The 57,671-nt window shown below is 33.3% G+C and carries 50 protein-coding genes (1 of these 50 running past the window's edge); 10 read left to right on the forward strand and 40 right to left on the reverse strand.

The window, feature by feature from the left end; all coding sequences use genetic code 11:
• From V5E38_RS16855 to V5E38_RS16890, 8 genes are all read right to left on the reverse strand, one after another.
• A protein-coding gene (locus tag V5E38_RS16855; RefSeq protein ID WP_499210845.1) for a S8/S53 family peptidase crosses the window boundary here: on the reverse strand, nt 1-2,893 show its 5' portion. It extends 656 nt beyond the left edge of the window; only the first 2,893 of its 3,549 coding nucleotides appear in the window; its start codon is at nt 2,891-2,893; its stop codon lies beyond the left edge, outside the window.
• 564 nt (nt 2,894-3,457) lie between these two features.
• A complete protein-coding gene (locus V5E38_RS16860) occupies nt 3,458-4,177 on the reverse strand; it encodes a nucleotidyltransferase domain-containing protein (RefSeq protein WP_499210846.1) in 720 nt (239 codons plus the stop codon).
• Between the two features lie 81 nt (nt 4,178-4,258).
• The gene (locus V5E38_RS16865) at nt 4,259-4,753 is read right to left on the reverse strand and encodes a quercetin 2,3-dioxygenase (RefSeq protein WP_499210847.1); all 495 of its coding nucleotides are present in this window, start codon (nt 4,751-4,753) and stop codon (nt 4,259-4,261) included.
• Nucleotides 4,754-4,892: 139 nt separating this feature from the next.
• Entirely contained in the window at nt 4,893-5,477 is a 585-nt protein-coding gene (gene clpP / locus V5E38_RS16870) for an ATP-dependent Clp endopeptidase proteolytic subunit ClpP (protein ID WP_331224211.1), read from the reverse strand.
• 30 nt (nt 5,478-5,507) lie between these two features.
• Entirely contained in the window at nt 5,508-6,227 is a 720-nt protein-coding gene (locus tag V5E38_RS16875; RefSeq protein ID WP_499210848.1) for a sigma-70 family RNA polymerase sigma factor, read from the reverse strand.
• A gap of 251 nt (nt 6,228-6,478) precedes the next feature.
• Nucleotides 6,479-7,096 (reverse strand): DUF6944 family repetitive protein, encoded by a 618-nt coding sequence (locus tag V5E38_RS16880; RefSeq protein ID WP_499210849.1) that lies wholly within the window; start codon nt 7,094-7,096, stop codon nt 6,479-6,481.
• Nucleotides 7,097-7,544: 448 nt separating this feature from the next.
• Nucleotides 7,545-11,843 carry a S8 family serine peptidase gene (locus V5E38_RS16885; RefSeq protein ID WP_499210850.1) on the reverse strand — a complete coding sequence of 1,433 codons (4,299 nt, stop codon included), beginning with the start codon at nt 11,841-11,843 and terminating at the stop codon, nt 7,545-7,547.
• Between the two features lie 320 nt (nt 11,844-12,163).
• Nucleotides 12,164-12,802: a hypothetical protein gene (locus tag V5E38_RS16890; RefSeq protein WP_499210851.1), complete on the reverse strand. Its 639-nt coding sequence runs from the start codon at nt 12,800-12,802 to the stop codon at nt 12,164-12,166.
• A 139-nt stretch (nt 12,803-12,941) separates the two neighbouring features.
• Between V5E38_RS16890 and V5E38_RS16895 the strand changes: the two genes are divergently transcribed.
• A complete protein-coding gene (locus tag V5E38_RS16895) occupies nt 12,942-13,148 on the forward strand; it encodes a hypothetical protein (protein WP_499210852.1) in 207 nt (68 codons plus the stop codon).
• A 150-nt stretch (nt 13,149-13,298) separates the two neighbouring features.
• Nucleotides 13,299-14,972, forward strand: a complete 1,674-nt coding sequence (locus V5E38_RS16900) for a ribonuclease J (protein WP_499210853.1) — start codon at nt 13,299-13,301, stop codon at nt 14,970-14,972.
• Nucleotides 14,973-15,010: 38 nt separating this feature from the next.
• On the opposite strand, the gene ligD (V5E38_RS16905) is transcribed toward V5E38_RS16900, so the two are convergent.
• The 3 genes from ligD (V5E38_RS16905) to ku are packed head-to-tail and all read right to left on the reverse strand — an operon-like array spanning nt 15,011 to nt 18,061.
• Entirely contained in the window at nt 15,011-16,255 is a 1,245-nt protein-coding gene (ligD, locus tag V5E38_RS16905; protein WP_499210854.1) for a DNA ligase D, read from the reverse strand.
• 11 nt (nt 16,256-16,266) lie between these two features.
• Nucleotides 16,267-17,211: a non-homologous end-joining DNA ligase gene (ligD, locus tag V5E38_RS16910; RefSeq protein WP_499210855.1), complete on the reverse strand. Its 945-nt coding sequence runs from the start codon at nt 17,209-17,211 to the stop codon at nt 16,267-16,269.
• A gap of 13 nt (nt 17,212-17,224) precedes the next feature.
• Nucleotides 17,225-18,061, reverse strand: coding sequence for a Ku protein (gene ku / locus V5E38_RS16915; protein WP_499210856.1), 837 nt, complete (start codon nt 18,059-18,061; stop codon nt 17,225-17,227).
• A gap of 148 nt (nt 18,062-18,209) precedes the next feature.
• Between ku and V5E38_RS16920 the strand changes: the two genes are divergently transcribed.
• Entirely contained in the window at nt 18,210-19,064 is an 855-nt protein-coding gene (locus tag V5E38_RS16920; RefSeq protein WP_499210857.1) for an MBL fold metallo-hydrolase, read from the forward strand.
• Between the two features lie 163 nt (nt 19,065-19,227).
• Here the strand turns inward: V5E38_RS16920 and V5E38_RS16925 are convergent, their stop codons facing one another.
• Complete coding sequence (locus V5E38_RS16925) at nt 19,228-20,463, reverse strand: MFS transporter (RefSeq protein WP_499210858.1); 1,236 nt, start codon at nt 20,461-20,463, stop codon at nt 19,228-19,230.
• 153 nt (nt 20,464-20,616) lie between these two features.
• Between V5E38_RS16925 and V5E38_RS16930 the strand changes: the two genes are divergently transcribed.
• The 3 genes from V5E38_RS16930 (at nt 20,617) to V5E38_RS16940 (ending at nt 22,399) form a co-directional block, all read left to right on the forward strand.
• Nucleotides 20,617-21,087 (forward strand): DUF2243 domain-containing protein, encoded by a 471-nt coding sequence (locus V5E38_RS16930; RefSeq protein ID WP_499210859.1) that lies wholly within the window; start codon nt 20,617-20,619, stop codon nt 21,085-21,087.
• Nucleotides 21,077-21,835, forward strand: a complete 759-nt coding sequence (locus V5E38_RS16935) for a cytochrome c oxidase assembly protein (RefSeq protein ID WP_499210860.1) — start codon at nt 21,077-21,079, stop codon at nt 21,833-21,835. The genes V5E38_RS16930 and V5E38_RS16935 overlap by 11 nt, the downstream gene beginning before the upstream one ends.
• 72 nt (nt 21,836-21,907) lie before the next feature.
• The gene (locus V5E38_RS16940) at nt 21,908-22,399 is read left to right on the forward strand and encodes a WGxxGxxG family protein (RefSeq protein ID WP_499210861.1); all 492 of its coding nucleotides are present in this window, start codon (nt 21,908-21,910) and stop codon (nt 22,397-22,399) included.
• 36 nt (nt 22,400-22,435) lie between these two features.
• On the opposite strand, the gene V5E38_RS16945 is transcribed toward V5E38_RS16940, so the two are convergent.
• Nucleotides 22,436-22,810, reverse strand: coding sequence for a MerR family transcriptional regulator (locus V5E38_RS16945; protein ID WP_097979193.1), 375 nt, complete (start codon nt 22,808-22,810; stop codon nt 22,436-22,438).
• A 137-nt stretch (nt 22,811-22,947) separates the two neighbouring features.
• Between V5E38_RS16945 and V5E38_RS16950 the strand changes: the two genes are divergently transcribed.
• On the forward strand, nt 22,948-23,721 hold the full coding sequence (locus V5E38_RS16950; RefSeq protein WP_335490010.1) for an SDR family NAD(P)-dependent oxidoreductase: 774 nt from the start codon (nt 22,948-22,950) through the stop codon (nt 23,719-23,721).
• 56 nt (nt 23,722-23,777) lie between these two features.
• Here the strand turns inward: V5E38_RS16950 and V5E38_RS16955 are convergent, their stop codons facing one another.
• From V5E38_RS16955 to V5E38_RS17045, 19 genes are all read right to left on the reverse strand, one after another.
• Nucleotides 23,778-24,989, reverse strand: a complete 1,212-nt coding sequence (locus tag V5E38_RS16955) for a helix-turn-helix domain-containing protein (protein WP_499210862.1) — start codon at nt 24,987-24,989, stop codon at nt 23,778-23,780.
• A 125-nt stretch (nt 24,990-25,114) separates the two neighbouring features.
• Nucleotides 25,115-26,674, reverse strand: coding sequence for an HAL/PAL/TAL family ammonia-lyase (hutH, locus tag V5E38_RS16960; RefSeq protein ID WP_499210863.1), 1,560 nt, complete (start codon nt 26,672-26,674; stop codon nt 25,115-25,117).
• A gap of 31 nt (nt 26,675-26,705) precedes the next feature.
• Nucleotides 26,706-28,073, reverse strand: a complete 1,368-nt coding sequence (locus tag V5E38_RS16965) for an MFS transporter (protein WP_499210864.1) — start codon at nt 28,071-28,073, stop codon at nt 26,706-26,708.
• Between the two features lie 509 nt (nt 28,074-28,582).
• Nucleotides 28,583-29,728, reverse strand: coding sequence for an N-methyl-L-tryptophan oxidase (gene solA / locus V5E38_RS16970; protein ID WP_499210865.1), 1,146 nt, complete (start codon nt 29,726-29,728; stop codon nt 28,583-28,585).
• A gap of 149 nt (nt 29,729-29,877) precedes the next feature.
• Nucleotides 29,878-31,170: a UDP-N-acetylmuramate--L-alanine ligase gene (murC, locus tag V5E38_RS16975; protein WP_097979199.1), complete on the reverse strand. Its 1,293-nt coding sequence runs from the start codon at nt 31,168-31,170 to the stop codon at nt 29,878-29,880.
• A 302-nt stretch (nt 31,171-31,472) separates the two neighbouring features.
• The gene (locus tag V5E38_RS16980; RefSeq protein WP_499210866.1) at nt 31,473-32,588 is read right to left on the reverse strand and encodes a nicotinate phosphoribosyltransferase; all 1,116 of its coding nucleotides are present in this window, start codon (nt 32,586-32,588) and stop codon (nt 31,473-31,475) included.
• Nucleotides 32,589-32,686: 98 nt separating this feature from the next.
• Nucleotides 32,687-35,959 carry a DNA translocase FtsK gene (locus tag V5E38_RS16985; RefSeq protein WP_499210867.1) on the reverse strand — a complete coding sequence of 1,091 codons (3,273 nt, stop codon included), beginning with the start codon at nt 35,957-35,959 and terminating at the stop codon, nt 32,687-32,689.
• Between the two features lie 220 nt (nt 35,960-36,179).
• The gene (gene ytpR, locus V5E38_RS16990; RefSeq protein WP_097979202.1) at nt 36,180-36,785 is read right to left on the reverse strand and encodes a YtpR family tRNA-binding protein; all 606 of its coding nucleotides are present in this window, start codon (nt 36,783-36,785) and stop codon (nt 36,180-36,182) included.
• A 14-nt stretch (nt 36,786-36,799) separates the two neighbouring features.
• A complete protein-coding gene (locus tag V5E38_RS16995; protein ID WP_286133692.1) occupies nt 36,800-37,597 on the reverse strand; it encodes a DUF1444 family protein in 798 nt (265 codons plus the stop codon).
• A gap of 17 nt (nt 37,598-37,614) precedes the next feature.
• Entirely contained in the window at nt 37,615-37,932 is a 318-nt protein-coding gene (locus V5E38_RS17000; RefSeq protein WP_499210868.1) for a thioredoxin family protein, read from the reverse strand.
• A gap of 70 nt (nt 37,933-38,002) precedes the next feature.
• Nucleotides 38,003-38,518 (reverse strand): inosine/xanthosine triphosphatase, encoded by a 516-nt coding sequence (locus V5E38_RS17005; RefSeq protein WP_499210869.1) that lies wholly within the window; start codon nt 38,516-38,518, stop codon nt 38,003-38,005.
• Nucleotides 38,519-39,098: 580 nt separating this feature from the next.
• Nucleotides 39,099-39,968, reverse strand: a complete 870-nt coding sequence (locus V5E38_RS17010; RefSeq protein ID WP_499210870.1) for an HAD family hydrolase — start codon at nt 39,966-39,968, stop codon at nt 39,099-39,101.
• 161 nt (nt 39,969-40,129) lie between these two features.
• Nucleotides 40,130-40,915 carry a DeoR/GlpR family DNA-binding transcription regulator gene (locus V5E38_RS17015; RefSeq protein WP_499210871.1) on the reverse strand — a complete coding sequence of 262 codons (786 nt, stop codon included), beginning with the start codon at nt 40,913-40,915 and terminating at the stop codon, nt 40,130-40,132.
• A 26-nt stretch (nt 40,916-40,941) separates the two neighbouring features.
• On the reverse strand, nt 40,942-41,955 hold the full coding sequence (locus V5E38_RS17020; protein ID WP_499210872.1) for an ABC transporter ATP-binding protein: 1,014 nt from the start codon (nt 41,953-41,955) through the stop codon (nt 40,942-40,944).
• Nucleotides 41,956-41,968: 13 nt separating this feature from the next.
• Nucleotides 41,969-42,820 carry an ABC transporter permease gene (locus V5E38_RS17025; protein ID WP_499210873.1) on the reverse strand — a complete coding sequence of 284 codons (852 nt, stop codon included), beginning with the start codon at nt 42,818-42,820 and terminating at the stop codon, nt 41,969-41,971.
• Nucleotides 42,817-43,671 carry an ABC transporter permease gene (locus tag V5E38_RS17030; RefSeq protein WP_390309614.1) on the reverse strand — a complete coding sequence of 285 codons (855 nt, stop codon included), beginning with the start codon at nt 43,669-43,671 and terminating at the stop codon, nt 42,817-42,819. The genes V5E38_RS17025 and V5E38_RS17030 overlap by 4 nt, the downstream gene beginning before the upstream one ends.
• A gap of 98 nt (nt 43,672-43,769) precedes the next feature.
• The gene (locus tag V5E38_RS17035; protein ID WP_499210874.1) at nt 43,770-44,597 is read right to left on the reverse strand and encodes an alkaline phosphatase family protein; all 828 of its coding nucleotides are present in this window, start codon (nt 44,595-44,597) and stop codon (nt 43,770-43,772) included.
• Nucleotides 44,587-45,699, reverse strand: a complete 1,113-nt coding sequence (locus V5E38_RS17040) for an ABC transporter substrate-binding protein (protein WP_499210875.1) — start codon at nt 45,697-45,699, stop codon at nt 44,587-44,589. The genes V5E38_RS17035 and V5E38_RS17040 overlap by 11 nt, the downstream gene beginning before the upstream one ends.
• Before the next feature lie 250 nt (nt 45,700-45,949).
• Entirely contained in the window at nt 45,950-47,020 is a 1,071-nt protein-coding gene (locus V5E38_RS17045; protein WP_097979211.1) for a M42 family metallopeptidase, read from the reverse strand.
• A gap of 161 nt (nt 47,021-47,181) precedes the next feature.
• Between V5E38_RS17045 and V5E38_RS17050 the strand changes: the two genes are divergently transcribed.
• Entirely contained in the window at nt 47,182-47,493 is a 312-nt protein-coding gene (locus tag V5E38_RS17050; protein ID WP_056473349.1) for a PepSY domain-containing protein, read from the forward strand.
• Between the two features lie 14 nt (nt 47,494-47,507).
• Here the strand turns inward: V5E38_RS17050 and V5E38_RS17055 are convergent, their stop codons facing one another.
• On the reverse strand, nt 47,508-48,350 hold the full coding sequence (locus tag V5E38_RS17055) for a YtnP family quorum-quenching lactonase (protein ID WP_097979212.1): 843 nt from the start codon (nt 48,348-48,350) through the stop codon (nt 47,508-47,510).
• A gap of 226 nt (nt 48,351-48,576) precedes the next feature.
• Nucleotides 48,577-49,218, reverse strand: a complete 642-nt coding sequence (gene trmB / locus V5E38_RS17060; RefSeq protein WP_098566409.1) for a tRNA (guanosine(46)-N7)-methyltransferase TrmB — start codon at nt 49,216-49,218, stop codon at nt 48,577-48,579.
• A gap of 150 nt (nt 49,219-49,368) precedes the next feature.
• On the opposite strand from trmB, the gene V5E38_RS17065 reads away from it, so the two are divergent.
• Entirely contained in the window at nt 49,369-49,647 is a 279-nt protein-coding gene (locus V5E38_RS17065) for a YtzH-like family protein (protein ID WP_056473344.1), read from the forward strand.
• A gap of 27 nt (nt 49,648-49,674) precedes the next feature.
• Here V5E38_RS17065 and V5E38_RS17070 read toward each other — a convergent pair whose 3' ends face one another.
• From V5E38_RS17070 to pepV, 5 genes are all read right to left on the reverse strand, one after another.
• Entirely contained in the window at nt 49,675-50,466 is a 792-nt protein-coding gene (locus tag V5E38_RS17070; protein WP_499210876.1) for a phosphotransferase family protein, read from the reverse strand.
• 138 nt (nt 50,467-50,604) lie between these two features.
• On the reverse strand, nt 50,605-52,770 hold the full coding sequence (gene pulA / locus V5E38_RS17075) for a type I pullulanase (RefSeq protein ID WP_499210877.1): 2,166 nt from the start codon (nt 52,768-52,770) through the stop codon (nt 50,605-50,607).
• Between the two features lie 225 nt (nt 52,771-52,995).
• Entirely contained in the window at nt 52,996-53,547 is a 552-nt protein-coding gene (gene thpR / locus V5E38_RS17080) for a 2'-5' RNA ligase family protein (RefSeq protein ID WP_499210878.1), read from the reverse strand.
• Nucleotide 53,548: 1 nt separating this feature from the next.
• Nucleotides 53,549-54,736: an MFS transporter gene (locus V5E38_RS17085; protein WP_176522690.1), complete on the reverse strand. Its 1,188-nt coding sequence runs from the start codon at nt 54,734-54,736 to the stop codon at nt 53,549-53,551.
• A 128-nt stretch (nt 54,737-54,864) separates the two neighbouring features.
• Complete coding sequence (gene pepV / locus V5E38_RS17090) at nt 54,865-56,268, reverse strand: M20 family metallopeptidase (protein ID WP_499210879.1); 1,404 nt, start codon at nt 56,266-56,268, stop codon at nt 54,865-54,867.
• A 307-nt stretch (nt 56,269-56,575) separates the two neighbouring features.
• Here pepV and V5E38_RS17095 point away from each other — a divergent pair, with 307 nt between their 5' ends.
• On the forward strand, nt 56,576-56,776 hold the full coding sequence (locus V5E38_RS17095; protein ID WP_056473526.1) for a DeoR family transcriptional regulator: 201 nt from the start codon (nt 56,576-56,578) through the stop codon (nt 56,774-56,776).
• Nucleotides 56,777-56,917: 141 nt separating this feature from the next.
• Here V5E38_RS17095 and V5E38_RS17100 read toward each other — a convergent pair whose 3' ends face one another.
• Complete coding sequence (locus V5E38_RS17100) at nt 56,918-57,640, reverse strand: pseudouridine synthase (protein WP_499210880.1); 723 nt, start codon at nt 57,638-57,640, stop codon at nt 56,918-56,920.
• Nucleotides 57,641-57,671 lie beyond the last annotated feature (31 nt).

Genomic DNA, 57,671 nt, shown 5'->3' on the forward strand with positions numbered 1-57,671 from the left:
CTTTCATATCCCATTGGTATAATTGATATCCATAATCTCCGTTAAACATGATGTTTTTTCTAAATTTCCAAGGCTCTCCAGTTCCAGTATACTCACTATAGTCACCTAGATATCTAAGTTGTTTTCCAGTAGAATCTTCAATAGAGACCTCAGCTTTTTCTAAATTACGTAAAACGGACATTCCACCAAAAATTCCCTTATCTATATTGTTTGGCGAGAAAGCAATATGGTTTAAATCAAAACCTGCTCCATTGAATCCTAATGGTGCTCCTCCCTCTGTATTATCATTCCAAAGTGCTGTATGACCTGCAAAAGAATCTTTCTCCCATGCTGGAGCATCGATATTTCGTAGCTCATCCCATTTTCCATAAAAGCCCATATAAGGAACGGTGATCGGTACAGCTTTATCTTGGTCTTTTGCTACTGGTACAAGACGAACATATCCTTCTACAAAACCATTTTTCTTTAATGAATCTGGTAATGATACATTAACAGTTAACATTTTTGATTGACCTGGTTTGATTTTCAATGTAGACCCTATTTTATCTGTTACAATATTATCATTAACAGTGATTTTTGCGCCCTTAATTTGTTCACTTGATAAAGTTAAATAGTCTTTTGAATCTAATTGCCCATCATGATCAAAGTCAAATTGCTTTGTTTCTGTCTTATCCTTTAATAAATCAACATACACATTGTATTCAATATCAGCGCTATTATTTTTACCTTTAGGTGCATCAAAAGCATCAACGTTTAGTTTAAAGCTTGTATTTTGTCCGATTTCCTTTAATGCTACTGAACCAGCTTGTTCTAAAGGAGCGTTTCGATTTGTCACAATAACTGGCGTATTAATCGCATTTTGAATTTGCATTAAACCAGACCCTTGAATACGTGGTGAGTATGGAACTTCACTATTTGTTCTAGGATCCATAATGATTTTAGATGTATTCATTAATGCAATTTTCGCTTTTAAAACTGTATCTTCTGAGTGTTTTAATCCTTTTTCATAAAGTGATTGTAAGACTAATGTTGAACCACCTGCAACATGTGGCGTCGCCATCGATGTACCACTCATCACTTGATATTGGTTACCAGGAATTGTTGAATAAATATTTCCGCCCGGAGCCGACATTTCTGGTTTAAAGTCTAAAGTAGGTGTTGTACCCATTGATGAGAAATAAGACATCGTATCTTTATCTGGATTGTCTACCCAATAATCGCCGATATTTTTCATACTTAAATATTGACCACTAGGCATAGTACTCATTTTATCTAATAATGCTTGACCGATCGATTTACTTGTTGAAGCAGTCGGTGTTGCCGATGGAGTTACTGGTAGCGTTACATAATCAGGCCATTTTGAAGGTGGGATCATAATAATAGCCTTTGCTCCCGCTGACTTTGCAGTAATTTGAATCGACGAAACTGTACTATATGAATCTAAAAGTTTAACTACCGCAATATAATTCGTTTTACCTTTTGGATAATCCGTAGCCTTTTTGCCTTCATTAACATATACCAAATCGTAGTTTGTATTCGGTAATAGATTATTAGATACATTAAAAGCTTGTCCGTATTGAGAATGATCTTTGAAAGGTACTGCTATACTTCCATCTGAAATTGCGTTCATATGAATTTTTGAATTTTCATATGAAGCAACTGATAAAGCAAATGGGCTTACACCAGGTGAACCAACCGTTCCAATATCAGGATTTTCCGCAAATGGTTTTATTGTTGCAGGAGTTAGAAAAGCTTCGGAACTGAATGCTGAATTTCCAGCAGCAACTACTACGAGGGTACCTTTTTCAGTCGCATTTCGGATTGCTTTTTGAATTGGATCATAATTTTCGTCTACATAGCCTGCATCACTACCTAAGCTCATGTTGATTACATCTGCACCCATTGTAACTGCGTGTTCGATTCCTGCGATAATATCATCTTCCATAGCCCCGCCACTACCATTATCAGAAAATACCTTTTCTGCTAATAGTTGAACGCCAGGTGCAATACCAGCTACTCCGCCAGTTGCGTCATTACCATTTGCTCCAATCGTTCCTGAAACGTGTGTACCATGTGAACTACCTTTTGGTCCAGGAATAACATTCGTATCGTTGTCTGCCCAGTCATATCCAGATGGTACTTTATCTGAATACCAAGTCTCATTTACATCTGTTGTTCTTGCAAACTGGTCAAATTTATCCTTTGTCCATTTTTCTTTCGCTTTAGCTGCATCTGATAGTGTCATATCTTTGTGAGTCCAATCAATACCAGAATCTACAACTCCTACTAATAAGCCTTCCCCTTTATAACCGTATTGCTCCCAAACCTTTTGAGCTTGTACTAATTCTTTACTTGCTGCCATCGTTTCGTGGAACGTTCTAGCAACAGAAACATGGGTAACCCCAGGGATTGACTGGATATCTTTTAAATTTTTATATTGAGTTTCAACACTAAATCCGTTAAAACCTTCAAAATAGCGATGTTTCACTTTAAAATCAACATTTGATTTTGAGTTTTTTTCTTTTGAGATTTGATCAATTACATTGTCTTGCTTTTCTTTAAACATTTCTTTTTTACCCTCAGGCGTTGCTTGTGCTTGTTCGCTATCCGTTGGCTGTGCCACCTGAACGATTAAATGAACTTCCTCATCAGGTTTAAATGTTTTCATAGATTCTTGGTTGTCTTCTTTATACATTGAGTTTTCTTGTGTTAAATTTAGATTATTCCTTGCAAATAAAGATGCTCCTTGGTCAAAAGTTACATCAGTTGATTCAGTTGAATCAGTTTGAGGTGTAACGTTATCATTGTCCGCAAAAGCTAGTGAAGTAAAAAGTAATGATACTAAAGCAGTTGTAGACATAACTTTAAACGCTTTAAATTTTCCGTTTTTCATAACAACACTCCTACAATTTTATTCTGTATTTACTTATATCCACCTGGATCGATAGAGTAATAGTTAAATATAATGAGAAACTTAAGTTTTCCTATTCATCTGATTTTCGTGGCTGTTAATTAAATACATTTAAATTGTACATCTGTCATAATTGAACGTATATTGGGGGAATCTTCTTAGTTCTTTTACAAAATTTTTCATCATATTTATACATAGAAATGCCAGAACTATACAAAAATCATGTTATTTTATGGAAAAAAAGATATTTTTATGTCGGATTTTTTATATTTTGACCAAGATAATAAAACTGATAATTGGGAAAAATAAAACAAAATAAATAATTTTTTATCAATAATTCGATAACCATGACGAAAAAACAGGATAAATGACCTACAATATTACAAGGAAAACATCGAAAAACTATGAGTTTTATTAAAAATTCTATTATTTTATTAAAAATGTTTAATAGTTTAATGTAAGTATTAGCATTTAAATTTTTCCAAAATAAAAAGAGTCATAAATATGACCCTTATTACTTAACATGCATGCGCTTGAATTACAAAACTACATTTTGCCCAAAGAAAAACCTTCAAACAGCTGTCCTCCATATGGTTGCAAAACATCATTCACTAATTTGATAATCTTATTCTTTTCACCAGTCACATAAAAAGAATCAAAAGCTTCTATAAGAGTGCTTGCAAACTCTTCGTTGTATTGTCTTAATGAACGTATGATCCACTTTGACGAACCAATCCATTTACAATTTGTTCTTAAAACGAATTCACTTACTAGTTCTGCTAGCGTATTTGTTATAAATAATTCTTCCGCTCTATTAGAGGAACCTATAAAATCATTTAGTGTATCCGTAATAAAATATCGCTTTATTTTAATTGTTTCCTCTGACCATTTTTCTGGACCTTTATCTAAAATATCATTTGCTTCTTTTTTAATATCGATAATTACTCCTTCATCCTTTAAGATGATTCCCTCAGAAACCATCCTTGGAAGCGAAGGTCTAGCCCTCTCGTAATCACTTTTAAAATATTGTTTATAAGATGATAAATTGTGAACAAAAACTTCTATATCCCAACCAAATACTTTTAATGACTCTCTATATGAAGAGCTAAGGCTTTTATCGAATATAACTATATCAAGATCAGATGTTTCTGTTGCTTCGCCGCGGACTACGCTGCCTGCTAGTAATGCTCCCTCACACTTTGGAAAGTACTTTTCAATAAAATGTTGTGCTGCTTCAATTGGGTTTAACTTATTTATATGCTTCATGATCGTATCCTCTTTTCCTAATAAAACCATTTAATTAAAGAATACAAAAGATTCCTAGGAGAACATAGTCTTCTATTCTATTTATAAACTTGGATAAGAAATTTTATATTTTTTTGACACCTCGATCAATTTCTGAAGTTTTTCAGTTGAAGGAGGACCTTCTTTAGGCTTTTTGAATCCTTTATAAAATGGTACAGATAGTTCTTTTACAAATTGGTCAAAACCTGATGGATAAGCAGTAACAATGAATTGTGTTTCCTCAGAGCGTACTTTAAATGTATGGGGAATTCCACGAGGAGCAAATACATAATCTCCAGCCTTTGCCAAGATTTTATGATCGCCAATAAAAAAATTAATTTCACCTTCTAATACATAAAAGGTTTCATCTTCTAATTCATGTACGTGAAGAGGAGGCCCACCATCTTTTTTACCGTTGCAATGCAAAACGCAAAATGCTCCGTTTGTATCTTCCCCACTTACTAGGATGGAGGTAAAATCATTTAAAAAGAAGTAAGTATTCTCTTCTGTAATTCCTCGGTGCATAAAGCCTGCTATACTCTTTTGTTTGAAAGTCATTTTTACCCTCCTCTTCCGATATTGACTTTATTTTATTAAAGCTTGAACTTAAGCGTACTAATTAATGCTATTCATAGAAAATTAGCTCAATGCACAAAAAAAGGCTAGCACCGCTAACCTTTTTCATTAGATAGTTTTTTTAATTATTAGGATACAGAATTTCATCAATTATTCCATATTCTTTCGCTTCTTCTGCACTCATAAAATAATCTCGATCTGTATCCTTTGCTACTTTCTCAACTGACTGTCCTGTTCGTTCGGAAATTATCTGATTAATATGCTCTCGTAATTTTAAGATTCGGCGAGCGGATATTTCGATTTCTGTTGCCTGGCCTCTTGCTCCTCCTAAAGGTTGATGGATCATGATTTCACTATTCGGAAGTGCAAAACGTTTCCCTTTTGTACCCGCCAGTAAAAGCATTGCACCAAAGGACGCTGCCATTCCCGTACAAATTGTTCTAACATCTGGCTTTATATATTGCATCGTATCATAAATCGCAAATCCTGCTGAAGTCGACCCACCAGGGCTATTAATATATAGTGAAATTTCTTTATCTGGTGCATCTGCAGCTAAAAATAATAATTGTGCAACTACACTATTTGCTACATGATCATTTATTTCATCACCGATAATAATAATTCGATCTTTTAACAAACGGGAATAAATATCATATGAACGTTCACCACGATTAGATTGTTCAATTACATAAGGAACTGTTGTCATTTAAAAATCCTCCTTAAAAGCGTTAATTGGCTATGCAGCCATGCAGAGAGTGCTTAAAGGAGTTTGAGTTCGGGATACTTGGAAATTACCAAATAGCATTTTAGGACTTTCAATAATACGATCAAAGGATGGGATCGCTTGAATTAAGACGGTAGGGTCTTGGACTTCTAAAGCTAAATGAAAAATTTCTTCAAGCTTCATGCGTTCTTCCTCATTCCAAAAATATTCAACAGAAAGGGATTCTTCCTCTTTGTTCGTTTTATCTATACGTTTTTTCGCTCGATGCAGGCTAGATTTTATGGCAATTTCAGTCGTTCCTAAAATGTCTGCTATTTCCCTGGATTTATATTGAAATGCTTCTTTTAGAAAAAAGATAATTGCTTGTTTTGGAGTAAAATGTTTAAGTAAGAGCTCCACGCTATTCATTTTATGATCAATCGGATGACTAGCTACATATTTAGAAAGTTCAAAATCAGGAGTGATCGTTTCTTCTTTTCTTTTTCGTAAAGTATCAATCCAATGGTTGTAAGCTATTTTATTTAATAAAGCCGAATTCATTTTTTCTTTATTATAATATTTTACTGCTTTAAAAAATGCTTCCTGTGCAATATCGTCACCATCCCATTCATTCTGGGCTAGAAACCGACAATAGCGTTGCAATTTAGGATAGTACTTCTGCCAATAAAATTCATCTGTTGCTTCATCCTGTTCTTCCTTTTCTATACTGTGAAGACTAAACTTACTAGACATTTATGTTCACTCCTTTATTAACACTCTCTAACCTATAAACGGAATAGAAGTATAAAAAGATACGGGGGTAAAAAGTTTTTTTATTTAATTTATGTAACTTAACTTAAAACTCTTCTATTATTATTATATTTTCTATTTTAATGCATTTTAACATAACTAATATGTTGTCTAACAACAAAAAAAACGAGAACATATTATCCTCGCTTCTGTCTGTATTTAAAATTTTAGGTTCAAATATTTATTCTCACCACTTAATTAGCCCCATTTACTTCTTTCACTGCTCCAATTACTGAAATAACAGAACCAATTGCTTGAATCCAACTTCCTGTTGTTACCAATGTTTCGGATTCCGATTGTGCATTATTTTCTTTTAGATAGTCCTCATAAAAGCCAAACTCTTTTTGTTTATTTTTATTTTCTATAAGATCATGTAATGCTTCTGACCACCCTATTGCTTGTAAGGTGTTTCCTATTATTTGTGTTATGCTTCCTACAATGTTTTCGGATTGACCAGGGAATGGATCAAGCTCAATCGCTTCTCCAACATTAACACCTAACCCTAAAGCTTGTAACAAATTACCTGCAACGAATAATTTATAAGCAGCTTCCTTTCGAATGTCAAAAATCAGTCCTGAAACAATCGTAATATTCCCACTTGCTGTAATTTCTTTTCCAACTGCTCTAAGTACTGTTCCCTCTGCTTCAGCATCAATACCATTTCCTGTAGCCTGCAAAACATTTCCAATTAGAGATAAATCATCACGAATACTACTTTTTATGTAGTTAGATGGTGTAGAACCAATTGCAGCTGTTATTGTTCCAATTGATACGATCACAGATCCTACTATTGCTTTAGACTCGCCTCCCATATCAACCACCAACCTGCTAAAAAGAACCTTTAACGTAGTATTATGATTGAAGGTATGATTGTGTGCCTATTTATTGGAACAGATCCATAAGAAAAAGCCCCACACCTACTAGAATCATAGTAGTTTGAGGCTAAATCTTATAATTTGGTTTATTACGGTTTTACTACAGTCATATATCGTACTTTTGCATAAATTTTGTTTCATCTTCCATTTCACATGTCACTTTGTATTTCTCTCTTTTCCATGATCAGACAGAGTGAAATCCTGGTGTTTATAGTCGACCCCGGTATCTACAACTGCACCTTATCCGTCTGAATACTTTGCAATAAAAAGTATTACAACAATCTAATAATTTCTTACTAGACTTATTTCTCTTACTAATAAACTTACAAAAAAATCGGTAACGACATATAGTCGTTACCGATTTTACTATATAACTATTATTCAATTACTCTAAGTCAAGATCAGTTAAAACACCATCTAAATCTTTACCTTTATATTTCTTAACTGGTTTACCTGCATTATCATCCCATGGATTTTGCATTAAGTAGTTGTTGATTACATACTGCATATCGTTCTCATCAACTTTACCATCATAGTTGATATCCGCATCACGTTTGTTAGTGCCCCAATAAGTTTCGATATATAGAGCATCTTTTACGTCGATTACATTATCTTTATTAACGTCACCACCAGGGATATAGCTATAATCAACTGGTTTAGATCCAGCAGTTACTTTACCGTCTTCTATTAAACCTATTGTAAAGTTCTTCTTGAATGTGAAGTGTCCTGGTACGTCAATTGATAATGTAAATGGTTTATCTGTAATTGGTAATCTAGATGTAAAACCATATGGAGCAGTAGCACTATATCCTAAAGGATCAGCCACTCCGTATTCTTTGCCATCTGAATCTTTTACACTAATTTTTGATCCAGCTTTATTATAATCAATACTAGTTTTCATTACTGGACTTCCTGTATTATCAAATCCTGATGCTAGTCCTTCAGCTTGAACCGCACCCCTCATTAGTGAATAAGTAGGAGTCACATAGAAATAAGGTTGGATACCTTGTGTTGTTAAGCTAGTATTATCCACATTTGTATAAACTGCTTTAAAGAATCTAGATGTACCAGTTGGATCTTCGAACTGCATTCCACCTTTGTAGTATTGGTCTTTTGCTTTGAAAGTTAAATCTATTAAAGAAGTATCTCCAGTAATACCTGTCGTCGCAAGGTTACCAGTCGCTGTTGCTGTGATTGTCATAACATTGTATGTTAGGTTAAAAGGTGTAGATTTATATTGAACATCAAGTTTCCCATTATATTCACCATGTGCTTTAACATTTACAACATCAAGGAACTTAGTCGGATATAAGAACGAGTATTCAGCTTTTTTCACTGGTGTTGCGATATTTTTTGTTGAGAACGTTACTGTTGTTGAATCTCCCATGTTGATTCTTTGTTTATCAGAAATTGCTGTGGTATAAGCAGTTCCTTTTTTAATAAAGTAAACGTCTTTAAAGCTTCCATAGTTTTCTACAGTTGATTTATCTCGGTCATAGAAATCATACTCTGTAATTGGTAATGTATTTGGACCAGCTGTAGCTAATGGAATTGTCGAGTTGAAATTTCCATTCTGATCTACTGGAATATTAATTTCAGCAGAATTATTTGGATTATAATAATACATTTTATTGTCGCCTTGTGAAGCAGTAATACCCGCTGCTTGCATTTCAGCTATGTTTTTATCAAATGCATTCCCTGATACTGTAACAGTTTTATCTGTTGCATTAGCAGTTTCTACGATTTGACCTGCTTCGTAGTTCATTGTAACCTTTGGCTCTTTTTCACCATAAAAAACTGGAGCGTCTTTAGTGAATGTTTCACCTTTATCATTTGTACCTACCATTCTAATTTTCCATAGTCCTGGATCAATTTCTTCGTAACCAAAGCCAATAGGGTTGTCTGGATCCCCTGTTAATGGATTATATTGACCCATGCTCAATACACCTCGGAAATAATACTCAATTCCCTCTTCTGCCCCCATTCCATCCGCTGTACCAAGATATCCAATTTCTTCGTTTGTTTTCGGATTGACAAGGAAGAAGTCAAACGTACGCATATGAGATTTAAGTTTGAAATTTACTCCAACTGACCATTTGGTTGCATTACTTCCTGCTTCATATGGAAGGGTGAAAGCTGCTGGATTTCCATTAACATAATCAATTCCTTCATTCACTGTATGAATTGCAAACGGAATTTTATATGTTTCATCAGGGTTCTTTTGATTTGTATAGACCACATATCCTTCATACGTTCCAAGTTTTGCAGTTTTTGGAACATTGATGGTCGCATCCATATTCGCACTGCTATTTCGTTCCACTTTTACAGATGAACTCACATCTAATGTTACTCCATTAGCTTCAGCATCTTGATCTGCTCTTGAGTCATTTGTAAAGCGTCCATCCAATGCTTGGAATTGAACTTTTACATCATATTTTTTATCCTCTGAACTTTTATTAATTATAGTAACAGAACGGTGATCTGCTATAGCATTACCATTAGCAGCTTGTTCACCAAAGCTTAATGCACCAGTAATGTTTTTAATTGTTTTGATTCCTTTACTTGCAAGCGTAATTGTACTCGAATTATCTGCTTTATCACTTAAAGTTTTTGTCTTGTCTTTCACTTGAATTTGAGTTTGTGCATGTACAGCTTTGTAAGGATTAACAAGGCCTGCACCTACCTCATATACACTATATTTATCATTTAATGGGTCTGCGGTATTCATAAGCGTTGCCTTAATATCTGATGGAGACATTTCTGGATGAGCTTGCTTTAATAATGCTGCAACCCCTGAAACATTCGGTGTAGCCATCGATGTACCAGATAAGCGTTCATATGCATATTTATAATCAGTTAATGGATTTCCATTATCGTCTTTATGCATAAAGGATGGGACAGTTGAGAATACAGACACTCCTGGTGCTGTTACTTCTGGTTTAATATCGTATAATACACGTGATGGACCTCTAGAGCTAAAATCTGCTAATTTATTACCTCGAGTTACAGTTTGGCTCATATTACCGAAAGTAAAGTCGATTGCCTTTCCTTTATTTGCTTCATTTAAAGGAATTTTAATTTGAATATTCGTACCTTGTGCGCTACCTATTAAAAATGTTGGAATATATCCATATACATTACCTAAATATACATCTTGTAATGCATCACCAGATGTATTCACTAATACAACAGCCATTGCTCCATGAGATTTCGCTCGTTTGACAATTTCTTCAATTCCTATGCTACCGCGTTGTGCAATGACAATTTTTCCTTTAACGTCAATTGGAATTGTATAGTTACCGTCTGAATCTCTTTTAAAATAGGACGTTTCTGTTCCGGTTCCGACATTTACCATTTGATACGTTTTTCCTTGGAAATCCACAATATTATCAGAAAGTCCTTGTGCTGCAAGTTTCAAATCAGCTTGTATAATATCACCAGTAGATGATTTTGCTGATGCCGAATAATTTGGAATAGTAGTAGAAGTATCACTCGCCCCAACTGTTATTGCCAAAGGAGCATTTCCTGGTGTACCCAATGAATACATCTTATTTCCAGAATTTCCTGCTGCGACAACTGCTGTTACCCCTGTAAGTACAGCATTGTTTACCGCAATTGCTGTAGGATATAATGGGTCGTTGTAGTTTGCTCCAAGTGACATACTAATGATATCCATTCCATCTGAAACTGCTTTGTCAATACCAGCTAAAATTGCTGAAGTTGATCCAGATCCATATGGACCCAGAACTCGATAAGCGTATATATCAGCATCTGGTGCAACGCCTGTCACAGAATAATCTGCATTATTTTTACCTTGGCCAGCAATAATTCCAGCTACATGAGTTCCATGCTCAGTATAATAGGCTTCACCATTTGATTCAGGTTTACCTGATTTCTTCCAATCCGCATATGTTGTTTCCATTGGATCATTGTCATTATCTACAAAATCGTATCCACCCTTATATGCGCCTTTTAAATCTGGATGATTATAGTCGATACCGGTATCAATAATACCAACTTTAACACCTTTACCCGTGAAGCCTTCTTCATGAAGTTTTTCAACTCCAGGGAATGTTACCATCGTATGAGTAGAAGTTTGTTGTTCAGACGATCCTAGTTCTTTAGTAGTTGGATCATCCAGCTGAACTTGTAAATCACTCCATACCGTTTGAACGGCATTAGATTTAAGTAATGCTTTTATTTTGTTAGCAGGAAGTGTCATTGCCACACCATTAAATGCTTTTTTGTAAGAGCGCTTAATGTTGTAAGGATTTTTCTTCTCTTTTAACTCTTTACTAAAAATTGTTTTTAAATCGTTTTGGAAAGTGTCATGTGAAGCATCCACTTTTTCTTGTGCATCTGCTTTAGTAAGAGTTGTTCCATCAGCTTCTGCCACCATAACCGCTGTATTTGCTGGCTTGTCCTTAAATTCAACGATAACAGAAGTTGTAGATTCACTCGTTAGATTTAAATCAGGAGAAACTTGAAGTCCTGATTTGTCACTAATTTTTAATTGTTTAATAGCCTCACGTTGTGCTGGTGTAAGTGCTGATAAAACTTGTTCTACTTTTGAAACTGGTTGAGCATGAACATTTTGTGTAATAGACATTGGCGTAATTACGCTAGTTACAAGTCCTGTTGTTAAAGCAAGAGTTGTAACATTTTTTTTCATTTTCTTTTTCATCTTCCCCCATCTTCCTCTCTCTTTTGATAGTTTTATTATATTGAGATTTGACACTATTTTATTTTTTATAAATCTCATCAAATGCAAATTTTTTTATAATTCGAACATCTTCAACAAAAAAAGATAAAAAATGCAAGTTTATCGAATGGAAAGGATTATAAAAATGGCGATTAGTAATAAATCGCAATAAAAAAAGCAAACGATTAGTATGATACTAATTCGTTTGCTTTTTCTATAACTTTAAAAGTTTAAAAGTGCCTTACATATCCCCTATAACACCATTTAGTGTCCAATCAACTTTAAGTTTCAACATAACCCTATCAATATTTTCCTGTTTTTCCTGCCTTTAATATGGCCTTTTCAACTCGTTTTCTTTTCGTCTCTTTTTCAATGTCATTCAACCTTGATGTTAGAGCATCAATAAATATATCTTTATTTTCTTCATTAATAATCGCCAACGATTTTTCCGCATACATCGGTAGCTGGTTCGTTGGACTTTTAACTAATTGTTCAATAAGAAACTTGAATGCCTCTTTTTCATATTCCTTACTCGAACATAATTTAATAAGAATATATACAACTTGATCTTTCGTAATAACAGAACCTTGGTCACCCGCTTCAATGATTTTTTCTATTTTAGAAAATATAATTGCAGGGACATCACTTGTTATACTGTTTATTGCTGTCATTGCTCCCCATTGAAGTCTATTATTTTTACTCTCTAAAAGTAAAAATAGTTCATTTGTATAATTAGTTAATAAAAAAGGCTTACGCTCACCGATTTCATATAAAACTTTAATACAATCATTTTGAATGATTTTATTTTTATTAGATAAATTTTCGATCAGCTCTTTTACAGCATTTTCATCATTATGATCCACAATTTGAATCGCTAATTCAATATTAGGCTCCTCATCTCTACGACCTAAAGAACTTGCTAATTTCTCTATTACTGTCATTCCTAATTCCACCTTTTTAGTTGACCTAACTCTTTAATCAGTATGTACATTGCAAAAAGCAAGTACACACCTTATCCTTTTCTTGACCAAATACATAATTTTAATTGAATAAACCATCCTATTGTCAGGAGGTGGTTTTATGTCTGAACCATTACAACCAGGGAATAAAAAACTTCCTGATTTTAATGAATTAAACGATCGGATTATTGCTGAACATGGTACATCAGGACCGTCTTTAGTTATTAAAACAAATTTGGATCCTAAAGATTCTACTGTGGATAATCCTTATTATCGTAACGAAACACATACACCTAAAAAACCATTTAAAAATTATTTCGAAGAATGATCCAAAAATGAGCTCGGTTAATACCGGCTCATTTTTTTATACAAAACCACGATTGAATGATTTTAATGCATACGTACATACTAAGAAATATATGGCAATTTCTTTAAGGGAAATGTTTATACTTTTCAATGTACTAGGAGGAATACGATTTTGAGTTCAACAAAAAGTATGCTATCGGTCTTTGCCTTAGGTGGTATTAATGAAATTGGAAAAAATATGTATGCTATTCAATACTTAAAAGAAATTATTCTAATAGACTGCGGTTCTAAGTTTCCTGATGAGAGTTTATTAGGTGTTGATTTAATCATTCCAGATATTACGTATCTAAAGGAAAATCAAGAAAAGATTAAAGGATTATTTGTTACGCACGGTCATGAAGATCATATTGGTGGAATCCCTTATCTTTTGAAACAATTGAATATTCCAGTCTATGCAACGAGATTAACGCTTGGATTAATTGAACTTAAATTAAAAGAGCATGGATTATTAGGGGAAACTGAACTAATTTTAATCGATACTGATTCAGTTATTAAATTTGAACATTTTTCGATTTCATTTTTCAAGACAAATCATAGTATACCTGATTGTTTAGGTATCGTATTTGAAACCCCTGAAGGCACTGTCGTACATACTGGAGATTTTAAATTTGATTTAACTCCTGTTAACAATCAATATCCAGATATTCATAAAATGGCTGAAATAGGTAGCAAAGGTGTTTTATTACTTTTATCAGAGAGCACAAACGCTGAACGGCCAGGTTCAACACCATCCGAACGGATTGTTGGAGAGCATATAGTAGATGCTTTTATGAAGGCAAAACAAAGGGTCATTATTTCAACATTTGCTTCAAATGTACATCGCGTTCAACAAATAGTTGATGCATCGATTATCACAAATCGGAAGTTAGCACTACTAGGTAGAAGCATGGTAAATGTTGTTCAAGTCGCGATGGAGCAAGGATATTTATCTATCCCTGAAGGTATGTTAATTGATAAAGATGAAATTAATAATTTCGCACCAGAAGCAATTACAATTTTATGCACAGGTAGTCAAGGTGAACCCCTTGCAGCACTTGCTCGACTAGCTAGCTCCACCTTTAGAGGAGTTGACATTTATCCTGGTGATACTGTAATTTTAGCTGCTTCACCTATTCCTGGTAATGAACGCGGCGTTTCTAAAATTATCGATAATTTTTACAATCTCGGAGCAAATGTCATTTATGGGTCAGGAAGTTCGACTGGAATGCATGTTTCTGGTCATGCTTATCAAGAGGAACTTAAACTCATGCTTACATTAATGAAGCCAAAATATTTCATTCCAATTCATGGTGAGTACAGAATGCTTCACCATCATCGCTCTCTTGCAGAATCTGTTGGTGTCAAACGAAATAATATTTTTATTATTAAAAATGGTGATGTAGTCGATATACTACAATCAGAAGCAATTCAAAGCCGAAGAATTCCAGCAGGAAATATTTATGTTGATGGAATGGGTATAGGAGATGTCGGTAACATTGTCCTTAGAGATCGAAAACAACTTGCTGAAGACGGCATGCTTGTAATCGTCATCACCATTAATAAAATGGAAAGAAAAATTATATCAGGTCCTGATACCATTTCAAGAGGATTTGTCTATGCGCGTGATTCAGAAAGCTTATTGAAAGAAGTAAATCAAATCGTCACATCATCCATAAACGAATTACTTGATGAAAACAAACTCCAATGGGGAGTTATGAAGCAAAATATTAAAAGGTCACTTGGACAATTTTTATTTACGAAAACAAAGAGAAAACCAATGATTTTACCAATAATCATTGAAATATAGAAATAAAAAACTCCCTATTCTATATGATTAGGGAGTTTTTACTTTGATTCGTTTTCTTTAATTTTAGAAATTAAATCGATCAAAGAACCGTTTTCTTGATCAAAATAGTCGTTCATTGGACAAGAACTATTTTCTAATCGCTTTAGTACAAACGGGATTGTAAAAGTTTCGATTTTTAATTCGTCATTTAACTCATCCCAAAATAAAGGCGTTGCAACAGTCGGTTTTTCTTTTCCCCTTGTTGAGTATGGGGAAATAATGGTTTTTCCTTTTGCATGCTGTACATAATCAATATAAAGACGATTTCCTCGATTTTTTTTAAATCTTTCAATCGTAAAATCATCTGGAAACTTTTCAATTAAATAATGTGCAATAAAAGATGTAAATACTCTTGTTTCATCATAGGTAAGAGAATTTTCTTTAATCGGAATATGTATTTGAATTCCTTTACTTCCTGATACCTTTGGGTAGCTTTTTATTTGAAAAGAATCAAAGATTAATTTCATTTCCAATGCGGCTTTTATTGCTAAAGGAAATGCATCTGTATTAGGTGGATCTAAATCGAATACGATTTCAAAAGGGTTATTGGCTTTATATGTTTGAAAAGGTATATGGTATTCGATTGCTAATTGATTTCCTAACCATAGCAATGTTGATACATCATTACAGATAATAAAATTATTCCCCTCATGTTCTTCGGTTTTAATAAAACCCGGAGCATAATCTGGACAGTTTTTTTGAAAAAAAGATTCACCGTCTATTCCATTCGGAAAACGAATCGATGTTAATAAACGATTTTTTAGAAATGGAAGCATAAAAGTGGATATTTGAGCTAAATACGAAACAAAGCTCTCTTTATTTATATATGGATCCTTCCATATTACTTTTTCAGGACTGGTAAGTGTTAATTCTTCCTCCAAATTAAGATTACTCAATAGTAAGCCATCCCAAGTACATTCATTCCATGCATGCTTTAATTGAAAGGATATAAAGTTTGCATTTGTTAATTGGTCGTTTTCTATACTTTGAAATTCAAGTTCAATACAGATTCCAGGCTCAACAAATTTTATATTTCCTTTTTTGCTTTTTTTATTTGTTTCGATTGCTTTAATCAAAATTCCCTTCTCTTCCTCACTAAGTCCATTTGAGAAGGACCCCATTTGCAAAATATCATTTTCTTTTTTAAGTCCTACTAAAAAGGATTCTTCTTTTATATTGAAACCTAAAATAAAGAAAATGCCTGTATAAATTTTATTCCGTTTTTGAAAAAAGTAATGATTCATCGCTACTTCCCCTAATCTGTAAGAGTACATTCTTTAGGATCTTTTTCGATAAAAGCTTGGATACTTGGTTGTCTTAATGAATGACCTTCCGTCCATTCAATGAATTGAACTTTAACAGTTAACAATGGCTGAATCCATTGAATTTCCTTTATTCTTTTTGGTTGGCTACTAAATGGATTGTTTTCTATTTTTATCGTATTAATGACTGTAGTAAGGTCTTTCCATTCTGATTTCGTTAATTTTCCTGTTCCAACATGTCCTATAAACACGAGTTGATTATTTTCGTTATAAAGTCCTACTAAAATAGAATTAACAATTCCTGAACGATACGTTACCCCACCGATTACAGCAATAACGTCCTTATAATTTTTTACTTTTTGCCACGCATTGTGCTTTCCATTGATCAAGTATTTACTATTTAAATTTTTACATACGATACCTTCTAAATTATGTTGTTTCGCAACTTCAAATAAGGCAACCCCATCAGTATTATTTGGGACTAGCTGAATTTGCTTATTAGGTTGGATTGCTTCTACTAATAAATTTTGTCTCTCTTGGAGAGATAATTGCGTAACCCATTTTCCATTGTAAAAAAGAATATCAAAAATCATATAGTAAATAGGTACAGTTTCTATAGCGGAATCAACCCGATCCATGCGTCTAATTCCATCCCTTCGCATTACCTCATGAAACGATGGATTGCCATTTTGATCGAGAGCGATGACCTCCCCGTCTAAAATGATTGATTGAGCATTCGAATAGGATTTTATATTTGTTAGCTCTGGAAAAATATTTGTACGATCATTTAATTTCCGGTTATATAATTTAACTTCTTTCCCATCAAAATAGGTTAGGATTCTAACACCGTCCCATTTTATTTGCGAAATCCATTCAGGACCATTTGGTACAATATCTGAAGAAATAGGCTCAAAAGGAAAAATTGGATCTAGCTCCATTACTACCTCCTATTTAACTCGTTGCTTTTTTAGGCGCTTTAGTTTTAGACTTTTTCGGAGGTGTTGCTTGTCCTTTTGTTCGATCGATACTCGCTTGTAGTGCAGACATTAAATCAACAACATTTTTTTGTTCTGCCGGTTTCTCCTGCCCTGTCGCGATATAATCATTTTTATTAACTTTTTCCGAAATTAATTGCTCTAAAGCTGTACGATATGTATCGGTATAGTTTTCTGGATTAAACGTTGTCGTTAATTGTTCAACTAGCATCATACCAGCCTGTAGTTCACGCTCCGCCAATCCTGCCTTTTCAGGAACACCACCTGGCAGATTTTCAATTGCTCTAATCTCATCTGGAAAATGTAATGTTTCAAGAATAATCGCATTTTTATATGGACGAATAGCAGCTAAATGCTGTTTGCTACGAATTGTAATTTTTGCAAGTCCGATTTTCTTACTTTTTTTCAATATTTCCGAAAGTAAAGCATATGCCTTTGTTCCACCAGAATCAGGACCAATATAATAAGTTCGATCAAAATACACTGGATCAATTTCTGCTAGTTTGACAAAATCAATGATTGATACAGTTTTTAATTCAAATTCTTCTTTTAATTTATTCATTTCCTCTTCTGTAATTTCCACAACTCTACCATTAGGTGTTTCAAATACTTTAATAATTTCTTCGGGAGTAACTTCATCGTCACAACTAGCCACTTTTTTATAAGAGATCGGTGTTTTACAATCCTTATGATATTGACGAAACTTTATATCCTTATCCTCAACTGCTGAAAACAACTTTACAGGGATTGTAACTAATCCCATGCTAATTGTACCTTTCCAAACTGTATGCATATATTCACTACCTTTTTTGTTTTTATGATTAGCTTTTGTTAAATGAATGGGTTTAATTCAATTTGCTTTTTATCTCCATCAGAATAAAAAACTCTTAGAAAAGAAGACTAAAAAAGTTAATCAACATAAGTCTTATATGGAGGATCGTATGAATAACTCAAATGATTTACAAAAAATGAGTAAGGAATTTCATTATATGCCTATTACATCTATATCGAGTGGTAATGGGATGGAATTAGCGAATGATTTATTTTATGAAACTAATCAAATTGTGAATTTTTGCTTATACGGTAATCCTAATTTATCAAGAGAATGGGTATTAATTGATGCCGGTATGCCAAAATCATTTGATAATATTATGGAGTTAGCTAAAAAACGATTCGGAGAAAAACACAAATTAAAAGCAATCATCCTTACTCATGGACATTTTGATCATATCGGGGCAATTTTTGACTTAATAAAAGAATTCAATCTTCCTGTTTATGCACATGAAAAAGAGTTACCATATTTAACAGGAGAAAAAAATTACCCAGAACCAGATGGAACTGTTGAAGGTGGATTAATAGCAAATTTATCGCCATTGTTCCCAAACGAAGGAATTAACTTAGGAGAATATATCCATGTTCTTCCTGCAGATGGTTCTGTACCTGAAATGCCAAATTGGCAATGGATCCACACACCGGGACATTCACCTGGACATATTTCACTTTTTAGACATGATGATCAATTATTGATTGCGGGAGACGCCTTTGTTAATGTTAAACAGGACTCTATTTATTCCGTTCTAACTCAACAAAGAGAAATAAATGGTCCACCTAGATATTTGACGACAGATTGGGAGGCAGCATTGAATTCTGTAAAAAAACTGCGGGCTTTACACCCTAAAAGAGCAATAACAGGTCACGGCTTTCCATTGCTAGAAGACGATTTAAATGAGAAATTAGACTACTTAGTTAAAAACTTCAACACAATCGCCAAACCTGATTATGGACGATATGTTTAAAAAATAGCGTTACTTAGTCAGCAAATATATAGGTAAAATTAAAACTCCCTACTTTGTAAGGAGTTTTTAAATTTAATTATTTAAATCATATAAACCTGGGCTATGTTCATTTGGCATATTAGGAAATTCTGGAACTGGAAAACATTTTGTAGTTTCGGTTGTTTTAAGCGGATTTAGCGGTTTCTGAATCTTCGTTTGGCTTAATATATTTAATTGACAATATGAGACCAAGAACTCCTAAAATTATGGAAAAATACAACATATAATTATCTGGTTTACTCATCAAATAGGCAAAAGCTGGAGGTCCCGCTGCTACCCCCACAAACCGTAAAGAACTATAAAGAGAAGTAATAGTCCCTCTTTGTTCCTTCTCAATCCCCTCTGTTATTAATGCATCTAAGCTTGGTAAAGACATTCCGATTCCAATCCCACTAATCAATAAACTCGTGATAATCATATATATATCTTCGTTGATTATCGGCAGGATAAAAGAAATACTTATTAAGATAAATCCGATGACGATGTATTTTTTCATTGCATTTTTTTGATTTCCAATTTTTTTACCTGTCTTATAAGATGTATAGGATAAAGCAGCGAGTGGGATCGCTAACACACATCCTTTCCATATGCCAATTATGTGATAGCGTTTTTCTAATATTTTTGATAAATAAAAAAGCATACCAAATAATATGAACATGATAATGGCACCTAGTATAAATATCGTATAGAGCCATTTGCCATTATTTCGAAATATTTTTCGAATTGATCTGATAAACATTTTAAACTTTTTCTTTCTTTTATCTTTTCTTTTTGACCTCATAGGTTGTTTTGGTGGTTTTACAAAAATTAATATTAAAATAATTGAAATTAAGCAAAGGAACGGTATTGATAAAAATGGTAAATACCAAACAACCGCTGCTAATACTGAACCAAGTATTGGACTTAGTACTTTACCAAAAGTATTCGATGTCTCAACTAAGCCTAATCCTTTACTCACTTCATTTTCATCCTTAAACATATCTCCCACACACGGAATAACAACAGGCATTGCCCCAGCAGAACCAATCCCCTGAATGATTCTCCCAACAATTAACCAAGCGTAAGGATTTTCTAATTTCCAACAAACAAAGCCGGCTAAGGCTCCTCCAATTCCCGCAATAATTAAACTTGGAATGATTACTTTTTTCCTTCCAAATAAATCCGACAAATAACCAGCGATAGGGATAAGAATGATTGCAAAAACTGAATAAACAGTAATAATCATCGAAACTTTAAGGCCAGATATATTTAATTGTTGTTCTAATTGTGGAAGTACGGGAATCAACATTGAATTACCTAAAGTCATTACAAGAGGTACTGTAGATAGCGCCCATAAACTCCGCGTTTGTTTTTTATCCATATAACCTCCGTGTTTTGTATAACTAAAAACAATCACAATCCTTATATTTCCCAAGTAACGTTTTTGGTTGAATTGTAATTTTTACTAATTACGATTTGACAGATAAATTTGGGGCAAAATGAAAAATATACCATTTCGAAAGGAGGAGTCTTTATGACTACTCTAGAAAATTCAGCTAATTATTCTTATTTAAATTTATGGTCTGGAATTTTATTTGGCCTTGGATTGGTGGCATTTTTTGATGAAGCAGTTTTCCATCAACTTCTCCATTGGCATCATTTTTACGATAAATCTACAACAAGTTTGGGGCTGATCTCTGATGGTCTGTTTCATGCTTTTAGTTGGTTCGCAACGATTGGCTCCTTATTTATGTTTGCGAATTTAAGGAGAAAAAAGTCACTCTTTATTAAAAGATGGATCGGCGGAGTTTTACTCGGAGCAGGTTTGTTTCAACTTTATGACGGAACAGTTCAGCATAAATGGATGAAGCTTCATCAAATTAGATATAACGTCGATATTATGCCCTATGATTTAACTTGGAATATTTCTGCTTCTATTATGACATTGATCGGTTGCATTCTAATTTTTAAAACTCGAAATAAAGGTGGTCAATTTGAAGGATAATTATTCGTTTGATCTGCTCATTATTTTATTAATTTTACTTTTTATTGTTGGATATTTGGTTGCTGCGAAAAAACATAAAAAAAAGCCATGGCCAAAATTACGCTGTATGTTATGGGTAACTGGTTTTGTTTGTATATTAGTTTCGGTTATTGGACCAATTGCAAAACTAAGCCATCACCTTTTTGTTTTCCATATGATTATGCATTTGTTACTAGGTATGCTCGCTCCATTTTTTATCGCTTTATCTAGACCGATTACATTATTATTAACAACATTAAAAACTCAACATGCAAGGCGTGTGACACGTATTTTAAGAAGTGCTCCAGTTCGACTATTAACTCATCCTATTACAACAATGCTTTTAAATATCGGAGGACTTTGGGTATTATATACCTCCACAGTGTTTAACTTAATTCATGAGAGTACCTTTTGGTTAAATTTTATACATATTCATTTGTTTTTTTCCGGATATCTTTTTACAATCTCAATTATTGCGATTGAACCGTTTTCTCATAAATTCAGTTTTTTGTTTCGCTCATTAATTATGATACTCGCATTAGCAGGTCATGATATTTTATCGAAGTTTCTTTTTTCAAATCCATTAGACCGTTTCGGTTTTAATGATGTTCAAAATGGTGCGGTCTTAATGTATTATGGAGGGGACTTTGTTGATTTGTTATTGATTACCACGCTTTGTTATTTCTGGTATCATTCAGCAAATTCGAATAAAACTAGCGCAATTATTTAATGGACTTTTTTCCCACATATATTCCTTCTAAAGATGCACAAAATATTACTGCATAAAGAAGGAGGGTTAAAGATGAATAAAATTTGTCTTACATTATGCACAGTTTCATTATCATTTATCATTTCAGCCAATGTTCATGCTGCTTCAACTGGACCTGACGCTACACAATTAGAACCAAGCTATGATCATAATGGTAAACATATCAAAAGAGATTTTAACAATAATTTTAATGATCCAAACCACGTTGTAAATGACACGAAAAATACAGTTAAAGAAGGGTATTATGATACAAAAAACACGGTTAAAGAAGGGTATTATAATACTAAAAATAATATAAAAAATACAACAAATGACATGTTAAATAACAATAACAATGGTGTAAATAATCCAGTAAATAATGATGGGAACTATTATCGACGAAATGTAAGTGTTACGCCTACACCTGTTACTAACACATTAAATACAACTGACAATAACGATAATAATCATTTCAATTATGGATGGCTTGGACTTCTTGGATTATTAGGATTTGCGGGTCTTCGAAAAAAAGAAAGAGTTGAATAAAATAATAACCTTATTGGGGCTTTCTCCAATAAGGTTTTATTTATGGACTATGTTTTTATTATGAATTACCTCTTTATAAAAATTGATTTTTTGCTCTAACATTTTATTCGTTTCTTCTAATGTTTTAAGCTGATGTTCAATGGACTGTTTATGTTCAACTAATAAATCCAACCTAGCCAAAGAAGTGTGCTCACCTTCTGTATATAAATGTGCATACTCTTTAATCTTATTAACTGGCATTTGCGTTTCTTTTAGCTTAAGGACAAATCTTAACCACTGAATGTGTGATTCAGAATACAGCCTCTCACCATTTGCATTTCGATCTGGAAGAATGATCTGTTCTTTTTCATAATAACGTAATGTATGTGTGCTTATTCCTAACATTTGAGCGACTTCACCAATTGAATACATAAGTACCGGTACCTCCAGTTTGAGTGAAAAATAAAAACAGTTTGACTTAGAGTTTACTCTAACCAGTATAATGAATCCGTAACTGATACACAATTAATTTAATTTTAGTATAAACCAAATTATTGGGAGGAATTTAGATGAAAAAATATACTGTCATTACAGGTGCTAGTTCAGGAATTGGTTATGAATCAGCTCTTGCGTTTGCCGCACGTGGAAAGAACCTAATCATCGTTGCTCGTAGAACGGAAGAACTTGAAAAATTAAAATCAGAAATCGGTAAATTGAATTCAGATCTTGATGTGATTATAAAAACAGCTGATTTATCTGTTGTTAAAAATGCTTATAATTTATATGAAGGACTTAAAGAATATGAGATTGAAACTTGGATTAATAATGCAGGTTTTGGTAATTTCGCTTCTGTTGGTGAACAAAATTTAGAAAAAATTGAAAGTATGCTTAACTTGAATATTGAAGCTTTAACGATTTTAACTTCACTATACGTACGCGATTATTCAACAGTCGAAGGTACACAAGTTATCAATGTGTCATCTGGTGGAGGGTATACAATTATTGGTAATGCCATCACATATTGTGCGACTAAATTCTATGTAAGTGCCTTTACAGAAGGGCTAGCTCATGAATTAAAAGAAAAAGGTGCAAAAATGCAAGCTAAAGTATTAGCACCTGCTGCAACTGAAACAGAATTTGCAAAAGTATCCTATGATTTAGAAGAAAACATTAAATTCGAAGGCGTTCTGCCAAAATATCATACTGCAAAAGAAATGGCCGGTTTCATGTTGGAGCTTTATGACAGTGAAAAGGTGGTAGGAAAAGTCGATGGAATTACTTATGAATTCCAATTATTAGATCCACTTTATCCTTATGCAACAAGATTAGAAAGGCAGGATTAAGGGTAAGAAGCGTCTTTTAGAACCTTCTCCTTAACCTTAAACTCTGCATCCACATTTTAATTTTCTAACAATAAATTTAAATGTGGATATTTAGTAGCCCTATATTCAGAAGGGCTACTTTTAATGTATTTTTTAAATATACGACTAAAATAATTTGAATCTTGAAAACCTATTCGTGTAGCAATTTCCTGCATACTTAAATCAGTCATTTCTAAATAAAACATTGATTTTTCAATTCTTATTCTATTTAAAAAATCGATCACACTAGTACCCATTTCTTTTTTGAATAGATGACTGAAATGATATTTACTTACGCAACAATATTGAGCGATTTCTTCTAGTGTTATACTAGTTTGATGATTTTCTTGAATATACTTAGTTGCTTTACGAATAACAGGAGTCATCTGATTAATAAATGCATTGGCTATTTGAATCGTTAACCAGTAAGCATATTCGCAAACCTTTTTTTCGAATTTATCATAGCGAATAATATGATATAGTTCTTGAATTATTTGAGCGTTTTTTGACATGATGAGTGTTGCATTCACGCCTGACTCAACTACAACCCTAGAGATTAACATAATTAAATCGACTACTTCAGTCTTAAATACGTCTTCATTTAATCGGCATGCATTTGCTACCTTATCAAGGAAACTTTTTAATTGCTTGACTACACCTTCTTCATCACCAATTCGAACAAGTGCTAATAATTCAATACGGTCTTCGGTTGATAATGCTCTTAGTGTATTTTCTTCCACTAGTTTAATACCACTATGAAATATCAGTTTGTTCCCTTGAAAAAAACGACCTGACATTGACTTTCTAGCCTCTTCAAAAGAGTGATATAACAAATAAGGATCACTATATTTTTTACCTATTCCAATTGAAACTGAAATCTGAACCCTATCCAATGAATTTTGAATTTCTTCTGCCATTCTATAAATCTTTTTATTGAACTCCATTTCACTATCTTTATCATCAAGCTCAATTAGAAGTGCAAGTACACCTTCTTCTACCCAGTTCCACAAATAAGAAACTCCGATCGTCTGATCAATTTGATTGATAAGTTCATGGCCAATTTCTTGTTTCCACTGCTTTGGGTTTTCTTCTGCTAAATCAGGATAGCGATCAATCGAAATCACCATTACAATATTTGGATTAGTATTAATGCCACATCTTTTTTGAACTTCATCAAAAGCTCCTATATGGACGAGCGTACCTGAAAGTAACAAATTTGAAAAAGCTGATTGAGTAGCATCTCGATTCATCTTAATTTCTCCTTTTTAGCTTATGATTTTTCTTAGTTGAACGTTTGGTAGTAAGTATCAAAATGAATTAGCCATAAAAAAAGAAGCTGTCCTACTCTTAGAGTATAACTGCTCCCTTACAATTTTCATAATTCCATAGCGCCTATTTTCTCTTCAACAAGTTCTACAATATCTCCATCATGAATGTGATTACGAATTGTTTCGATATCATGATAAAAATAGCGATCCTCTTCAACTGCTGGAACTTGATTTCTAATTAACTGATATACACTTGCTGTTACCGGTGACGGTTTTAGTGTATCATGGAATTCTAGTGCTTGAGTGGCAACCATTAGTTCGATTGCTAAAATATGTTCAAGTTTTTTTGAAATCTGATAGGCTTTCCTAGCAGCGAAATAAGCAAAGCTAACAACATCCTCTTGATTTGCACATGTAGATGTATTATCAATCGTTGCTGGATGCGACAGAACCCTTATTTCATTGAGTAATCCTGCTGCGGTATATTGCGGAATCATATAGCCGCTATTTAAACCAGGATTGACAACTAAGAAACTAGGGAGTTCACTTACATGATAATTTACTAATCGATCAATACGACGTTCTGTTATTTTTGCTAAGTTTGCCATACCTATACAAATTGTATCTGCATCAATTCCCACATAGGAAGCATCAAAATTTCCACCCATTAATGCAAAACCGTCTTCTTCCTCCGGCCAAATAATCGGATTATCACTTGAAGACATCATTTCATTATGAATATTTTCCAATGCATTTTTAAATACCTTCTTAACCGCCCCATGAACTTGCGGTATACATCTAAGACTAAGTGCATCTTGTAATCGATAGTCTTTATACTGTTCCGCAATCTCACTTCCATCTAGAATTTTTGAAACGATTCTAGCTGTCTTTGCTTGTTCCACATGTTTTTTTACCGAGTGCAGTCGAGGATCTAAAGCTTTTATCGTTCCCTTCAATGCTTCTAGTGACATAGCACCAGTAATATCCGCTGTTTTAACAGCTTGAATTGCATTATATATCGAGAGTACAGCGAATGCTGTTGCTGATGTAGTACCGCTTAATAGTGCAAGACCTTCTTTACATTCAAAGGTTACTGGTTTTAGACCGGCCCGTTCCAACGCCTCGTGGCCGCTTAATAACTCATCCTTATACCAAGCTTTTCCCTCTCCCATTAACACTAGCGCCATATGGGCCTCAGGTGATAAATATGCTACAGATCCCTCGCCAGGTACAAACGGCAATATATCATGATTAAGTATGGATGCTATTAGCTCTAACACTTCTATTCTAACGCCTGAATAACCTTGACCTATATTATTTAAAACCATTAATTGAATGGCTCTTACCACTTCTTTTTCAAGTGGTTCACCTACAGAAACAGCATGAGAACGGACAATATTTCGTTGAAGAGTATGAGCATCTTCCTTTGAAATAACTTCAGTTACATTGCTTCCAAATCCTGTAGTTACCCCATAAACCGCTCTTTCTTCTTCAAGAAACTTTTCAATTAGATTACGAGACTTATTTATTCTAAGATAATAGTTTTCTATAAATGATACTTTTGCACCATATCTTGCAACAGCAATTACCTCATTAACTGATAACTCATGGTCTCCAAGAATAACCTCTTTTATATTTTTTGGATGAATAGAATCGTTCCTTGTCATCAAAACACCTCTAACATTGAATATCTTAAGTTTAGTGACTTGATACTGATCGTTTATTTGGTTCAGGCTGATCGCCTTCAAGTAATGGATTACTAGCTTCATTTAATGATAGTGATTTTGTTTCCGGTGCCCAAGCGATCGAAACAATTGTACCAATGAATAGAATAATAGACATTCCGATCATAGAAGGTGCCATTCCCATTGAACTAACACTTATCGGTAATAGGAATGTACCAACAGCTGAACCAATTCGACTAACTGCTGTTGTCAAGCCAACTCCAGTTCCACGTACCTCGGTAGGAAATAGTTCAGCAGGATACACTAATGTTAAATTAGAAGCTGCTGACATGACAAATGTAAAGATTGCAAACACGATAATTGCGATTGTATGTAGACCTTGTGGTAAAACTGTTAATGCGAACAATGAAATCGTTAAAATAATAAATGTATTAATTGTAAACCCTCTACGAGTTAACTTTTCAGTACACCATACACCAGCTAACGCTCCTACTAGAAGGAACAGGTTTAGAACCATGTCTACACCAAATGTTTCTTCAAATCCCAATTTACTTAAAATAGTTGGTAGGAATGTATAGATTGCGAAATATGGAACTACTTGACACATATAAAAAAGTGATCCGAATGTTGTACGTTTCCAAAGCTGCTTATTGAATAAATCAGTCATTTTGTATGCATGTGTAGAATGAACGTCAACTGTTTCATCCATTACAGCATGTTCACCAATATACTTTCTTACAATAGCACGTGCTTCTTCAACACGGCCCATCTTTAATAACCAACGTGGAGACTCCGGTGTGCCAAAACGTAAAAGTAAGACAATTAAACCAGGAAGTGCAGCACTCACTAACATCCAACGCCATGCGTCTGGCCCTGTTTTTTCTAAATAATAACCAACTAGATTTGAAGCTACATATCCAACTGTCCATAAAACGTTTAATGAAGATAATAACATACCTCTATACTTTCTAGGTGCAAACTCAGCTAGTAAAGTAGATCCTACGGCATAATCTCCTCCAAGTGCAATACCGATTAAAATCCTTAATGCAAAAAGCGTATATGGATCGTGAACAAAAAACTGCAGGGCAGATGCGATTGTAATAATAATAAAGTTTGCTAAATAGATTTTCTGCCTCCCAATGCGATCTGACAATCCACCAAGAAACAGACTACCGAAAAAAAGTCCGATTAATGCGGAACTACCGATTAATCCTTCCCATACAGAATTTAATTTCATTTGAGGACCTAGTAGTGAAAGTGCCATACCTATAATTCCTAACGCATAGCCATCCGAAAAATTTGATCCAAAAGTAAGTGCCGTAATACGAATATGAAATTTGTTAAGCGGTGCATCATCCATCATAAATTTTTTTTCCTTCAAAAGAATACCCCCTTTTTTTACTTTTCAGATATAAAAATTGAAAAAAATAGTTAGTAATGAAATAACTACTTACTTAACCGTTTCTAAAGCGCTTCCAAAATTTTCAGTATTTTTAATAAATTATAATTATTACTCCTTAAATTATCTCTAGATAAAGTTTCGGATTACTAGCACAATATTGCTGAAATATTAAGTGTAGGGGATGACGGAATGATGAGTATGATGAAGGTAAGTTGAAAAAAATTTTAAAAAAAGAGATAGCTTATTGGCTATCTCTCAGAAATCGGTCATAATCAATCTAACATACACTTTTTGAAGATTAATTTAGAAGATTAATTTAGAAGATTTTTTATAGTTTTTATCAATTTTCATTAGATTTGATCTGTATTAATGTTATTCCATTTATTTATTGTTCCATTCACAGCGTTTCTACATGATTCGGTTGACTTATTTGCAGTTTTCATAATTTTATTTGCAGATTTGCCTGTTTTATTTGCAGTTTCAGCTTTTTATTTGCAATTTAAAAATCGGTTTAATGAAAACATACTCAAATCAAAAGCAGATTTCCGATTTGTTACTAGGTCAGCAATAATCTCGCCTACAACGCTTGCAAACTTAAAGCCATGGCCTGAGAAACCTGTGGCAATGATTAAATTATTGTATTCTGGATGCTGGTCAATAATGAAGTGCTCGTCCGGAGTCATTGTATATAAGCATGTTTTCCCTTTTACTAATCTCCCATTTGCAAGTGGCATATATTCACTTAAGAAATTTCTCAAATCCGTTTCATCTTCAATAAACTCTCCAAATTCTCGATTAAATTGATCAGGGTCTACAATTTGCCCTCCATCATGTCGACCAATTTTTAGTCCGCTATTATGAATACTTGGAAAGCCGTAATAATGACGATCAATTAGATCGATTGTAAATGCTGGTAGTGAACTAGCATCATATAGTTGATGATCACATTCAAACCAAGCAACAGTTTTACGCGTAGGTTTTACAGGTATATGAATACCTGTCTTTTCAAGAATTTTGCCAGACCATGCGCCTGCACATACTACAAGTTTATCCGCTGTGTAAACAGCATTCTCTGTACGCACTTGCGTCTTATTAGTACCTACCTCAATATCCACAACAGGTGAGTTTGTTTGAAGACTATTTCCTTTCTCGATATATAGTTCTTTATACGCCCGAACACATTCTTCACTAAAAAGAATGCCGGAAGACGTTTCTAAACAACCTATAAATCCTTTCGGTAAACGTAAACCGGGCCATCTTGCATTGATCTCATTACTATCCATTATTTCAAGCGGCAACGAAAATTCTTTTGCACTATTTATTACTTCATTCGTAAAAGTCGAGCCAGGTGCACCAGCACATAAAACGCCTGTTCTCGAGAATAATTGTTTTCCAGACAATTGTTCTAACTCATCCCATAATTTTTGTGCCCGTAATGCTAAAGGTACGTATTCTCTACTTTCTCCATATGCATGACGAATGATTCTAGTATCGCCGTGATGGCTACCAAAGCTATGTGGTGGATCAAAAGAATCTATTAATAATATTTTCTGATTTCCTTTTGATAAATAATATCCTGCTGCCATTCCCATAGAGCCCGCTCCAACAATAATTACATCATAGTGATTATTCAATCATTTCACTCCTTACCCTGTTCATTCGTATGACATATTCTTTTTGTCTTTACAATTTACCTTCTTATATAAGCATTTTTTGTAAAACAAGCTTTTTCAAAATAACAAAAAACCCGTTTATGATCATTCATAAACGGGTTCAATAGTTTTTATAGTTTTTCGTATGCTGCTTGGTATTTTTGAATATCACCAGCACCCATAAAAATTAATACGCTATTTTTATGGTTTTGTAAATTGCTGATATTGTCATCAGTCAATAGTTCAGCACCTGCAATTTTACAAGAAAGGTCTTCAATTGTTAAAGTACCTTTATCTTCTCGTGCAGAACCAAAAATATCACATAAGTAAACTTTATCTGCTTTTTCTAATGTACCAGCAAATTCATCTAAAAATTTACTTGTTCGTGTAAATGTATGCGGTTGGAACACTGCTACGATTTCACGGTCAGGATATTTTTGACGTGCTGCTTGAATCGTCGCTTGGATCTCGGTTGGATGATGAGCATAATCATCAATTAACATTTGATCTCCGAAGCGTTTTTCACTGAAACGACGCTTTACGCCACCGTATGTTAATAATCTAGCTTTAATAATATTAACATCGATTTCTTCATAATGGCAAAGCGCAATTACCGCTAAAGCATTTAAAATACTATGATCACCATATCCAGTAATATCAAAAGTAGCGTAATACGTATTACGGACGAATACATCAAATGTTGTACCATTTGTATGTTTTTCGATATTACGAGCTTGGAAATCATTGTCCTCGTTAAATCCATAATACATTACAGGTACTTTTGCATAAATTCGTTGAAGATGTTCGTCATCTCCACATGCAATAATACCTTTCTTTACTTGATCAGCCATTTGTTGGAAAGCATCGAATACATCATCTACACTCTTATAATAATCCGGATGATCAAAATCAATATTAGTCATGATGCAATAGTCTGGAAAGTATGAAAGAAAATGACGACGGTATTCACAAGCTTCAAACACGAAATACTCGCTGTCTTTTTCACCTTTCCCAGTACCATCTCCAATTAGAAAAGAAGTTGGACGCGCACCAGAAACTACATGGGCTAATAAACCTGTCGTAGAGGTTTTACCATGTGCTCCAGTAATTGCAACGCTAGTAAATTTATTCATATATTCCCCTAGGAATTTATGATAGCGTGCCATCGGAATTCCTTTTTCAATAGCAGCTGCAATTTCTTCATGAGTATCAGGAAATGCATTACCCGCTATAACGAATTGGCCTTCTTTAATATTTGCTTTATCAAATGGTAAAATCGTAATATTTTTTTTTCGTAATTCATTTTCAGTGAAAAAGTGCTTTTCATAATCTGATCCCTGAACGGTCAAACCAGAATCATGTAAAATTTGTGCCAAAGCACTCATTCCAGTACCTTTAATCCCTACAAAATGGTAAACTGTCATATTAAAAGAACCTCCAAAATCGATCACTAATACAACGGCCTATCTCTTAGACAGTATATGTGTGAATAAAAGAAATGGCATCAATATTTTATAAATTTGATGCATTGTTACTTTGCCGAGTCTAGTTATTTTTTTAATGATAACTAACTTAAATTTTTACGCAATTAGTATTATATCACTTAAACTCCCATAGGACTATTTATTTTAAATCCCACTATGAGGAAATAGATGGAAAAGTAAATACTTTAAGTCATCTGCTTATATTAAAATACTATCAATCTTAAATTGATTTTTTTGTCCCTTTATAGTCTAGGGCTCATTTCTACTTTTTCTAATCGAGGATTTTCACGAAGCTTTCTTCCAACTTTCGCTTGTTGCACACCATTTAACTCGACATTATCACCCGTAAAGCCAATATTAACTTTTAATAAACTTCCGCCTACACCATATAAATCTACTGGTACACCTTGCTTCTCAAAAGCTAAGATTCTTTCTACAGTAAATCCACCGCTTACAACAATTTGCACATGCTGATACCCTTCTTGATCTAGTGCATTTCGTAAAGCAAAAATTAAAGTAGGATTTACACCCCTAGGGTCAAAACTTCCTAATAATTCTGGATTACCAATAAAATACTGATCAATCATTGTTTTCGATGTATCTACACGTACAGCCTTTAATTTACTACCGTATTCTCGTGCAACCTTTAAAGCATCGTTTATGACATCATTATTATAATCTACTAAGACAATTAAATCATCTTGTGGATAAACTTCTGTATATGCACGCGCAGCTTCCACAACATCACCATTATACATTTGAATTAGTGCATGAGGCATTGTACCCATACCTTCATTGCCCCACCACTCATTCATTGCATGAGTTGCTTGTGCAGTTGCACCACCAATAAATGCAGCATAACCGTCACCTGCTTGAGTCGTGAAATGATCATCACGATCTCCCATGAAAATAACAGGCTTTTTAATGCCTGCGGATTTTGCAGAATGTTTTACATTGTATACATTTGTAGCAACAGAAGTACGTCTAGCTAAAATACCATCAATAATTCCTTCTAAATAGCCAAAATCAGCATATTTACCTTTAATTGTTAAGACAGTTTCAAATGGTTCAATCATATCTCCATCCTTTAATGAATGAACAATAAGATTTTCTGGATGATCGGCAAAAGTTTGTAAAATCGCAATTGCTTCATCCGTTCCACATAATACTGCACTTTCTCTTTGGAAAAATTGCATTGTTACTTCAGTATCTGGCTTCTTTTTTCGAATGATTTCTCTAGTTTTTAAAAAATATACAGCTGAAAACCAGCCTTCTCCGATCCTCTCATCAAATTTAAATGTTTGGTTCGTTAATCGGCTTATTTTACCTTGTAATTTTAAATCTAATTCTTTTTCCATGAATCTTCACCTGCTGAAAAGTATCGTTCTTTTTTTTCTAGTATGGGTTAAAATAACTTTAACATTCGTTACTTAATTTTTATCGAATTTCTAATATATCACTCAGAACGAATCTCCTCTAATGATGTAATCAGAACATCACGAGGTTTACTTCCATTTTGATTCGATACAATCCCGTGATCAAACATTAGGTCAATTAATCTAGCTGCACGGTTGTATCCAATTCGAAAACGTCTTTGTAACATTGAAACAGAAGCACCTTTTTGATCAATGACAAACTCCACTGCTTCTTCAAACAGTTCATCATCAACATCCTGTGCATCCGCTTTTGCTACAAGTTCCTCTTGGTTAAATAAGTAATTCGGTTTTTGTTGGTCTTTAACAATCTCTACAACATGTTCGATTTCATCATCCGAAACATAAACACCTTGTAATCGAATTGCTTGAGATTTTCCATTATCTAAGAATAACATATCTCCTCGTCCAAGTAACTTTTCAGCTCCGCCAATATCAATAATTGTTCTAGAATCTACTTGTGAAGATACTGTAAACGCGATACGCGTCGGTATATTTGATTTAATAATACCTGTAATGACATCAACTGAAGGTCTTTGTGTTGCAACTAATAAATGGATTCCGCATGCTCTTGCTTTTTGGGCAATACGACAAATATAAGTTTCTACATCCCCTGGAGATACCATCATTAAATCCGCTAATTCATCAATAATAATGACTAAGTAAGGTAACTCATCATTATAAGCACCTTTTTTCTTCGCTAAATCATTGAATCGCTTAATATCTCTTGCTCCAGCATGAGCAAATAAATCATAACGTCGATCCATCTCTTCACATGCCCACTTTAAAGCAGCAGTCGCGGCTCTAGCGTCAGTAATAACTGGCGAAATAAGATGTGGAATATGATTATACGGTGCCAGCTCAACCATCTTAGGGTCGATTAAAATTAATTTCACTTCATGAGGCTTCGCTTTATATAAAATGCTAACTAAAATTGAATTAATACACACACTCTTACCAGATCCTGTTGCCCCGGCAATTAAGCCGTGTGGCATTTTTGAAATATCTGCATAGACAGGCTCTCCACCTATATCAAGACCAAGAGCAACAGTCAAAGGTGATTCACTTTGCAAAAATTTATCCTGGCTAACTAATTCTCTTAAGTAAACAGGCTTACTTTCTTTATTTGGTACTTCTATGCCTATTGCACTTCGACCAGGAATCGGAGCTTCAATACGAATATCTCTAGCAGCTAAGCTCAATTTAATATCGTCTTGTAAGTTCGTTATTTTATTTACTTTCACGCCAGGATCAGGCTGTACTTCGAAACGAGTTACTGTTGGACCTTGAGTTGCAGCAATTACTTTAGCTCCTACATTAAAATTATGTAATGTTTCTTGTAGTAGTTGCTTTTGATCTTCAACCCAATCCCCATCATTAAATTGTTCAATTGGGGGTTCAACTAATAAATCTAATTCTGGTAATTCATAAAGTACTGGTGGTTGTTCAACTAAACTTTCAGGTTCATTAGTTTGATCAATCTGATTTTTAGTGTCCATAGTTAAATTCGTTTCTGTTTTACTTTCTTCAAGTTCAACAACCTTCTGATCTTGAATTCCTTCAAGAGTCTTGTCATGTGTGATTGGTTCAGCAATTATTTCACTTGGCTGAACTTTCTTTGAAGATAAAATTTCACTTTGTTCAGATAAACTAGCATTCTCATTCTCGATCAACTGTTCATTTTGTTTTATCTCAACTTCTTCATTTACCTTTTCTACTGTTGCAGCAGATTCATTTTGTAATTCACGAAGTTGTCTCATTATATTTGCTTTTCTTGAAGCCTCTACATCACTTCGAAGCATCATTACATTAAAAGGAAAATGGCGTTTTTTCTGACGTTTCTCGATTGGTTTAGGTTCAGATTCTTCTTTATTAACTTCATTTTCAGTCTTTATCTGTTCATAAGAATTGGTAACAGCATGTTGATTTATTTCAACGGATTCTTCTACTTTTGCTTCTACAATTGAATTTTCATGCTGTACCGCTTCTTCCTTAATCTCTTTTAGATTCACATCTGACTCGTCTGTTAATCCCGACTCAACATCATTCTCTTCATTATTTTGAACGAGATCACTACCTTTGTCTTCGTTTTCATTAAATTGGACCAAAGTATCAACTTTGTGATCATTCGACTCATGAATAGATACCTCAGGCTGTGCTTCTTCAATCTCAACTTCAGCCTCTACTTCGATTTTAAGGGTTTCGAGTTGTACTTTATCTTTCATATCTACTACTGTTTCAATTTGATGGGCATCATGCTTTACAACTTCATTCGTCTCTTCAACCTCATCTACTAATTGAAAAACTTCAGCTTCTAAATCTTCATTTTTCTCTTCAGCTTCAATTTCTGGAGTTTCAAGTTGTACTTCTTCCTCTTTCACTTCCATTGCTGTTTCAATTTGATGCGCATCATCCTGTACAACTTCATTCGTCTCTTCAACCTCAGTTTCTAATTGAAGAACGTCAGCTTCAATCTCTGGAGTTTCAAGTTGTACTTCTTCCTCTTTCAACGGAGTTTGTATTTCATTTTGATGTACTTCAGCATGTAAATCTTCTTTTTCAACTTGATTAGCTGAAGTTTGAAGTTCTTCTTTTTCTACTAGATTAAACACATCAATTTTTTCTTGATTTTGATTGCCGAAACTTCCTTTTTCAAAAATATTGCTTTCAACTTTTTCAAACGAATTTTCAAGTACATTAGAAGATTCAACTCTCATTTCTTCTATAGTTGAAGAAAGATTATAATCAGTTGCATTTTCTTCTTTTATCGGAGGCTTTTGATATCCATAAATTGGTGAAATATATTCACTTGGTCGAAATGGTGTTTTTCTTTTTGGACGAAATACGATATCGACCTTTTCTTCTTTTTCTACTATTGCTGGTTCTGCTTCACTTTTTGAGACCTGATTTTTTTCAAGTCGACTAGATAAATTACTTTTATCGAATTGATTACTTTGAAAAGTATTTCTTACAAAGTTATTACTCTGGTTATATGTAGGTTTATATTCTTTATTTAAATTGTTTAGTGACTTTTTCCAAATATCATCATTTTTTTCTTGTTTAAAAACTGGTTCAATTTTTGTTTCCTTTATCGGCTTTGGTGATGGTAATTCTTCATCTAATTCAATGGGAAATCTAAATTTTGGACGCTCTTGTAAAGCGTTTCTCTTTTTTTCGATAGAGTGTGATTGATATACTTTCTCCTCAACAGGCTTTTCTTCAAACCCTTCTTCAAACTCTTCTTCAATCTCATTAAGGCTATTCGCCTTAAAAAGGCTTTTTAACCATTTTTTCATTTTTCTCACTCTCTCTATTTCTTTTCATACCTTTTATTTTACCATGTGACATAATGACAAAAAACACATTATTATTACAAATTGCGCTAGTTCAATCATATTTTGATATCAAATATATAATTTAATCAAATTAATATTAAAATAATAATTCTTTTATTGAAAAACAGAAAAAATACTAGACCAATTCATGGCCTAGTATTTATACGAAAATATATATTATTTAGTTAAAAAAAGCTTTTCCAACTTCAGCATCAGCTTCAAGAACTAAGATTCCTTTTTCTTGTGGAGCATCAGGTAAATCAAGTTCACGTGCAGAGCAAATCATACCAAATGAATCCACTCCACGTAAATTAGCATCCTTAATGACTAATCCTGATGGCATTACTGCACCGACTTTTGCAACAACTACCTTTTGTCCTTGTTCAACATTCGGAGCACCACAAACAATTTGTAATGTATCTGTTCCAACGTCAACTTTGCAAATATTTAATTTATCAGCATTTGGATGTTTTTCTTTTTCGATTACATATCCAATAACGAATTTAGGTGAAAGGTCTAATACTAAAGTATCTTCAAACCCTTCTTTTGCAAGTAATTCATTAACCGAATTAACAATATGTTCAGTAATCGTAACGATACCATTTTCTTGAACATCTACATAAGTAGATGCCTCAAACACATTAATAGCAACCGTTTCATTCGTTACTGCACTATATACGCGTGCTATATTCCCTTTTCGTTCAACTTTACGATCTTCTGATGGAATTTGTTTTAATGTAATTAATAGCGTATCGCCGATTCCTTCTTTGTTATAAAAAATATTCACTGATTTCTTCCTCTCTATTGCTTCTTTTGTTTCCCTAGAATAAATACTGGCATTAGCTTTTCATTTTCGTAAGCAAATGACAATGATGTAATTGGTATTTTTCCACTAGCAAAGAAACTCATATTCATTTGCGCCATTATATCATAACCTATGTTATTTCGAATGTCAGCAAGGATTAGTACATCTCCATGAGGAATTCCTACTAATAATTCACCTTTTACTTTTGATTGAATTTCTTTTATAAATGTACTGTTTAGTACTCTACTCGCATCGTATCCATCATTTGTACGTACAAAATAAAAAGTATTATCTGCAACAATATCTTCTTTTACTTGAACGGGCATTTTTCTTAAATTAAATAAAGCAATAGAATGGAGCTGCTCCTTTGTATAACCTGACTTTACTAATAAATTTTCATCGATTAGTTGATACGTTTTTTCAGAATCAATAGCGTAGTAAATTCTAGTTTCTGCAGTATGCTCATCAGTTACAAATAAATTTCCTTCTTCCTTTTCAGTCGGAAACGATGTAGCTCGAATAACTGGACGAATTTGTTCTTCAAGAAATACAGTTTCAGAGTGCATAGCAGAAAGTGCTTCTTTTACATAATAAATTAATTCGTTAAATGCCTCTTCACCTTCAGCTTCATACTTTGCTACTGCACTATTTAAAGAGACACTCATCCCTTTATTACTTTCAATCCCTTCAATTCGAAGGTCTTCTTTTTCACGATCATAGATAAAACGCCAATCTTCATTTCCAAGGCGGTTTTCTATCATTTTTTTTAAGTCTAGTGTTGTTTTTTTAGCCAATTGTTTTACCTACCTTATTAGCCTCTTAATCCTTCAAGAAACTCTTCTACTTGTTCTTTTGTTTTACGATCCTTATTTACATAACGACCAATTTCTTCACCATTATTAAACGCTACAAAGCTTGGTATGCCAAAGATATCTAGATTTTGGCATAACTCAATAAATTGATCACGATCTACATAATAAAACGTAAAATCTTTATTTTCATCAATTATTTCTTGAAAGAACATATCTAAAAATCTGCAATCCGGACACCAATCTGCTGAAAATTGGAAAACCACTTTTTCTCCTTGTTTCGCTTGTTCGAATTGTTCAACTGATTTAATTTTTTCCATTCTTTTTCCCTCGCTTAATTCGTTTTCTTTTATTTTATCTTATTTTTATCGATATGCAAAAAGGATGACCTCAATTGTTTTCTTCTTTTCGTTTCTTGAATTCATATTGTCCAAATAGTAATTCACAAATATGTTCAAAGATTTCTGTCCTAGTTATTCGGCCATTTGTAAATACCCCTACTGCTCCTTCTTTACTACGTATATCTTTTTCATTCGTATATCGTTCCATTAATACTGCAAGCTCAGTTCCATTTCTTAGCTCATTAATAAATTCGCTAGGTAATAAAATTTTTGCTCCGCTTGCTAGTATTACCTCGTTTTCATACACAAGTGCTCCCCAGTTACAAAGAAAAAGCCGATCGTTTTCTATAATGACTCCACCTTCTAATCCAATACCGATTTCCGACTCACCTGCGATTCTAGCATTATGCGCTCTATTTATAGCACCTTGCATAGTTTCTTGATCCGTCAAAGGTTGATTCGAAACATTCGATGGAACATTTAGTCCCTCAACTTTAAACTGATTAAAGACATTTTGTACGGCACCTACTTTAGTAGGATTTAAAGACCCAATAGTTATTTTCATTGTTTTAACTCCATTCACTAGTCAAACGCTTTATTAAGTTATATTTAATTTTAACATAATCAGGCAAGAAGTCTCCTTCCTCAAGCGTGTGAAGGACTTTAGTCCAACGGTAGGTGGGAGATGAATTGCCTTTTATTCGATAGAAAAACATATGGTTATATGCTATGATTTTCTTATGAATTGTTCTTTGATAAGTAGTTATATAAGGTTGAGTGGACAAATAAGACATAGTGCGAAAACCAAGCCCGTCACCCTTCCACTCGTAAAATAACTAAGGTAACGAAAGAACCTCCATTCGTTGGACATCTACCGCAGGAACTGTGGAAAGTAACGCTCGTGGAGATGAAAGGTTGCTTTCATCACGGAATCGAGAAGCCCCCACTTCAAGCGTTAGCTAAGTGGTGGGAGTGATTCACTATACAATAAAAAAGACACTTTCAAAATGAAAGCATCTTTCCAATTATCTCACCTAATAAAATCTATGACATATTTCCATTTTTAATCAACTATTACCTCATTCATGCCTTAAAATTCTTTACTAAGTTAACATAAAAACATTACATGCCCTATAAAATAGTTATCATTTAACTACAAAAGTATCAATATATCGATAAATAGCATGGGCAACTCCATTTTCATCATTATTTAGAGTTGACGTTGTACAAATTTCTTTGATATCTTCTTTTGCATTCCCCATTGCAACACTATATGCGACTTTTTCAAACATCGAAATATCATTATTACTGTCGCCAATAGCCATGGATTGGTCTAATGAACCATTCAATAAAAAAACTAATTTTTCTAGTGCTAATCCTTTTGATGCAAAATGACTCGTAATTTCAATATTATGCTCTGCAGAAGAAACAACTCTTAACTCATTAGATTTATTAAACCGATTTCTGGCTTCTACTAATTTTTTCTTATCAAACGTACAAGCTAAAATATTATTAATTTCTTCATTCCGTTGTAATATTTCATGATAATGATCGACTAAAACATACCCAAACTGATCGAATTGTCTTTCCGCAACATTAACTAATTCTTTCATTTCTTCATCTAACTCAACTCTTTTAAGGCTATTAATCTCATTTTGGAAACTTTCTCTACTTTCTTTAAGAGCATAAATGCTTTTATCTGTAAAAACTTCGAAATAATAGTTTCGGTCATCAAGCCACTTTATGATCTGTTCAGCATTTGTTTTTGAAATAGTAATTGATGAGATACATTCTCCGTTTTTAGAATGGATAGTTGCCCCATTTGTTCCGATTACATATGGTGATATCCTAGATTCTTCACAAATTTTTTGTACATCAAAGTATGCTCGACCTGTTGAAATTACAACCTCTATTCCATTTTCCCCTGCAAATTTAATTGCATTAATATTTTCTTCACTAATTTCATTCTCATTATTTAATAATGTTCCATCTAAATCTATTGCAATGAAACTCATTGATTATATCTCCTTTAATTTATTATGCTTTTCAGATAGTTTTATAGTGTTCAGTAATCGGTCATCACCAAAATTGCAAGCTTAAGAAGGCAATAACGATTCATTCATTACGTTATTGGCTACTTAACAAAAAAGAATTTATAGAATATAGTCCGTCGTTTTTAATTTGCTTGAATCCATTCGATTTCTTCTAATATTGAATGCTCTTTCCATTCATCTGGAAATGAATGGTCACATACTATTGCATCAACCTTTTCAAGAGAACAAACTTTACTAAATGTATCTACACCAATTTTCGAGTAATCTGTTAATAAGATCACTTGCTTCGACACTTCCACCATTTTTCGAGAAACTAAAGTTTCATGGAAATGATAGTTGCTAACTCCATTTTGAGCTGAGACACCACCCGCTGAAATAAATGCCTTATCAACATTAAATTGACTTAGTAATTGTTCTGTTATACTCCCACTCATTGACAGTTGTTTTGGATCGACTATTCCACCTAGTAATAATATTTGTCCGGTAAACTTATTTTGATTTAATGATTCTGTTAACAGGGAAGATACTGGTAATGAATTAGTCAATATAGTAATGTCTTTTTTATTTTCAATACACTGAGCAAATTCAAGCATTGTTGTGCCTACATCAATCGCAATAACATCTCCATTGGAAATTTGGTCCATGGCCTTTTTACCAATTTTTACTTTCGCTTCCTGATTCACAGTCGTACGCTGCATAAAAGGAGGTTCCTCATTTTGGTATACTGTTTTAATTGCTCCACCATACACCTTTTTTAAAAGACCTTTTTCCTCTAATATCATTAAATCTCGACGAATGGTTTCTTCTGATACATTAAATTGTTGAACTAAATCGATAACTTTAACTTTTCCTTTTTTATTAAGTTCTTTTAAAATCTCGTTTTTTCTTTCCTCAGGTAAAACAGACATTTTAATCCTCCAGAAACTTTAAAAATTTATAAGATAACGCATTCTTTTTTAGGTACAATAATGTTCACATGTTCTCCTTGCTGGAACATTTCACCTCGGTGGTTAAGGTTGTCTACAAGAAATGAAGATTCTTCGGTTTCAACTTCGTATCTTAAGACATTACCAGTCATAGTAACATCTGAAATAATCCCCTTTATTCCCCAGTTTCGTTGTAAATCCATGCTGTCATTTCCTACAGCTACTAATTTTAATACTTCAGGTCGAATTGCTACATCATTTCCAATTAATTCATTACTACGAACAAGTTTATGGAAAACATCCATCTCATAAACATTGTAATTTCCGATGAATTTTGCTACGAACTTATTTACTGGTGTTGTATAGATCTCGGAAGGCGTACCTTCTTGTACTACATTTCCATTATTCATAACAAAAATTCGATCCGACATTGTCATTGCTTCTTCTTGATCATGTGTAACAAAAATAGTCGTAATATCTAGTTCTTGCTGTATTCTTTTTAATTCTTTTTGTAAGCTTTTTCGAATTTTTGCATCTAATGCACTTAACGGTTCATCTAATAATAGTACTTTTGGTTCCATGACAAGCGCTCGAGCTAAAGCAACTCTTTGTTGTTGCCCTCCTGATAATTGGTGAGGGTATGAACCTTCTTTACCTATTAAATCAACAATTTCAATCATCTTTTTTACACTTGCATGTATGTTTTTAGCTTTTTTCATTTTTAGACCATATGCAATATTTTCAAATACTGTCATATTTGGAAAAAGTGCATATGACTGAAACACCATACCTACCTCGCGTTGACGCGGAGATAAATTAGTTATGTTCTTCCCATCTATTAATATATTTCCTACATCGACGTCTTCAAGACCTGCAATAGAACGTAATAAAGTACTTTTCCCGCACCCACTTTGACCTAAAAGCGTTACGAATTCTCCTTTATTTAATGTTAAGGAAATATTATTTAAGACGACTTGATTTTGATATTGTTTAGTCACTTGATCAATATTTACGTAGCTCATTTAACTTCACCTTCTATTGAGTATTTTTTAAATGACCTTGTTTTTTTAAAATAGACCGCCTTTTATTAAATACGGCAGGATTTTTTTTAGTTTTAAACGTGAGTTTTAAGACTGTTCCAGTTAAAAGTAAAATCACCAAATAATAAGTAATAACTATGGCACTTGTTAAATGACCACTACTATTTAGTTTATCGGCAAGATAGATTTGAAGGGTTTCAAATCTTCCACCTACTAGTAAATTTGCAAATGCAAACTCACTGAATAAAAGCGCTACGGACAATAAACTTGATACTAATATTCCAGATAAAATATTCGGAAGCACAACCGTTCTAAACGCTTGAAATTTAGTTGCACCAAGTAATTCAGCTGCATCTACAAGTTGAATGGCATTTATTGTTCTAAGACTATTACGAATACCTTGATACATAAAAGGTAGAATGGTTATAAAGTAAGCTCCAACTAGTATCCATGGAGTACCGGCAATTTGTAATGGCCCATTAGAATATAGCTTAATTAACCCAACTGCTCCTACAATAGGTGGGATACCATACGGAAGCATCGCAATTGCTTGGAGAATTCCTTCAAATTTTTTAAAATATACAGTTATAATAAAGATTGTTGGGAGCATGATTGAAACACTTAAAAAGACAGTTATGATAATTAAAAATAATGTTCGTTGAAAAGCCTCAAAAAATCGTCCATCTTGAAATAATTCAATATACCAATTTAATGTATAGCTCTCAGGTAAGATTGAATGATCCCATTTAGTTGCAATTGAAAATAAAAATGTACCGACTAGTGGAATTAATAAATAGATTACAAGTAATCCAACTATTACTTTAAAAAATGTTGTTTGTAATTTCATCGTAAATCCCTCCTAATCCGACGCATCATTCTCTCATTAATCCACATCGCTCCAATCATGGTAACTGCTAGAAGGACTCCTAGTGCGCTTCCTAATTGTGGTTTTAATGTAACGTCACTTGAGACTAGTGAAGCAATTTGTAATGACAATAAATTATAATTGCTACCAACTAATGCGTAGGCTGTTGCATAAGCACCCATAGCGTTAGCAAATAAAATACTAAATGTGCCTACTATACTTGGTAATAGTACTGGAATTCCAATTCTTAGCCAAAATGATATTGTTGATCCTCCTAATAATGCAGACGCTTCTTTCCATTGTTGCTTTATTCCTTGAAAAGAAGGGTATATCAACAAAATTGCTAATGGAATCTGAAAATAAATATAGACAAGGATCAGTCCGGTCCAAGAATATAAATTAAAATCCGCAAATAGATTCCAACCGAGTTTTGCAAAAAGCAAAGTAAATAGTCCATTGTTTCCAAGTAAAATAATATATGAGAAAGAAAGAGGGATTCCTTCAAAATTTGAAGTCACATTAGCAATCATTAATAGACGATTTTGTATTTTACGTGAAAACTTTGTAAAGGAATAAGCTGTGACAACAGCTATTAGGATCGAAATCACTGCCGAAATAATTGAAATAACTATACTATTTTTGATAGCTTGTAAGTAAAACTTACTTTTAAAAATAGTTATATATTGATTCATAGTTAGATGGATTCCGTCATCTGCGTAAAAACTATTCTTAAACATTGCCATCATTGGCCCTAATTCAAATCCTATTACAAACAATACAAATGGCAATAAAAGAGCTAGTAAGTAAATCTTATGTTTTTTTATTTTTTGCAAAGCTTCTCGCTCCTTAAAATTCTTTAAACGTTAGAGAATTGGTAAAATTTTTACTAAACCAATTCCCCTTCCATAAAAATCTTTATATCATTAAAACGTCAATTAATTTCTTTATATCCGGGTAGCTGATATGAAATCATCTTATTTGATGGCTCTATATTTAAGAGCTTACAAACAAGTGGAGCAAAAGCTAACTGAGGGATTACTTCTTTATAAACATCAGGCTCAACTTTTGGACTGATGATAAAAAGTGGTACATCTCGTTCGCCCGCTGTTATTCCTCCGTGATTACCAGTTTCGCTCATTCCATGATCAGAAGTAATTAAAATGTGATAACCTTCTGACATCCAAATTGGAAGAAGTTGCGCTAACAAACTGCCTATTTTTAAAATTTGTTCACGATATTCTTTCGATTCCGATCCAAATAGTTCTCCTTTAACGTCTACACCTAAAGGGTGAATGTATAAAAAGTGTGGATCATATTTTCTACGTAAAGCTTCTGCATCCATAAACACGTGACTGTCTGGATAGTCATCATCCCAATAGAATTTTCCGTATTGAATCGCTTTAGATAGATCATCTTGTTCTCGATCTTCAATAAAATTAAATGGTGCTCGATTATATAGTTCGCTTACCCAGTAATACGAAACCGCTCCATTTCTTAAACCATTTTCCTTTGTAAGATGAAAGATACTTTTTTCATTCGATAAACGAACTGCTTGATTAGATGTAATTCCATTTACCGATGAAGGTGTTCCAGTTAATAACACCTCATATAATGGGCGAGAAAGACTCGGAAGCTCCGATTTCATCTTGTATAGTGCTGCTTGATTTAATTCCACTAAATGCTGAACATATCCAAGCGCTTCGCATGCTTTGTCATATCTCATTCCATCAACAACTATAGCTATAACTTTATTTGACATTTACTAACACCTCTTCTTGCCATTTTTGGGGTAAAGTTTTTGCAGTTTCTTCCCAAGCCTTAAAATCTCTAATTGGCTTTGCATTTTTGTATTCCTCTTTTGGAACCATTTTTTCAGCTACATCCTTTGGAAGTTCAACATTACGAATTGGTCGAGCAAATCCTTTTGCTAAGTTTATTTGTCCTTCATCGCTTAGAATATATTCCCTTGTAGCCATAGCTGCATAAGGATGTTTAGCATATTTATTGATAATAGTTGAGTATCCACTAACAACTGATCCATCACTTGGGATCGATACATCAAATTGACTACGCTTAATTGCTTCAGCATAACCAAGCGCATTAAAGTCCCAAACAAGTGCTACTTCAACCTCTCCTTTTTCGATATTTGCTGGTTTAGCATCTGTTAAGCTTAATCGCCCTTGCTTAGCAAGCTTTTTAAAAAAGTCGATCCCTGGTTGGATATTTTTTTCATCTCCACCGTATGCAATAGCAGCAGCAAGTACGGCCATTTGGTTTTGTGTACCACGTTGAACATCACCAACTGTTACTTTGTAATTCCCTTTTAAAATATCGTCCCAAGATTTAGGAGGTGTTTTTACTAGTTCTTTATTTGTCAGAAAAGAAATAGTTCCTTGATATCCCACTACCCAGTCACCATTGTCATCTTTTGCCCAATCAGGAATCTCCTCCCAGTAAGATGTTTTGTATGGAATAGTTAAGTTTTTTTGTTCAGCGATTGGACCAAAAGACATTCCGACATCTCCAATATCAGCAGTAGCATTCTCTTTTTCAGATTCCATTTTTGCAATCTCTTCCGCACTAGACAAATCTGTGTCAGTATGTTTCAAATTATAATTTTTATTAACTTCATTCCAAGTTTCAACCCAGTTAGCCCATGAATCAGGCATACCTACACTATTTATTTCACCTTCTTTTTTTGCTTTTGTTTCAATTTCTTTAAGAGTTAATGAATTTGGATTTAATACAGATTCATTTTTCGTTTCCACGGCTTTTCCGCATGCTGTTAATCCTAGAACTGTCATACCCAAAACGACAACTTGCACTGCCTTGTAACTTTTCTTTTTAAATTCAGTTTTCATTTTAGATCTCCTCACATTAATGTGGTTTGTTTAATGTTTGTTACTGGTTATTACGGTTTTATCATAAAACAACATCGTAAAACCCACATTAACTGTATGTTAAGAATTTATTAATAACATTAATTGAAAGAAGAGTTAAGGTTCTAGGTAATAGATAAGAAAAGATGTGAAGTGTAGGGATTTGGGAAGGAAAGGTAAGGATTTTCAATAAAAAAAGAAGCCTCTTTTTAAGGCTTCTTTTTTTACTTTCTTAATAATTACGTAATGTTTCAACAGTTGTTTTATCAGTCGCTTTAACTAGCTTAACAAGTAATTCCTTTGCAGCTAAATAATCATCAACATGAATAATCGATGCCGCAGTGTGAATATAACGAGAGCAGATACCAATTACAGCAGATGGTACGCCATCGTTTGAAACATGTACTCGTCCAGCATCTGTTCCACCTTGTGAAACAAAATATTGGTATGGAATTTTATTCGTTTCTGCAGTATCTAAAATAAATTCACGGATTCCTTTATGAGTAACCATTGTTCGGTCTAAAATTCGTAATAAAACACCTTTACCTAATTGACCAAACTCGGATTTCGAGCCTGACATATCATTAGCTGGGCTTGCATCTAATGCGTAAAAGATATCAGGTTTAATCATATTTGCAGCTGTTTGTGCCCCTCTTAGTCCAACTTCTTCTTGAACAGTAGCACCTGAATATAAAATATTTGGTAATGTTTCGTTTTGAACTTCTTTTAATAATTCAATCGCAAGTCCACAACCGTAACGGTTATCCCATGCTTTTGCCATGATTTTTTTCTCATTAGCCATAGGAGTGAACGGACATACTGGTACAATTTGTTGACCAGGACGAACGCCAATATTTAGTGCATCTTCTTTGTTATCTGCACCAATATCGATTAGCATATTTTTCATATCCATTGGTCTAGCTCTTAACTCATCGCTTAATAAATGCGGTGGAATTGAACCGATCACACCAATAACTGGTCCTTGATCTGTCATTACTTGAACTCTTTGAGCAAGCAATACTTGGTTCCACCAGCCACCTAGTGGTTGAAATCGTAACATCCCGTTTTCTGTAATTTGAGTAACCATGAAACCAACTTCATCCATATGACCTGCCACCATTACAGTAGGTCCATCTTCAGCTCCACGTTTCACTCCAAAAATACTTCCTAAACGATCTTGCACAATCTCATTTGTATATTTTTCAAGTTCTTTTCTCATGAAGTGACGAACTTCATGCTCAAATCCTGATGCACCTTGTAATTCTGTTAAAAATTTAAAAAGCTGTAGAGTGTCTTGATTCATAATTAAAGTTCCTCTCTGTACAAATCATATCTTCTTTTTTTATTTTATCTAAAAATAACACATAATACCAATGCTAACCGTTGAAATGTTGCCCCAGTTTGACTAAGATAAGTAGTAGAATATTTTTTCAAGCGCATAATACATAAATAGAGGTGGTACAAATGAAACTTAAACGCGTCTTAATCGGCTTAGGTTTAGGTGTTGCTGGTGGACTATATTTACAAAAAAAATTATCTTCACAATATATTCCAGCAGAAAAAGCATTAAAAACAATTAAACCAGTATTTCTTTCATATGGTAATGTAACTGGAACTTGGATTCATTCAGAACCAAAGTGGGCAGATTTACCTGATTATGAAGGTGATGTTTATGAAGGTGGTTTTACAGTAGTAGAATCAGATAATGACACTACAAACTATTCATTCATCATTAATGCTGTAAATGGTGAGCTAATTTCTGCTCAAATTGTTTAACAACAAAAGCCAAATTATTTGGAGCGTTCGATCGACTGTAATACTTGTCCTTCAGCGCTCCATTTTATTGCTCGAAATACATCGTCATGATAGAACGTAAACCAAGATTTTTTTTGCATACCAAAATTAACCCATTTTTCTTTTGCGTAAATAGATGTCATTGGGTAATCATCATATGCCATAACCCATAATGGCGACTGATGTGCATGTGTAGGCATTAAATCCCCCATATGCAATAATAGCTCATCTTCAGTTTCAATTTTTATAATACTGTGCCCATCGCTATGTCCACCTGTGTGAATAATTGTTATTTCATCTGTTAAAGAATATTCTTTTTCAAATGTTATTACTTGGTGCTGAATTGCTTCCCAATTTTCTTTCCAATATGTATTACTTGAACGAATATTCGGATTTCTCATTTCATCCCATTCAATTTGAGATGTGATAATTTTTGCATTCGAAAATACAGATTTGAATTCATCATTTTCAAATTTAGTTAATCCACTAGCATGATCAAAATGCAGATGCGTCATTATGACATAATCAATATCGTCTAGTTTTAAACCGTGCCTCGCTAATGATTTTTCTAACGCTGAATCCTCGGTAACGCCAAAATTTCTTTTTTGTTTCTCATTTAATTTATTAACACCGATGCCGCTATCAATGATAATGTTTAAACCATTTGTTTGAATAAATACCGGGTCAGTACGTAAAGGAATTTGGTTTTTCTCATTAACAATATATTTTTTTGACCAAAGCGCCTTTGGAACAACTCCAAACATTGCTCCACCATCTAAATGGGTATTTCCTCCAGTAAGCCACTGAATTGTACAAGTTCCAATTTTTAACTGTTCCATACTTATCCCCCTTCTTTTTTACTAGACTTAAATATTATACCACTTTTACGAATTTACTGAATATTTAAAGAGCAGGAATAGGTAAAAGAAAGGGAACAATAGTGAATATGAAATGTAAATTCGTTTTAGATTGCCTAAAAATCAACAATCATATTAAAATTTCGTGTGTTGTAGCAAAATCAAAAAACTATCATGATAAATATATCACGATAGTCTTTTGATTAGATTAATTTCTATAAGCAGCTTCAACTCGGTAAATACGGTTACCTTTTGAAGAAAACTTTTCTTCGTATTCAGTCATAATATTTCCTTCAAAATCACTTTTATGAAGATCTAAGCTTAAGAAATGCATAGTCATTCCGTAGTTCGCCATACTCATGATTGAAAACTCGAATAAATCTTGATTATCTGTTTTAAAATGAATTTCCCCATCATTTTTCAAGATTTGTTGATACATATTTAAAAATGTTTTATATGTTAATCGACGTTTTTCATGACGAACCTTTGGCCATGGATCAGAAAAGTTTAAATAAACTCGATCTATTTCCCCGTCCTCAAAGAAATCCGTTAATTTTTGAGCATCTACATTTAACAACTTTAAGTTTGGAACTTCAGCTTCGATTAATTTATCTAATGCATCAGAAATTACACTTGTATATTTCTCAATGCCAATATAGTTAATATGAGGATTGGCTTTAGCCATACCGACCATAAAACGACCTCTACCCGTACCAACCTCGATATGAATTGGTTGATCATTTTGGAAAACTTCTTGCCATTTCCCTTTTTGTTCAGACGGATTTGGAATTACATAATGAGCATTTTCTTTAACTTGATCTGCCGCACCTGGCTTATGTCTTAATCTCATAAGATTTTACTCCCTCTCGATTTTGCAATTTATATTTACTCAAAGAAAAAACCAAGCACGATGGCACTCGGTTATTCACGTATAGTATAAAATCATTTCTTGTAACACAAACTATTTCAAGTGTACCTAATAAAAAAAGGATGTGAATTTATGCCTTTAAATCATGAACATCAATTAACAATTTTACGAGATATTTTAATGAATCATCAATCTGACTGTTGTGGAACTATATCAGAATGTGAGCAATTAGAAAGACTTGTTCAATCCTTATTAACGAACGACCAAATAACAGATGATGTAAAAAGCATGTTAAATGACGTTTATTATTATAGTCAGTCTGGAAAGTATTCTGCTGATTTAGATCAGCACATTACAAACCACCAAAATCAACTCTCTCAATGGGTGACTGATTTCAATACTTATTCCTAATCTATATGACAATTTCCGAGGAAATTTTTATTTAATTAATATCTTCTCTAGCAGGCTCTTCATTTTTTGAGTCTGCTTTTCATTTTCTCGAAGAGTATACCATTTAATCCAAATGATTGTTTGAGCGACTACATACCAAGTCATTCGATTTAATAGGTCTTCAGTTAATTTTATTCCATAATTTCGAAGCCATTTGTCCCAATCATTCTGTTCTACATAGGTGAATAAAAACATGCCCAAATCAAATGCTTTATCAGCAATGATTGCCTCATCCCAATCAATTAAATATAAATTATTTGTCTCAGTAAGCAGCCAATTATGATGATTTAAATCACTATGACAAACGACTAAATCCTCTGAATCAAAAGATGGCATATTTTCCTCTAAATATTCGATACCTTTTACTATGATCTGGCTTTGTGTAAACTCTTCAGTAAGATTACCTACGATTGTTTGTAGTAAATCCTGAGGTTCTAAAGGATTAATCCCTAGCTTCGTTAACATATATAACAATTCTTTGGAAGAATGGATACGATATAAAAATTGCGCAACCCCTTTCGCAGAGAGCTCATAAGGTTCTAAACTACGTGCAATCACCCACTCTTGAGCAGTAAGTACATCACCATTTTCTAGTCTTCTAGTCCAAACTAATTTTGGAACAAAGCCAGCTGCTGATAAAACTGCTAAAAAAGGAGAAGAATTTCGTTTTAGAAATAATCTCTTATCATTATTTTCTGCTATATACGCTTCACCAGTAAATCCACCGGCTGGCGAGATTGTCCATTCTTTTCCGAGTATTTCTTGTATATGATTATCCATTGTTCCCGTTCCTTGTTGTTATATATGTTTGTATTTAAAATTATTTTATTACAAAAAGAAAGATAGCCTATTACAATCAGCTGTAATAAGCCATCTTTTACAAGTTTACATTGTTTAATTAGAATCTGCAAGTAGTTGCTAGTATTTTACTAATACAACAGTCGAAAGCGATGGCATTGGTAATTTATTACAATCCACTTTCATCCCTTTATTAACATAATGATTATGGCCATCCCATATAAATTCCCAATTGTCTTCTTCATTTCCTAAATCAATATATATATCAGTAAGACCATTATGAAATAACACCATTATCTCTTTAACTTGGTCGATTTCTTCTAATCCGCTAATTAGGTACCCAATTAGATCTCGATGAAGATTGACTGGCGTTACATACTTTTCTATTTCTTCTTTTAAAGAAAAACGGAAACTATTAAAGCGCTTTCGAATTGCGATAAATTCTTTAACTATTTCAATCGATGACGCTTCACGTTCTGCTCTTGCCCAATCAATACTATTTATTGTGTCGCCTGAATTATAACTGTTTTCGATCCCCTTTTTTGTTCGAAAAAACTCCTGGCCACTATGCAGAAACGGTACACCAAACGAAAATAATACAATACTAGTTCCAAGTAAATGCCTTTTCTTAAGTATTTCCTCATTCTCTTTCTGATTGGAAAGCTTTAATCTGTCCCACATAGTGTGATTATCATGTGATTCAACATAATTAATCGATTGATATGGCTCTTTAAATAAATTTACTTGTTTATTAATCCCAACGCTTCCTAAAAGTAAATCGGATAAGTAATCATTATGAATATTATTGCCTTGTATAAACCCTATTTCTTGAAATGAAAAAGTACTTCCTTTTATTCCATCGCGAAATTTATCATTAAAAAATCCAACCATTGATAGTTGATGACTTTGGTTTATCGTTGCTTTTCGAGAAGATGGACTTAATGATGTATTTAAATCCCAACCTTCTCCAAAAATGATTATTTCTGGTTTTAAGATTGTCAGTTCCGATACAATTTCATTCATTGTATCCGTATCCAATATTCCCATTAAATCAAACCTAAACCCATCGATGTCATATTCTTTAGTCCAATATTTTATTGATTGTAGAATAAATCGTCTAGCCATCAATCTTTCAGATGCAAAGTCATTCCCTACTCCTGTTCCATTCGATGGTAACCCACGTTCATCTTGTCTAAAATAATATCCTGGTACAATTTTTTCGAATTGGCTAGTTTGTAATTCATAAACATGATTGTAAACAACATCCATAATAATCCGTAAACCATGTTCATGATAAACTGAAATAAGTTTCTTTAATTCATTTATTCTTTCGATTGGTTCATCCGGTTTTAAACTATAACTACCTTCTGGTGCATTGAAATTCAATGGATTGTAGCCCCAATTATAGCTTTGGAATGGGTTATTTTCATCTATTCCTTCAAAATCAAAAAATGGTAATAATTCAATATGTGTAGCTCCTAGCTTGCATAGATAATCCAAACCTGTTGGAAAACCATTGTACATCGTATCTTTTTCATGAAACCCTTGAAAAGACCCCTTTTTTTGAATCCCACTTAGTGGATGTGAAGTAAAATCTCGAATACTGGCCTCGTAAATAATACAATCTGTATACTTACTTGGTGGTGTACTATTTACCTTACTAACTTTGCTACTCTTCGATAAATCAATTACTACACTATGTTTACCATTTACAGTAACTGCTTTTGCATAAGGATCGACAGCTTCTCGCCAAATCAGATTCACACATACTAAGAAATTATAAACTAATCCGTCACAATCACGATCGATTACTGCTTTCCATGTCCCTTTTCCATCTCGAACCATAGACATTTCAGTAAACTTTTCTTCTTCACCGTATTCTTGATAAATTCTTAACTTAACCTTAGAAGCAGTAGGTGCCCATAATTTGAATTGTGTAGATTTACTTGTGTAAACCGTACCTAAATCCTCCCCATCATAGGCATATTTTTCATCAAAGTCCTTCGAACGAATAACTCCACCAACTTGTAAATCTGTGCGAATACCAAATTCGTCTTCAATCTCATACTTTTTTTCTAACAAAAGGACTTCAGTAGTCAAAACAGTATATTTAAAAAATCTATCAAACTCTATTCGAGATACGACGGGAAGCCTAGTTTTCCGGCCATCCTCTTCAATTAGTTCAAAATATGACTGCACTGTATGTTTGTTCGATTTGGGAATAATCATTGTTATTTCTTGAAATCCATCTATATAAGCTTCAAAAGCCCTTTTAATATGAAACAACGCTATTCACCATCCAGACTATAAATTTAAAACTTTTACATAATAACTACGCATTTCGTTATTTATTAAATCGATATGATTAGTCTATTCACAAAGAGTTAAAATGGATTCAAAACAAACATGATGTTACCATTTCGCTTTCATGCTTCTTCTGAAAGTATTCGTTAGTTTCTTCAAATATTTCTTATATTTCATCAAATTGTTCAAGATTTTAAATATTATTTTTTAATTTAATGAAACGGATTCAGCAATATGGTAACTTGGTTTTTGGGAAGGTTGAATCTTATATAAAATGACTTCATTCACTTTAAATTTTAAAGGTTCTTCTTCCCAACTAAGTGGGATTTCAAATTCTTTATCGAACCTATCATTATATTTCTTTGCGATTGTAATATGCGGATTATATGGTCGTTTATCAATTGAAAAACCGCTTTCTTCACATATCCTACTAATTCTATTTTGTAACTCCAATAATTCAACACTATTCTCTAAACCAAACCACCATACACGTGGCTGTACTTTACTCCCAAAAATACCTAACTGATGAACAGACAAATCAAAACTTTTAAAATCGTTCAGCTCTTTTTGTAGTTGATCCATAAGCTCTACACTTTTTGTAAATGTAACCGGACCTAAAAATGATAAAGTAATATGAAAATCATCTTTAAATGTCCATTTCTTTAATGGTAGTTTTGAATACCATCTTTTTGAATAATCATCTAAAATTTCTTTTATTTGTATTGGCAAAGGAACAGCAAGAAAATAATGTTCACTCAAATTACGCAATCTCCTTTTTATCTTTTATGTTGGAATCCTTTTTTAAGTATTGCATGATTCCAACTGCAACTATACTTAGAGAACCAAATAAAATATAAATCGCTTTAATAGAAAATGCCTCTGATAAAAATCCACTTATGAAAGTACAGAACCACTCTCCCAATCCTAAGCCTAAACCAGAATAAATTGTAACAGCTGTTGCTTTTAAAGAATCCGGTGCTTGATCTCTTACAAACTGAAGAGCTGCTGGAATAAATAATCCAACCGATAGTCCTTGTGTAAGACAAGATAAATAAAGAATCGAAATCGGAGGATTTGTAAAATAAAAATACCATCTTAAAGCCGATACTAAAGCGGTTGCAATTAATATATTATATATGCCAAAACGATTAATTAATCTCTTAGCTACTTGTAAAAATGGTGCTTCACTTCCTGCAGAAATTAGAAATGCAATACCAACACCTGTTAATGTTCCACCTAAAGATTGAATATATAAACCGAAGTAAGTATTATTTGCACTTATTGGTCCAAAAACTAAAAAGGCACAAATTAAAAATAATAAAAATCTTTTATTAGATAGCAAAATTGGGACTCCTTTTAAGATTGGTTCCCTTTTGCTAATTGTCGTAGCGTTAGGAATAAAAATTGAAATACCTAAGCCGACTAGAATACAAAAAGCAAATACGAAAAATATAATGACTAAACCAAAAACTTCAGCTAATCTTCCTGAAACTAATACAGCTAATGCAAAACCAATTGAGCCATATAATCGAATAGCTCCGTAATTCCCACCTATTTTTTGGACATAATTCAGTGCAATACTATCTGAAAGAGGAATTAAAGCACTTTGTGTCATCGATAACATGATGACAACAAATAAAAGCATGCCATACGAAGTGATTGAAGAATAGAAAAGTGCAATTACAATTGTGGAGATTTGCGCTATAAGCAACATTTTTTTTGGATTAAGCGTCATGTCACTAACCATTCCCCATAGAGGCTGTGAAAAAATAGCAACGATTGGTGTTAAAGACATTAATATTCCAATTTGTGAAGTTGATAAATCCAACACATTTTTAAAGTAAGAAGAAAGTAAAGGTCCTAACGATCCTATTGCAAAAAATAAACAAAAATAATAGCCCTTAAAAATAAGTAAGATGCTATTTTTACGTGCATGTAATGTGTTCAATATTATTCTCAACTCCCAAAAAAATACATAAAAAAGGGGAGGAAATTTTCTCCCCTTACTGACGAAAAATGCTCGCTTTAACCTTATTGTCTCAATAAATCGAGTCGTTTAATCAGTCTAAATCTATATTACTTAACCAATTCAGCAATCGACTGTGCATAGATTGCAATTGCTTTTAATAAATCATCAATTTCAGCATATTCGTCTTTTTGGTGGGCTACTTCTGGTTTTCCTAAGAATAATGGTCCAAAAGCTACACCTGCACTTAATGAACGTGCATATGTGCCACCACCGATTGTTAACAATGTTGCTTCCTCACCCGTTTGCTCTTCATATACTTTTTGTAAAGTTTGAATTAATGGGTGATCTTTTGGAACATGGTGAGGCTTAGAATTTTTAATTTCATTAAATTCAAAGCTATATTTATTTCCACGTTCAGTAAGTGTTGAAATAACAAAGTCAATATCAGTTGTCACTGGATAACGTAAAGTTAAGCCAAATGAGCCACCATTATTTTCTTCGTATTGCATAATTCCTAAGTTAATAGTTAAATCTCCAGTAATATCATCATTAAACGCAACGCCCATGTTTTTACCACGAGAGTCACCTTTGAAGTTTTCAACGATAAACTTTAAGAATCGATCAGCATTAACATTAAATTCAAATTGATTTAAGAAGCTTGCTAATGCAATACCCGCATTCTTACCTTTATCAGGTTCCATTCCATGTACTGAAACACCTTCTACTGCTAAAACTTGGTGTCCATTTTCTTCAGAAACTTGAGCTTTACATCCTAGCTCACAAATATGTTTTGTAAATGCTTCTTGATCAAAGCTTGGTCCTGAAACGATTGCTTTTGCATAATCAGGTACCATATTTACTCTTCTACCTGAAGAGAATGAAACTAATTTATATTCACTCTCGTTATCTTCATTTAACTGCATTTGTTTGAAATTAATATCTAATATTCCCTTTTCAGCGTAAATGATTGGGAAATCTGCATCAGGTGCAAAGCCCATTGTTGGCATTTCTTCTTTTTCAAAGTAGTGATCAACACAACGCCATTGGCTTTCTTCATCTGTTCCGAGAATCATACGTACACGTTTATTAATTGGTAAACCTAATTCTTTAACAATCTTCATTGCATAATAAGCTGCCATTGTAGGACCCTTATCATCAATTGCGCCTCGTGCATAAATATTTCCATCTTTAATAATTGCATCAAATGGATCATGAGACCAGCCATCTCCAGCAGGTACAACATCTAAGTGACAAAGAATTCCTACTAGTTCTTCGCCGCTTCCCATTTCTAAGTGACCAGCAAATCCATCAACATTTTTTGGAATAAACCCGTCTTTTTCACCTAAATTTAACATGTATGTAAGTGCTTCATTAATACCTTTACCCATAGGTGCTTCTTTTGTAATTGTCGCTTCATCATAAACGCTTTCAATATTAAGAAGTTCAATCGTTTGCTTTAAATAATCATCTTTACGTTTTAAAACTTCTTCCATCCAATTAATTTGTGTCATAGAAATACCTCCTTTAATATAAATAGTTTATCACCTTTTAAAATTTAAACATAATTTATTCATAAATGGAACGAAAAAAGAAGGAATATGACACTCTTTGTAGAATATATTACCTTAAACTTGCAAAATGATTACGTTTGCGCAAATTTTCATTAAATTTTTGTATTTTTTTCATAAATTTCGTTATGAAACTACTGAAAAAGAGTAAAATGAAAATATAAGCTTAACTAGTAAAATACTTAACTAACCTGTTATGAAACAATGCGGTAGGTAAAGGAGTGGTTTTTTGAATTCTGGAACTTCTCGAATGCTGACTCGAATTAAAGCCATTTACATGTACATTAGTGAAAATGGCACCGTTTCTACAAAAGACCTAGTGGAGGAGTTTGGTATTACACCTAGAACAATCCAACGAGATTTAAACATTTTAGAGTTTAATAATCTAGTTTATAGTCCAAGTAGGGGAAAATGGGCCGTAACAGGGAAAAAAGTAAAAGCTTCTTCGTAAAAAAAGAAAAACAAAAACCTATGATTGTCTAGTCTGACGTCTAATCAAGGGTTTTTGTTTTTCTTTTGGCTCTCTATTAGGGATCCGATTAAACTTTATATTTACATTTTGAATCATCTTAACCTATTTATAAGTAACACTTTATTTCTCTTCGTTTACCGACTTTAATAGGTCAATCTCTTCATCAGTCAATTCTCGATATTCACCTAACTCTAATTCTTCATCTAACTTTAAAGGACCCATCTCAAGTCTTTTTAAGTAAGTAACTTTCTTTCCTACTGCTTCAAACATTCTTTTAACTTGATGGAATTTACCTTCCATAATAACTAGTTCGATCTCAGATTCTTCACCGGATTTAAGAATTGTTAAATAACCAGGTTTCGTTAAATAATCATCCTCTAGTGTTACGCCTTTTTCAAATGCTTTAATGTCAGCTTCAGTTACTACGCCATCAATCGTTGCATAATACTTCTTTGGTACGTGTTTTTTAGGAGAAAGTAATTGATGTGCCAAATGACCATCATTCGTAATTAATAACAATCCTTCCGTATCTTTATCTAAACGTCCAACTGGAAATGGCTCGAAAATGATATCTTCATATTCTAATAATCCGATTACAGTCTCATGCTCAGAATCTTCTGTAGCAGATATAACACCTGGTGGTTTGTTCATCATTAAATAAACAAACTCTTTGTACTCTACTACTTCACCATTTACCGTTACAACTTGCTGTTCAATATCAACATGCTCTTTCGGGCTTTTTACAATATTATCTCCAACTTTTACAACACCTTGTTTTAGTAGAGACTTTACTTCTTTCCTACTGCCATATCCCATATTGGCCAAAATTTTATCAATTCTCATTAATTAGCACCTTTTCTTTCTAAATAAAAGT

This window comes from Rossellomorea sp. GAMAL-10_SWC, assembly GCF_049568075.1.
Taxonomy (GTDB): Bacteria; Bacillota; Bacilli; order Bacillales; family Bacillaceae_G; genus Gottfriedia.

Coding starts and splice junctions, on each gene's coding strand:
- V5E38_RS16860 (WP_499210846.1), bottom strand. CDS start 4,177: ATGAAGCATATAAATAAGTTAAACCCAATTGAAGCAGCACAACATTTT.
- V5E38_RS16865 (WP_499210847.1), bottom strand. CDS start 4,753: ATGACTTTCAAACAAAAGAGTATAGCAGGCTTTATGCACCGAGGAATT.
- clpP (WP_331224211.1), bottom strand. CDS start 5,477: ATGACAACAGTTCCTTATGTAATTGAACAATCTAATCGTGGTGAACGT.
- V5E38_RS16875 (WP_499210848.1), bottom strand. CDS start 6,227: ATGTCTAGTAAGTTTAGTCTTCACAGTATAGAAAAGGAAGAACAGGAT.
- V5E38_RS16880 (WP_499210849.1), bottom strand. CDS start 7,096: ATGGGAGGCGAGTCTAAAGCAATAGTAGGATCTGTGATCGTATCAATT.
- V5E38_RS16885 (WP_499210850.1), bottom strand. CDS start 11,843: ATGAAAAAGAAAATGAAAAAAAATGTTACAACTCTTGCTTTAACAACA.
- V5E38_RS16890 (WP_499210851.1), bottom strand. CDS start 12,802: ATGACAGTAATAGAGAAATTAGCAAGTTCTTTAGGTCGTAGAGATGAG.
- V5E38_RS16895 (WP_499210852.1), top strand. CDS start 12,942: ATGTCTGAACCATTACAACCAGGGAATAAAAAACTTCCTGATTTTAAT.
- ligD (WP_499210854.1), bottom strand. CDS start 16,255: ATGAATCATTACTTTTTTCAAAAACGGAATAAAATTTATACAGGCATT.
- ligD (WP_499210855.1), bottom strand. CDS start 17,211: ATGGAGCTAGATCCAATTTTTCCTTTTGAGCCTATTTCTTCAGATATT.
- ku (WP_499210856.1), bottom strand. CDS start 18,061: ATGCATACAGTTTGGAAAGGTACAATTAGCATGGGATTAGTTACAATC.
- V5E38_RS16920 (WP_499210857.1), top strand. CDS start 18,210: ATGAATAACTCAAATGATTTACAAAAAATGAGTAAGGAATTTCATTAT.
- V5E38_RS16925 (WP_499210858.1), bottom strand. CDS start 20,463: ATGGATAAAAAACAAACGCGGAGTTTATGGGCGCTATCTACAGTACCT.
- V5E38_RS16930 (WP_499210859.1), top strand. CDS start 20,617: ATGACTACTCTAGAAAATTCAGCTAATTATTCTTATTTAAATTTATGG.
- V5E38_RS16940 (WP_499210861.1), top strand. CDS start 21,908: ATGAATAAAATTTGTCTTACATTATGCACAGTTTCATTATCATTTATC.
- V5E38_RS16945 (WP_097979193.1), bottom strand. CDS start 22,810: ATGTATTCAATTGGTGAAGTCGCTCAAATGTTAGGAATAAGCACACAT.
- V5E38_RS16950 (WP_335490010.1), top strand. CDS start 22,948: ATGAAAAAATATACTGTCATTACAGGTGCTAGTTCAGGAATTGGTTAT.
- V5E38_RS16955 (WP_499210862.1), bottom strand. CDS start 24,989: ATGAATCGAGATGCTACTCAATCAGCTTTTTCAAATTTGTTACTTTCA.
- hutH (WP_499210863.1), bottom strand. CDS start 26,674: ATGACAAGGAACGATTCTATTCATCCAAAAAATATAAAAGAGGTTATT.
- murC (WP_097979199.1), bottom strand. CDS start 31,170: ATGACAGTTTACCATTTTGTAGGGATTAAAGGTACTGGAATGAGTGCT.
- V5E38_RS16980 (WP_499210866.1), bottom strand. CDS start 32,588: ATGGAAAAAGAATTAGATTTAAAATTACAAGGTAAAATAAGCCGATTA.
- V5E38_RS16985 (WP_499210867.1), bottom strand. CDS start 35,959: ATGAAAAAATGGTTAAAAAGCCTTTTTAAGGCGAATAGCCTTAATGAG.
- V5E38_RS17000 (WP_499210868.1), bottom strand. CDS start 37,932: ATGGAAAAAATTAAATCAGTTGAACAATTCGAACAAGCGAAACAAGGA.
- V5E38_RS17005 (WP_499210869.1), bottom strand. CDS start 38,518: ATGAAAATAACTATTGGGTCTTTAAATCCTACTAAAGTAGGTGCCGTA.
- V5E38_RS17010 (WP_499210870.1), bottom strand. CDS start 39,968: ATGAGTTTCATTGCAATAGATTTAGATGGAACATTATTAAATAATGAG.
- V5E38_RS17015 (WP_499210871.1), bottom strand. CDS start 40,915: ATGTCTGTTTTACCTGAGGAAAGAAAAAACGAGATTTTAAAAGAACTT.
- V5E38_RS17020 (WP_499210872.1), bottom strand. CDS start 41,955: ATGAGCTACGTAAATATTGATCAAGTGACTAAACAATATCAAAATCAA.
- V5E38_RS17025 (WP_499210873.1), bottom strand. CDS start 42,820: ATGAAATTACAAACAACATTTTTTAAAGTAATAGTTGGATTACTTGTA.
- V5E38_RS17035 (WP_499210874.1), bottom strand. CDS start 44,597: ATGTCAAATAAAGTTATAGCTATAGTTGTTGATGGAATGAGATATGAC.
- V5E38_RS17040 (WP_499210875.1), bottom strand. CDS start 45,699: ATGAAAACTGAATTTAAAAAGAAAAGTTACAAGGCAGTGCAAGTTGTC.
- V5E38_RS17045 (WP_097979211.1), bottom strand. CDS start 47,020: ATGAATCAAGACACTCTACAGCTTTTTAAATTTTTAACAGAATTACAA.
- V5E38_RS17050 (WP_056473349.1), top strand. CDS start 47,182: ATGAAACTTAAACGCGTCTTAATCGGCTTAGGTTTAGGTGTTGCTGGT.
- V5E38_RS17055 (WP_097979212.1), bottom strand. CDS start 48,350: ATGGAACAGTTAAAAATTGGAACTTGTACAATTCAGTGGCTTACTGGA.
- trmB (WP_098566409.1), bottom strand. CDS start 49,218: ATGAGATTAAGACATAAGCCAGGTGCGGCAGATCAAGTTAAAGAAAAT.
- V5E38_RS17065 (WP_056473344.1), top strand. CDS start 49,369: ATGCCTTTAAATCATGAACATCAATTAACAATTTTACGAGATATTTTA.
- V5E38_RS17070 (WP_499210876.1), bottom strand. CDS start 50,466: ATGGATAATCATATACAAGAAATACTCGGAAAAGAATGGACAATCTCG.
- pepV (WP_499210879.1), bottom strand. CDS start 56,268: ATGACACAAATTAATTGGATGGAAGAAGTTTTAAAACGTAAAGATGAT.
- V5E38_RS17095 (WP_056473526.1), top strand. CDS start 56,576: ATGCTGACTCGAATTAAAGCCATTTACATGTACATTAGTGAAAATGGC.
- V5E38_RS17100 (WP_499210880.1), bottom strand. CDS start 57,640: ATGAGAATTGATAAAATTTTGGCCAATATGGGATATGGCAGTAGGAAA.